General features: G+C 42.6%; 54 protein-coding genes and 1 riboswitch (2 of these 55 only partly in view). Of the genes, 39 read left to right on the forward strand and 15 right to left on the reverse strand.

All coding sequences use genetic code 11. The features are described 5' to 3' along the window. Positions 1-675 carry the start of a serine hydrolase gene (locus AAGR14_RS05300; protein WP_342647552.1) on the reverse strand. The gene continues 732 nt to the left of window position 1, outside the view, so the window shows 675 of its 1,407 coding nt (coding positions 1-675); the start codon lies at positions 673-675; its stop codon lies beyond the left edge, outside the window. A 101-nt stretch (positions 676-776) separates the two neighbouring features. Beyond that, positions 777-1,202 carry an acyl-CoA thioesterase gene (locus AAGR14_RS05305; RefSeq protein WP_342647553.1) on the reverse strand — a complete coding sequence of 142 codons (426 nt, stop codon included), beginning with the start codon at positions 1,200-1,202 and terminating at the stop codon, positions 777-779. Positions 1,203-1,294: 92 nt separating this feature from the next. Here AAGR14_RS05305 and AAGR14_RS05310 point away from each other — a divergent pair, with 92 nt between their 5' ends. The 7 genes from AAGR14_RS05310 (at position 1,295) to AAGR14_RS05340 (ending at position 8,336) form a co-directional block, all read left to right on the forward strand. Beyond that, positions 1,295-2,248, forward strand: coding sequence for an adenylyltransferase/cytidyltransferase family protein (locus AAGR14_RS05310; RefSeq protein WP_342647554.1), 954 nt, complete (start codon positions 1,295-1,297; stop codon positions 2,246-2,248). Positions 2,249-2,336: 88 nt separating this feature from the next. Then, the gene (gene rpsO / locus AAGR14_RS05315; RefSeq protein WP_342647555.1) at positions 2,337-2,615 is read left to right on the forward strand and encodes a 30S ribosomal protein S15; all 279 of its coding nucleotides are present in this window, start codon (positions 2,337-2,339) and stop codon (positions 2,613-2,615) included. Between the two features lie 121 nt (positions 2,616-2,736). Then, positions 2,737-4,884: a polyribonucleotide nucleotidyltransferase gene (gene pnp / locus AAGR14_RS05320; protein WP_342647556.1), complete on the forward strand. Its 2,148-nt coding sequence runs from the start codon at positions 2,737-2,739 to the stop codon at positions 4,882-4,884. Positions 4,885-5,058: 174 nt separating this feature from the next. Continuing rightward, positions 5,059-5,334, forward strand: coding sequence for a hypothetical protein (locus AAGR14_RS05325; protein ID WP_342647557.1), 276 nt, complete (start codon positions 5,059-5,061; stop codon positions 5,332-5,334). Between the two features lie 69 nt (positions 5,335-5,403). Continuing rightward, on the forward strand, positions 5,404-6,072 hold the full coding sequence (gene rpe, locus AAGR14_RS05330; protein WP_342647558.1) for a ribulose-phosphate 3-epimerase: 669 nt from the start codon (positions 5,404-5,406) through the stop codon (positions 6,070-6,072). Positions 6,073-6,197: 125 nt separating this feature from the next. Beyond that, positions 6,198-7,265 (forward strand): 3-phosphoserine/phosphohydroxythreonine transaminase, encoded by a 1,068-nt coding sequence (gene serC / locus AAGR14_RS05335; protein WP_342647559.1) that lies wholly within the window; start codon positions 6,198-6,200, stop codon positions 7,263-7,265. A gap of 114 nt (positions 7,266-7,379) precedes the next feature. Beyond that, complete coding sequence (locus tag AAGR14_RS05340) at positions 7,380-8,336, forward strand: D-2-hydroxyacid dehydrogenase (protein ID WP_342647560.1); 957 nt, start codon at positions 7,380-7,382, stop codon at positions 8,334-8,336. Between the two features lie 75 nt (positions 8,337-8,411). Here the strand turns inward: AAGR14_RS05340 and AAGR14_RS05345 are convergent, their stop codons facing one another. The 4 genes from AAGR14_RS05345 to AAGR14_RS05360 form a co-directional block, all read right to left on the reverse strand. Then, complete coding sequence (locus AAGR14_RS05345) at positions 8,412-9,086, reverse strand: hypothetical protein (protein WP_342647561.1); 675 nt, start codon at positions 9,084-9,086, stop codon at positions 8,412-8,414. Positions 9,087-9,131: 45 nt separating this feature from the next. Then, positions 9,132-10,523, reverse strand: a complete 1,392-nt coding sequence (locus tag AAGR14_RS05350; protein WP_342647562.1) for an MBL fold metallo-hydrolase — start codon at positions 10,521-10,523, stop codon at positions 9,132-9,134. A gap of 121 nt (positions 10,524-10,644) precedes the next feature. Further along, a complete protein-coding gene (locus AAGR14_RS05355) occupies positions 10,645-12,480 on the reverse strand; it encodes an ABC transporter transmembrane domain-containing protein (RefSeq protein WP_342647563.1) in 1,836 nt (611 codons plus the stop codon). A 259-nt stretch (positions 12,481-12,739) separates the two neighbouring features. Then, on the reverse strand, positions 12,740-13,516 hold the full coding sequence (locus AAGR14_RS05360) for an SAM-dependent chlorinase/fluorinase (protein ID WP_342647564.1): 777 nt from the start codon (positions 13,514-13,516) through the stop codon (positions 12,740-12,742). A gap of 102 nt (positions 13,517-13,618) precedes the next feature. Between AAGR14_RS05360 and AAGR14_RS05365 the strand changes: the two genes are divergently transcribed. The 4 genes from AAGR14_RS05365 to AAGR14_RS05380 all read left to right on the forward strand — a co-directional run bounded on the left by AAGR14_RS05365 (position 13,619) and on the right by AAGR14_RS05380 (position 17,038). Beyond that, on the forward strand, positions 13,619-14,581 hold the full coding sequence (locus tag AAGR14_RS05365) for a PhoH family protein (protein ID WP_342647565.1): 963 nt from the start codon (positions 13,619-13,621) through the stop codon (positions 14,579-14,581). A 133-nt stretch (positions 14,582-14,714) separates the two neighbouring features. After that, positions 14,715-15,659, forward strand: a complete 945-nt coding sequence (locus AAGR14_RS05370) for a phosphoribosylaminoimidazolesuccinocarboxamide synthase (protein ID WP_342647566.1) — start codon at positions 14,715-14,717, stop codon at positions 15,657-15,659. Between the two features lie 52 nt (positions 15,660-15,711). Then, positions 15,712-16,089 carry an STAS domain-containing protein gene (locus AAGR14_RS05375; RefSeq protein WP_342647567.1) on the forward strand — a complete coding sequence of 126 codons (378 nt, stop codon included), beginning with the start codon at positions 15,712-15,714 and terminating at the stop codon, positions 16,087-16,089. A 22-nt stretch (positions 16,090-16,111) separates the two neighbouring features. Next, a complete protein-coding gene (locus AAGR14_RS05380; RefSeq protein ID WP_342647568.1) occupies positions 16,112-17,038 on the forward strand; it encodes a ribonuclease Z in 927 nt (308 codons plus the stop codon). A gap of 85 nt (positions 17,039-17,123) precedes the next feature. On the opposite strand, the gene AAGR14_RS05385 is transcribed toward AAGR14_RS05380, so the two are convergent. Further along, the gene (locus AAGR14_RS05385) at positions 17,124-18,071 is read right to left on the reverse strand and encodes an MlaD family protein (protein WP_342647569.1); all 948 of its coding nucleotides are present in this window, start codon (positions 18,069-18,071) and stop codon (positions 17,124-17,126) included. Between the two features lie 27 nt (positions 18,072-18,098). Beyond that, complete coding sequence (locus tag AAGR14_RS05390) at positions 18,099-18,962, reverse strand: N-acetylmuramoyl-L-alanine amidase (protein ID WP_342647570.1); 864 nt, start codon at positions 18,960-18,962, stop codon at positions 18,099-18,101. 91 nt (positions 18,963-19,053) lie between these two features. Between AAGR14_RS05390 and AAGR14_RS05395 the strand changes: the two genes are divergently transcribed. The 9 genes from AAGR14_RS05395 (at position 19,054) to AAGR14_RS05435 (ending at position 32,031) form a co-directional block, all read left to right on the forward strand. Beyond that, entirely contained in the window at positions 19,054-21,732 is a 2,679-nt protein-coding gene (locus AAGR14_RS05395) for a putative LPS assembly protein LptD (RefSeq protein WP_342647571.1), read from the forward strand. A gap of 4 nt (positions 21,733-21,736) precedes the next feature. Continuing rightward, a complete protein-coding gene (locus AAGR14_RS05400) occupies positions 21,737-22,978 on the forward strand; it encodes a competence/damage-inducible protein A (protein WP_342647572.1) in 1,242 nt (413 codons plus the stop codon). A 47-nt stretch (positions 22,979-23,025) separates the two neighbouring features. Further along, positions 23,026-24,687 (forward strand): 2-oxo acid dehydrogenase subunit E2, encoded by a 1,662-nt coding sequence (locus AAGR14_RS05405; protein WP_342647573.1) that lies wholly within the window; start codon positions 23,026-23,028, stop codon positions 24,685-24,687. A gap of 156 nt (positions 24,688-24,843) precedes the next feature. Next, positions 24,844-24,959: riboswitch (SAM riboswitch) on the forward strand. A 263-nt stretch (positions 24,960-25,222) separates the two neighbouring features. Further along, a complete protein-coding gene (locus AAGR14_RS05410; protein WP_342647574.1) occupies positions 25,223-26,560 on the forward strand; it encodes an O-acetylhomoserine aminocarboxypropyltransferase/cysteine synthase in 1,338 nt (445 codons plus the stop codon). Positions 26,561-26,674: 114 nt separating this feature from the next. Next, a complete protein-coding gene (gene metX / locus AAGR14_RS05415; RefSeq protein ID WP_342647575.1) occupies positions 26,675-27,730 on the forward strand; it encodes a homoserine O-acetyltransferase in 1,056 nt (351 codons plus the stop codon). Continuing rightward, positions 27,730-28,941: a homoserine dehydrogenase gene (locus AAGR14_RS05420; protein WP_342647576.1), complete on the forward strand. Its 1,212-nt coding sequence runs from the start codon at positions 27,730-27,732 to the stop codon at positions 28,939-28,941. The genes metX and AAGR14_RS05420 overlap by 1 nt, the downstream gene beginning before the upstream one ends. A 204-nt stretch (positions 28,942-29,145) precedes the next feature. After that, complete coding sequence (locus tag AAGR14_RS05425; RefSeq protein WP_342647577.1) at positions 29,146-30,312, forward strand: glycosyltransferase family 87 protein; 1,167 nt, start codon at positions 29,146-29,148, stop codon at positions 30,310-30,312. After that, complete coding sequence (locus AAGR14_RS05430; RefSeq protein WP_342647578.1) at positions 30,312-31,271, forward strand: glycosyltransferase family 2 protein; 960 nt, start codon at positions 30,312-30,314, stop codon at positions 31,269-31,271. Before AAGR14_RS05425 ends, AAGR14_RS05430 begins: the two co-directional genes overlap by 1 nt. Next, positions 31,246-32,031: a polysaccharide deacetylase family protein gene (locus tag AAGR14_RS05435; RefSeq protein WP_342647579.1), complete on the forward strand. Its 786-nt coding sequence runs from the start codon at positions 31,246-31,248 to the stop codon at positions 32,029-32,031. The genes AAGR14_RS05430 and AAGR14_RS05435 overlap by 26 nt, the downstream gene beginning before the upstream one ends. 11 nt (positions 32,032-32,042) lie before the next feature. On the opposite strand, the gene AAGR14_RS05440 is transcribed toward AAGR14_RS05435, so the two are convergent. Together AAGR14_RS05440 and AAGR14_RS05445 are read right to left on the reverse strand one after the other, a co-directional pair. Then, positions 32,043-32,345 (reverse strand): hypothetical protein, encoded by a 303-nt coding sequence (locus tag AAGR14_RS05440; RefSeq protein WP_342647580.1) that lies wholly within the window; start codon positions 32,343-32,345, stop codon positions 32,043-32,045. 1 nt (position 32,346) lies between these two features. Beyond that, positions 32,347-32,952, reverse strand: a complete 606-nt coding sequence (locus tag AAGR14_RS05445; RefSeq protein ID WP_342647581.1) for a hypothetical protein — start codon at positions 32,950-32,952, stop codon at positions 32,347-32,349. Positions 32,953-33,050: 98 nt separating this feature from the next. Here AAGR14_RS05445 and guaA point away from each other — a divergent pair, with 98 nt between their 5' ends. From guaA to yiaK, 4 genes are all read left to right on the forward strand, one after another. Beyond that, a complete protein-coding gene (guaA, locus tag AAGR14_RS05450; RefSeq protein ID WP_342647582.1) occupies positions 33,051-34,580 on the forward strand; it encodes a glutamine-hydrolyzing GMP synthase in 1,530 nt (509 codons plus the stop codon). Continuing rightward, positions 34,537-35,802: an ABC transporter substrate-binding protein gene (locus tag AAGR14_RS05455; protein WP_342647583.1), complete on the forward strand. Its 1,266-nt coding sequence runs from the start codon at positions 34,537-34,539 to the stop codon at positions 35,800-35,802. The genes guaA and AAGR14_RS05455 overlap by 44 nt, the downstream gene beginning before the upstream one ends. Next, complete coding sequence (locus tag AAGR14_RS05460) at positions 35,799-37,001, forward strand: RsmB/NOP family class I SAM-dependent RNA methyltransferase (protein WP_342647584.1); 1,203 nt, start codon at positions 35,799-35,801, stop codon at positions 36,999-37,001. Before AAGR14_RS05455 ends, AAGR14_RS05460 begins: the two co-directional genes overlap by 4 nt. 137 nt (positions 37,002-37,138) lie before the next feature. Beyond that, positions 37,139-38,104, forward strand: coding sequence for a 3-dehydro-L-gulonate 2-dehydrogenase (gene yiaK, locus AAGR14_RS05465; protein ID WP_342647585.1), 966 nt, complete (start codon positions 37,139-37,141; stop codon positions 38,102-38,104). A gap of 30 nt (positions 38,105-38,134) precedes the next feature. On the opposite strand, the gene AAGR14_RS05470 is transcribed toward yiaK, so the two are convergent. Then, positions 38,135-38,875 (reverse strand): RluA family pseudouridine synthase, encoded by a 741-nt coding sequence (locus tag AAGR14_RS05470; protein ID WP_342647586.1) that lies wholly within the window; start codon positions 38,873-38,875, stop codon positions 38,135-38,137. Between the two features lie 139 nt (positions 38,876-39,014). Beyond that, positions 39,015-39,830 (reverse strand): 3-methyl-2-oxobutanoate hydroxymethyltransferase, encoded by an 816-nt coding sequence (gene panB / locus AAGR14_RS05475; RefSeq protein ID WP_342647587.1) that lies wholly within the window; start codon positions 39,828-39,830, stop codon positions 39,015-39,017. Between the two features lie 283 nt (positions 39,831-40,113). On the opposite strand from panB, the gene carA reads away from it, so the two are divergent. The 3 genes from carA (at position 40,114) to AAGR14_RS05490 (ending at position 42,210) form a co-directional block, all read left to right on the forward strand. Continuing rightward, positions 40,114-41,214 carry a glutamine-hydrolyzing carbamoyl-phosphate synthase small subunit gene (gene carA / locus AAGR14_RS05480; RefSeq protein WP_342647588.1) on the forward strand — a complete coding sequence of 367 codons (1,101 nt, stop codon included), beginning with the start codon at positions 40,114-40,116 and terminating at the stop codon, positions 41,212-41,214. Positions 41,215-41,450: 236 nt separating this feature from the next. After that, complete coding sequence (locus tag AAGR14_RS05485; RefSeq protein WP_342647589.1) at positions 41,451-41,867, forward strand: hypothetical protein; 417 nt, start codon at positions 41,451-41,453, stop codon at positions 41,865-41,867. Between the two features lie 127 nt (positions 41,868-41,994). Next, entirely contained in the window at positions 41,995-42,210 is a 216-nt protein-coding gene (locus AAGR14_RS05490; protein ID WP_342647590.1) for a DUF2945 domain-containing protein, read from the forward strand. A 73-nt stretch (positions 42,211-42,283) separates the two neighbouring features. Here AAGR14_RS05490 and AAGR14_RS05495 read toward each other — a convergent pair whose 3' ends face one another. Next, a complete protein-coding gene (locus AAGR14_RS05495; protein ID WP_342647591.1) occupies positions 42,284-42,616 on the reverse strand; it encodes a hypothetical protein in 333 nt (110 codons plus the stop codon). 408 nt (positions 42,617-43,024) lie between these two features. After that, positions 43,025-43,708, reverse strand: coding sequence for a class I SAM-dependent methyltransferase (locus AAGR14_RS05500; RefSeq protein ID WP_342647592.1), 684 nt, complete (start codon positions 43,706-43,708; stop codon positions 43,025-43,027). A gap of 147 nt (positions 43,709-43,855) precedes the next feature. Between AAGR14_RS05500 and fabG the strand changes: the two genes are divergently transcribed. From fabG to AAGR14_RS05530, 6 genes are all read left to right on the forward strand, one after another. Beyond that, the gene (fabG, locus tag AAGR14_RS05505; protein WP_342647593.1) at positions 43,856-44,599 is read left to right on the forward strand and encodes a 3-oxoacyl-[acyl-carrier-protein] reductase; all 744 of its coding nucleotides are present in this window, start codon (positions 43,856-43,858) and stop codon (positions 44,597-44,599) included. 67 nt (positions 44,600-44,666) lie between these two features. Continuing rightward, positions 44,667-44,921: a DUF3253 domain-containing protein gene (locus AAGR14_RS05510; protein WP_342647594.1), complete on the forward strand. Its 255-nt coding sequence runs from the start codon at positions 44,667-44,669 to the stop codon at positions 44,919-44,921. Between the two features lie 92 nt (positions 44,922-45,013). Then, on the forward strand, positions 45,014-47,131 hold the full coding sequence (locus AAGR14_RS05515) for a hypothetical protein (protein WP_342647595.1): 2,118 nt from the start codon (positions 45,014-45,016) through the stop codon (positions 47,129-47,131). Next, positions 47,131-47,730 carry a trimeric intracellular cation channel family protein gene (locus AAGR14_RS05520; protein WP_342647596.1) on the forward strand — a complete coding sequence of 200 codons (600 nt, stop codon included), beginning with the start codon at positions 47,131-47,133 and terminating at the stop codon, positions 47,728-47,730. The genes AAGR14_RS05515 and AAGR14_RS05520 overlap by 1 nt, the downstream gene beginning before the upstream one ends. Positions 47,731-47,937: 207 nt before the next feature. Beyond that, positions 47,938-50,406, forward strand: a complete 2,469-nt coding sequence (locus AAGR14_RS05525; RefSeq protein ID WP_342647597.1) for a glycoside hydrolase family 31 protein — start codon at positions 47,938-47,940, stop codon at positions 50,404-50,406. Between the two features lie 219 nt (positions 50,407-50,625). Continuing rightward, a complete protein-coding gene (locus AAGR14_RS05530; RefSeq protein ID WP_342647598.1) occupies positions 50,626-51,348 on the forward strand; it encodes a head GIN domain-containing protein in 723 nt (240 codons plus the stop codon). A gap of 9 nt (positions 51,349-51,357) precedes the next feature. Here AAGR14_RS05530 and AAGR14_RS05535 read toward each other — a convergent pair whose 3' ends face one another. Then, positions 51,358-51,591, reverse strand: coding sequence for a hypothetical protein (locus AAGR14_RS05535; RefSeq protein WP_342647599.1), 234 nt, complete (start codon positions 51,589-51,591; stop codon positions 51,358-51,360). 328 nt (positions 51,592-51,919) lie between these two features. Here AAGR14_RS05535 and tig point away from each other — a divergent pair, with 328 nt between their 5' ends. From tig to AAGR14_RS05565, 6 genes are all read left to right on the forward strand, one after another. Continuing rightward, positions 51,920-53,272: a trigger factor gene (gene tig / locus AAGR14_RS05540; RefSeq protein WP_342647600.1), complete on the forward strand. Its 1,353-nt coding sequence runs from the start codon at positions 51,920-51,922 to the stop codon at positions 53,270-53,272. A 249-nt stretch (positions 53,273-53,521) separates the two neighbouring features. After that, positions 53,522-54,244 carry an ATP-dependent Clp endopeptidase proteolytic subunit ClpP gene (clpP, locus tag AAGR14_RS05545; RefSeq protein WP_342647601.1) on the forward strand — a complete coding sequence of 241 codons (723 nt, stop codon included), beginning with the start codon at positions 53,522-53,524 and terminating at the stop codon, positions 54,242-54,244. Between the two features lie 89 nt (positions 54,245-54,333). Continuing rightward, the gene (gene clpX, locus AAGR14_RS05550) at positions 54,334-55,572 is read left to right on the forward strand and encodes an ATP-dependent Clp protease ATP-binding subunit ClpX (RefSeq protein WP_342647602.1); all 1,239 of its coding nucleotides are present in this window, start codon (positions 54,334-54,336) and stop codon (positions 55,570-55,572) included. 178 nt (positions 55,573-55,750) lie between these two features. Further along, complete coding sequence (locus AAGR14_RS05555) at positions 55,751-56,614, forward strand: AMP nucleosidase (RefSeq protein ID WP_342647603.1); 864 nt, start codon at positions 55,751-55,753, stop codon at positions 56,612-56,614. Positions 56,615-56,791: 177 nt separating this feature from the next. Further along, positions 56,792-57,064 carry a hypothetical protein gene (locus tag AAGR14_RS05560; RefSeq protein ID WP_342647604.1) on the forward strand — a complete coding sequence of 91 codons (273 nt, stop codon included), beginning with the start codon at positions 56,792-56,794 and terminating at the stop codon, positions 57,062-57,064. Further along, positions 57,061-57,671: the 5' portion of an MBL fold metallo-hydrolase gene (locus AAGR14_RS05565; RefSeq protein WP_342647605.1), read on the forward strand. The gene runs 151 nt beyond the window's last position; only the first 611 of its 762 coding nucleotides appear in the window; the start codon lies at positions 57,061-57,063; its stop codon lies off the right edge, out of view. Before AAGR14_RS05560 ends, AAGR14_RS05565 begins: the two co-directional genes overlap by 4 nt.

The following is a 57,671-nucleotide window of genomic DNA, read 5'->3' on the forward strand; positions in this document are numbered from 1 at the left end:
CTCCAAACCAATATAGTTAGTATGTATTACCCCTGCAGGTTTAATAATGTGCTCAATTAAATAATTTGGATAGGATTGCCCGGTTACCTGTTCAATAATATATCCTAACAAGTAGTAATTAGAGTTACTGTAATCAAACTTAGTTCCGGGTTTAAACAATAAAGGCTCGTCTTTAAAATAATCAACACCCTGGGCAGGGGTGTAATTGTCTCTGACTTTTGCAGGATTGGGGTGCTCAATAGCCTGATAGTTTATGATTCCGGAGGTTTGCGTGAGCAGATTTTCGATAGTAATAGGGTAAGGCGTTACCGGAAAATCCTTCACATATTTCTGAATGGTATCAGTTAAAGAAAGTTTACCCTGCTCCACCAGTTGTAGAATGGCTACTGCGGTAAACTGTTTGGTGATCGAACCTACACGGAAGGCCATGTCTTCGGTCATGTTCAGACCGGTTTTCAGGTTAGCCTTACCAAAAGCCTTTTTATAAATAATTTGACCATGCCTGGCTATGCACACCACGCCGCCCGGTGCAACGGAAGGCAGTTGTTTGCTAATCAATTGGTCAATGGCGGCGGCTGACAGTGTATCGTTTTTCGCTGGTTTAGCGGAAGTAGTTACAGCTATGCAAAGGATAGCCCAGCAAAAAAATAAATACCTGATTAAGCGGTAGTTCATTAAGCAAATATGCTGTTTTTCCTTTCGTTTAGTATCTAATCTAAAATGCTGTCGTCATCAAAATAGCAATATCTTTTTTGGTTGATAACGTTAGTTGGCTATCAAGCGTAAATCTGGTAGTGCTCAATAATATCCTGCGGAATTTTAGCGGCTCGGCCGGTTTGCATATCAATCATCGTATAATCAAACCAGCCATCGCAGCAAACTTTTTTGGTAGCCTTGTTAATGATGGCAAAAGCTACGCGGCACCCTTTGTCGTCAATGGTTTCGATACCGGTGCGCACGGTAAAATAATCGCCCATTACCAAAGCACGCTTATAGTCAACATGTGCAGTGCGCACTACCCAGCCAAAACCACGTTCCATAAATTTTTCCATGGCCATGCCGTAACAGGTATCCATTTGCTCGTAGCGGGCAGCCAGCACATAATCAAAATACTTGCTGTTATGCACATGTTTAAACATGTCTATATCATCCGGGCGTACCCGGTGTTCGGTTTCGAAGGTGGCGTACTTTTGCTGTTCCATATTTTCTGTAGTGCATAAACAATAGCGTTAGCAGGTATATTGTTTAGCAGTGGCAAAACAATACATTTGATGGGTGTTTTAAAACAGGTTTTATGAATGCTAATGGTTTACTGTTAAAGTTAAGCAGCTTAGGTGTGCCCGACGAGGTAATTAAACGTTACCAGGAGCCGCATCGTTTTTATCATACACCGGAGCACCTGTATGATATTTACCAGCAACTGCTGGAAAGAGGATTAGCCAACCATAAGACGCTATTACTGGCTACCGCCTATCATGATGTAATTTACAATCCGCAATCGGCAACTAACGAAGAGGACTCTGCCCAATATTTTATGCAGAATTATGATGGTGATGCTCAACTAAAGCAAGAAGTTTATAACGTCATCATCGATACCAAAACTCATCAACCCCGGTCTGAACTGTCTGCCATATTTTGCGATGTGGACCTGAATATTTTAAGGCAACCTTTAAATAAGCTGTTGATTTACGAGGACCAGATTTTCAAAGAGTTTCAATTTGCCGATTTCTCCCTGTACCGGGTTAAAAGGGTAGAAGCATTACGTCAGCTGCAAACTAAAGTGTCTAAAACCGATTTAGAAGCGCTGATTACCTACGTAAAACACCGGCAGCCCCAAATTGCAGTTTATCCGGGCAGCTTTAATCCGTTTCACAAAGGGCATTACAATGTTTTGCAGAAAGCCGAGGTCATATTTGATAAGGTCATTATTGCTAAAGGCAGTAACCCCGGCAAAGAGGATTCCGTTTTTGAAGTACCTGCAATATTAAGCAACCGGCAAATAGCCGTTTATACAGGTTTGCTGACGGATTATGTAAATAGCCTGAGCTATCCGGTTACCATCATCCGTGGCTTGCGCAATAGTACAGACTTGCAATACGAGCTTAACCAGTACAGATACCTGCAAGATTTAAGCAGCCAGCATCTTAAAATAGTCTCCATTTTCTGCGACCGCGAATTTGAGCATATTTCAAGTACAGGCATCCGGCAATTGCAAAACTATGGCATGGCCGGCGCCTATTTATTGTAACGTGCTGAAGTGTTTGTTTATCAGGTATTGTTTTGTATATTTGCGGCTTAATTAATCAAAATATTTACGCTTTAATATTATTCAAGCAATGTATTTAAGTTCAGAGTGGAAATCAGATATTTTCGCAAAACATGGTGGCGCAGCCACTAACACAGGGTCAGCAGAAGGACAGGTTGCTTTATTTACCAGCCGTATTGCACACTTAACCGGGCATTTGAAAAAAAACAAAAAAGATTTTGCCACTCAGTTATCACTGCAAAAATTAGTAGGTAAACGCCGCGCTTTGTTAGCTTACCTGTACAAAAAAGACATTCAAAGATACCGTGCTATCATCAAAGCTCTTGAGCTTCGTGATATCATCAAATAACGCTTTCCAGTCTTTAAAAAAAAGCTATCCGTTTTCGGATAGCTTTTTTAATTTTGAAAGAAAAATAAACAATTAAAAAGCGGTACGCTCTAAAAGATGAAAAGCGCGCCAAATAAACAAGATGAGTTACAATGCAATTAAAAAGGTAATCGATTTAGGTGATGGCCGCACCATTGAGATCGAAACCGGAAAACTGGCCAAACAAGCCGATGGCTCGGTAGTAGTAAAGATGGGTGCTACCATGCTGCTGGCAACAGTAGTATCGGCCCCTGAAGCTAAAGAAGGTATTGACTTTTTGCCTTTATCGGTTGATTACCAGGAAAAATATGCGGCAACAGGCCGTATTCCGGGTGGTTTCTTGCGTCGCGAGGCCCGTTTATCAGATTATGAGATTTTGATCTCACGTTTGGTTGACCGTGCTTTGCGCCCGTTATTCCCCGAAGATTACCATGCTGATACGCAGGTAATGATCTCTTTAATTTCTGCTGATAAAGATATTATGCCTGATGCCTTAGCCGGTTTGGCAGCATCTGCAGCATTATCTGTATCTGATATTCCTTTCAACGGACCAATTTCTGAAGTTCGTGTAGCCAAAATTGATGGTCAGTTAATCATTAACCCAACCTTAAGCCAGTTAGCCAACGCTACCTTGGAGTTTATTGTTGCCGGTTCTGAAAACGACATCAACATGGTTGAAGGCGAGTGTAAAGAAATTCAGGAAGAGGAAATGGTAGAGGCTTTAAAGTTTGCTCACGCTGCTATTAAAGACCATTGCCGCATCCAGAAAGAACTTACTCAGGAAGTTGGCAAGACCGAAAAACGCGTTTATTCTCACGAACACAGCAACGAAGAATTAAAGCAACAGATTTATGCCGCTACTTACGATAAAGTTTATGAAATAGCCGGTTCGGGTTCTTCAAAACACGATCGTCATCTTAAGCTTCGCGAGGTGCGCGATATGTTTATCGGTGCCAACTTAGGTGTTGATGCTGATGCGGTGACCCTTAGCCTTGCTAAAAAATATTTTCACGATGTAGAGTATGATGCTGTACGTAACCTGATTTTAGACGAAGGTAAACGTTTGGATGGTCGTGAAACTACTCAAATTCGTCCTATCTGGAGCGAGATTGATTATTTGCCGGCAGCACACGGTTCTGCAGTGTTCACCCGTGGCGAAACTCAAGCTTTAACAAGCGTTACTTTGGGTGGTAAAGATGATGAGCAAATGATTGATGGCGCATTCATCAACGGTTACAGCAAATTCATCCTGCATTATAACTTCCCTGCATTTTCTACCGGCGAAGTTCGTCCTAACCGTGGCCCTGGCCGCCGCGAAGTTGGTCATGGTAACCTGGCTATGCGTTCATTACGTCAGGTATTGCCACCAGATGATGAAAATCCATACACAATTCGTGTAGTCTCTGATATTTTAGAGTCGAACGGTTCGTCATCAATGGCTACAGTTTGTGCCGGTACGCTGGCACTGATGGATGCAGGTGTTAAATTAAAAGCACCGGTATCTGGTATTGCCATGGGCTTAATTACTGACGAGAAAACCGGTAAATATGCTATCTTATCAGATATCTTAGGTGATGAAGATCATTTAGGTGATATGGACTTCAAAGTTACCGGTACCGTTAATGGTATTGTGGCTTGCCAGATGGACTTAAAAATCAATGGTCTGTCTTACGAAGTGGTAGCTAAAGCTTTAGCGCAAGCTAAAGAAGGCCGTTTGCACATCTTAAACGAAATGAGCAAAACCATTAGTCAACCTCGTGAAGATTATAAGCCGTTTGCTCCGCGTATAGTTACCCTTAAAATTGATAAAGAATTTATTGGTGCAGTTATCGGTCCCGGTGGTAAAATCATTCAGGAAATGCAACGCGAAACCGGTGCAACTATCAGTATTGAGGAGGTTAACAACCAAGGTATTGTACAGGTATTTGCAGATAGTAAAGATGCCATTGATGCAGCTGTAGGCCGCATCCGTGCCATTGCCTCTAAACCTGAGGTTGGCGAAGTTTACGAAGGTAAAGTGCGCTCTATTATGCCGTTTGGCGCCTTTGTAGAGATTATGCCAGGTAAAGATGGCTTACTGCACATTTCTGAAATTGATCATCGCCGTATTGAAACTATGGATGGTGTGTTTGAAGTAGGAGAGATGGTTAAAGTGAAATTGCTTGACGTTGATAAGCAAGGAAAACTGAAATTGTCGCGTAAGGCTTTATTGCCGAAACCCGAAAAAACTAACGCTCCTAAAAGCGAATAATTAGGGCTTAGAGCCTGTTAAGCCACATATTACTCAGATTTTATCTGAGCAGTATGTGGTTTTTTTATTTGTTTTTTTGTTTATTTGCAATATCCCCTGAATGTTAATTTAAACTCATTATAAAGATACATATATAGATAAAGCCGAAAGTTTAAAGATCGATCCCGTGTACCAATGACATCTACTACCAATGATGATCCTTTAGATTTTTTGAGCAGCAATTTGCAGGGAGCGCCCCAACGGTCGCAAACTGATTTAATACAGCTACTGCTTTACGAAATTATAAGGGTAAAAGAAATAATTAAATACTACGAATCCATTCCCAATGGCGCTGGCCAGTTGGGAGCGTCTATTCTTAATGAATTAGTATCGGAGGCTTACCAGTCGTTGGTAAACTATGATACCGAGTTAATGCGCAAATATTATGACTTGTTGCAAAACTGCGACTAAGTCTCGTTTTTGTCGTTCCTTTTGTTTTTTACTTAGCGTTATATAGTCAAACCAACTATATTTGGCGGTATGAAGCACCTAACTGCTCCTTCTGTTTTAGCCGCTGACTTTGCCAACCTGCAGCGTGATATTGAAATGCTGAACCGCAGCCAGGCCGACTGGATACATGTGGATATCATGGACGGCATGTTTGTACCCAATATATCCTTTGGGTTACCAGTTGTAGAAGCCATTAAACGTTATGCCGCCAAGCCGCTTGATGTACACCTGATGATTGTTGAGCCCGACCGTTACCTCAAAGCATTTGCCGATGCGGGTGCGGCGCATATCACTGTACATTACGAGGCTTGCACTCATTTACACCGCACCATACAGGCTATTAAAGATTTGGGCTGTAAAGCAGGCGTTGCCCTTAACCCGCATACGCCTGTAGCGCTGCTCGAGGATATTATAACCGATCTTGACATTGTACTAATTATGTCTGTCAACCCTGGCTTTGGCGGGCAAAAATTTATCCCTAATACTTATAAAAAAATTCAGCAGCTTAAAGCGTTGAGTGAAGTACGCAACCCTGACCTTTTTATTGAGATTGATGGTGGTGTGAACCTGCAAAACGCTGCCGATTTAGTAACTACCGGTGCCAATGTGCTGGTGGCGGGCAACTTCGTTTTCTCATCGAATGATCCGGTACAAACCATATCATCCCTGCACGATATCACGCCGACTAAATTTGTATAAAACATGACTTATCTCATTAAAAACGGATAAAAGATTAATTAACTACCAATTTAATAGGGTATTTTTTTAACTTCGGGCGCAACTACTAAGGCTTACCGGCCTTTCTAAATTATATACTAAGCGTTATGAAACATAATTTTGGTGCCGGACCCGGCATTCTTCCTCATGAAGTTTTGAAGCAAGCAGCTGAGGCTGTAGTAAATTTTAACGGCATTGGCTTGTCCATTCTCGAAATTTCACACCGCTCGGCAGAGTTCGAGGCGGTTTTAGATGAGGCAGTTAAATTAGTTAAAGAACTGCTGCAAGTTCCAACAGGTTACTCGGTATTGTTTTTACAAGGCGGTGCCAGCCAGCAATTTGCCATGGTACCTTACAACCTGTTACCCGAAGGTGGCAAAGCCGCTTACCTGGAAACCGGTGTTTGGGCTAACAAAGCTGCCAAAGAAGCCAAGTATTTTGGTAATGTTGAATTGGTTGCAACTTCTAAAGAAAGCAACTTTACCTACATCCCTAAAGATTACGAAATACCGGCTGATGCAGCTTATTTCCATATTACCTCTAACAATACCATTTACGGTACCCAGCTGCAGGAATTTAAAAAATCACCTGTGCCGGTAGTATCAGATATGTCTTCAGATATTTTTAGTCGCCACATCAGCGTAGAAGATTTCGGGCTGATTTATGCCGGTGCGCAAAAAAATATGGGGCCTGCCGGTGTAACGCTTGTGATTGTAAAGGATGACATACTGGGCAAGGTTGACCGTAAAATACCTGCGATGTTTAACTATCAAACGCAGATTGAAGGCGGATCAATGTACAACACGCCGCCGGTCTTTGCTATTTATGTGTCTATGCTTACCCTGCGATGGTTAAAAGCTAAGGGTGGTGTTGCCGCTATTGAGCAGGAAAATAATGCTAAAGCAGAGCAGTTGTACCGCGAGATTGACCGCAATCCATTGTTTAAAGGTGTTGCCGCTATAGAAGACCGCTCAAAAATGAATGTTTGTTTCGTAATGAATAATCCGGAACATGAGAAACCATTTCTGAAATTGTGTGATGAAAAGGGCATTGTGGGTATTAAAGGGCACCGCAGTGTAGGAGGCTTCAGGGCATCTATTTATAATGCGTTGCCTATAACCAGCGTTCATACCCTGATTGATACTATGCAGGATTTTGCTGAGAAAATTAAATAAATATCGGTGTGCATATTGGTAGTAATAACAAGTCTCTTTGTTGTGCATCGTGCACTATTAAGTGCTTGAGCTGCACCAATTAAATATGCCCTTACTTTACTATATATACTAATTATGTTTAAACTACTTGCTAATGATGGTATTGACCCGGTAGGTAAGCAAATGCTTGAAGAAGCCGGATTTGTTGTTGATACTAACCACATACCTCAAGAAGAACTGCCTGTAAAGCTGCAGGCTTATGATGCTATTACAGTGCGTAGCGCCACTAAAGTGCGCAAAGCGTTAATTGACCAATGCCCTGACTTAAAATTGATTGGCCGTGGTGGTGTAGGCGTTGATAATATAGATGTTGAATACGCCTTGGAAAAAGGTGTTGCAGTGCATAACACGCCTGCAGCATCGTCTGCCTCGGTAGCTGAGTTGGTATTTGCTCATTTATTTACCGGTGTTCGGTTTTTGCAGGATGCAAACCGCAAGATGCCGGTTGAAGGCGCTACCAAATTTAATGATTTAAAAAAGGCGTATGCCAAAGGTATCGAGCTAAGAGGTAAAACTATCGGTATATTGGGTTTCGGCCGCATAGGCCGCGAAACTGCTAAAATAGCTTATGGCTTAGGCATGGATGTGCTGGCGTTTGACGTACACCCATCAGTTACCGAACTTGAGTTAGAGTTAGTCGGTGGTATCAAAGTAAGCGTTCCGGTAAAATATGCTGATAAGAATGAAGTGATTGAAAAAAGCGATTTCATTTCGTTGCACGTACCTTTTAGTCCTGAACCGGTTATTGGTGCTGCCGAATTTGAAATGATGAAAAAAGGTGCCGGCCTGGTTAACTGTTCGCGTGGTGGTACTGTTGACGAAGATGCTTTGCTGGAAGCACTCAATAGCGGGAAGCTGGCATTTGCAGGTTTAGACGTTTTTGATAACGAGCCTACTCCGCGTACAGATTTGCTGCAGCATCCTAAAATCTCTTTAACACCGCACATTGGTGCATCTACCAACGAAGCGCAGGAGCGTATAGGTGTAGAATTGGCTACGCTGATCATTAATCATTTTGAGAGCCTTAAATAGGTTGTATTTCAATTAAAATAAATAAGGCTCAACTGATAACCAGTTGAGCCTTATTTATTTATAATATACAATATTTTATTGAACGTTGAATGATCCGCTTACGCGCTGAATATCAGTAGTATTCTTGTCATTAGTCAGCAATATATCAAAGGTGCCTTTTGAAGTTATCGTAAAACCGTTATTGGTAAAAGTGTTCAAATTTATCTTACCGGTGGGAGTAGACTGAACACTATAAGAAGTGCCGTCCGCCAGTGTAATATTACCGGTTGTTACATCAAACACGCCAACGGCCGCACCAGATGTGGCGAGCGTGAATTGAATGTCACTGGTAGCGTTATTAGCTGCCCCGGCAATCGTGGTCACTGTAAATCCAAAAAGCGATAAAGATACACCAGTTACGAAATATTTAGTACCGTTGGTTGCAACAGTATATTTTGTGCCTTTCAGTGTAAATACAATACTACCTGCACTGCCTATAGCAACACCTCCGTCTCCGTTACTGTTAACGGTAAGGCTAGTGCCTGTTCCCGTTCCATTACCTGAGCCCGTGCCTGTTCCGCTTCCTGTTCCCGTTCCGCTACCTGAGCCCGAACCTATACCTGTGGTTGGTGTAATACCAGCTATAGGTGTAGATGATACTTTGATCACTGATGGATCAGCATCTTTTCCGCAAGAAAATAATCCGGCTGACGAAATGAGAAGAATGGCTATTAAGGCGTGTGAAGGCTTAAGGCGTAAAGGTATATTCATTTGTTGGTATAACCATTAATGTAAATCGACTTAAAGGTAAGCAGTTTATAACAAATAAGTAACACCTTTTTCGGGCATGTTTACCTGGTAGCCGTCCTGTGTTAGCGAATCGGCTAAAGCCTGCATACTTTCTGTCTCGCCGTGTACGAGAAAAACTTGTTTCAGGTTATCCTGTTTTTGTTGTTTTACGGTATCAACCAAATCGTTATGGTCGCCGTGCGCGCTAAATAAGTCTGTTTTTTTGATGGTGGCATACACAGCAAGTTCGCGATCTTTAATGTGTACAATAGGATCACCGCGGAGCAAGCGATGGCCTAATGTGCCTTTAGCGCAATAGCCGATAAATAAAATGGTACAATAGTAGTTTTGGATATTATAGTATAAATGGTCTTGTATGCGCCCGCCCTCCAGCATGCCTGCCGAGGATATGATGATACAAGGTTCAAAGTAGTTAGATATTTGCTTGCTATCTTTCAGGCTTTCTACGTAAGTTAAGTTATCAAACTCAAACTCATCACCTCGGTGCCGGTAAAATTCCTGTGCCTCGTCATTTAATAAAGCATGATGTTTACGAAATACCCGGGTAGATACAGCAGCCAGCGGACTGTCCACAAATACCTTAACCGGTGGCAATAACCCGTTACTAAATATTTTGTTGAGTGAATACACCAGTGCTTGCGTACGCCCGATGCTGAATGCAGGTATAATTAAACGGCCGGATTCTTTAATGCAGGCTTTATCGATGGTTTCGATCAATACTTCTTCAACAGTTTGCCCCTGGGTATGTAAGCGGCCTCCGTAAGTGGATTCTGAAACCAGGTAATCAACCGGCGGCAAAGGTTGCGGATCATTAAGTACCGGGTAATTTTTACGGCCGATGTCGCCTGTAAAGGCAATGGATTTTTCCTGGCCGTTATCATTTATTTTCAAAACAGCCGCCGCGGCACCTAACAAATGGCCTACAGGCACAAAGGTTAATTCAATGTCGCCATTAAGCCTGAAGGGCTTATTAAATCCAATAGTTACCATGCGTTCAACCGTGTCCATCACGTGTTTTTGCAGGTATAATGGCTGGCGGTTTTGATGCGACCGGCCCCGGCCGTGTTTGCGGCTTTTGTGTTGCTTATTTAAAAATATATTTACCGAGTCCATCAGCAGCAGTTCTGCTAATTCGGCGGTAGGAGGGGTGCATAAAATCTGCCCGTCAAACCCCATACGGATAAGCGTAGGTAAATTACCCGAATGGTCAATATGTGCATGTGTAAGTATTACTACATCGATAGCAGCCGGGTTAAACGGGAAATCTTCGTTGGCTTGTATGTTGCGGTCTTTTTCGTAGTCCAGGCCGCAATCAATCAGTATTTTATATTGGTTAACTTCCAGCAAATGCATGCTTCCGGTAACCTGCCGGGCTGCCCCGTGTATAGTTAAATTCATTCTTATCCTTTGGTTCAGTTGTCTATTGGTTCAAATGGTTAACAGGGCTTTTGGTTTGCATCAAATCATAACATCGTTATGCTCAAACGCCTAAAGGCATATAACCGGCTGAGCCAATAAATCAGGTTGAGGTACTTGTGTCAAATTGTAACTGACTCAGGTAGCGGTATAAGCCTTCTTCGCGGCCAATCAATTCATCGTGAGTGCCACTTTCAATAATACGGCCTTTTTCCAGCACAATAATCTTATCAGCTTCACGAATGGTTGACAAACGGTGTGCAATGATAATCGAAGTACGGCCTTTCATTAGTTCTTCTAATGCTTCCTGCACTAAACGTTCTGACTCTGAGTCGAGCGATGAGGTAGCTTCGTCTAATATTAAGATAGACGGGTTTTTAAGCAAGGCACGCGCTATGGCAATGCGCTGCCGTTGTCCGCCTGATAATTTAACGCCGCGCTCGCCCACTATGGTATCATACCCTTCGGGAAAACCGCTGATAAACTGATGGGCGTTAGCTCTTTTGGCAGCCTGCATAATTTCTTCTTCGGTTGCATCGCGTTTGCCATAGGCAATATTTTCGTGTATACTACCGCCAAACAATAACACATCCTGTGGTACAATGGCTACCTGGTTGCGTATATCGGTTAAAGCATAGTTATCGGCCGGTTGCCCGTCAAACAACATGGTGCCGCTCTGCGGATGGTAAAACTGTAAAATCAGCGCAGCCATAGTTGATTTACCTGAGCCGCTTGGACCTACAATAGCCACCTTCTGGCCTGCCCGGGCATCTAACGAAACATCTTTCAACACTTCAATTTCTGGGCGCGACGGATAATGAAAATCTATGTGACTAAAGCTCAAATTGCCTTGGATGCGTTGCTTAATCACGTTGTCGCTCTCGCGGATAGAAATAGGCTCGCCTTGCTCTGCTAAAATTTCCAGTACACGTTCGCTTGCACCTATGGCTTTCTGGATATTGGCGTACAGGTCGGGGAAACTACCCATAGCAGCACCCACAAAAATCGAATACATGATAAAGGTAGTCAGATCGCCGGTATGCATTTCGCCACGGCTCACTAAAACTGAGCCATACCAAATTACACCCACAAAGGTGCCGAACATACAAAATACAATGAAAGAAGCAAAGATACCCCTGAATTTTGCACCTTTTACTGCAATATCTACTACTTCACGCAGGTTACGATCATAACGGCTGGCCTCAAAAGCTTCGTTTACAAAAGCTTTTACATTGGCTATGCCTTGCAATGTCTCTTCAACAATGGTATTTGACTCTGCCAGCTTGTCTTGTGCCTGGCGCGACAGTTTACGGATGAAACGACCGAAAATTACCGCAAAAGCAATTAAGACCGGTAAAACAGCCAAAACAGCCAGCGTTAATTTTATAGATACCACCACCAGCAGCGTAACACCGCCAACCATCAATACCAACTGCCTGATTACCTCGGCAAATGTTGTGGTGAGTGTATCTTGTATCTGAGATAAATCTGCCGAAATGCGGCTGTTCAGCTCACCAACCCGGCGGTTGGCAAAGAAATTCATGGGCAGGGTAACCAATTTAAAATAGGTATCGCGGCGAATATCGGCCAGTGATTTTTCGGCCACCTGTACAAACCAAACCACCCTAAAAAAGGAGACAACTGCCTGACCAGCTAACAGAAAAAAGCCTGTTATAGCAATGGCGTTTAGTGTTGGCGGTAAAAATTTATATTTGTAATTCCCTTGGGCAGCATCAATTAAAGCACCTAATATAGCCGGAAAAACCAGCGCCACCAGGCTTGATATAAATAAGAAAAGCAAACCAGCTATAAATTTGCCTTTATAAGGTTTTAGATAGCTTAACAGCCTGCTTACATTTTGTAAGCTTTGCTTATTTATTTTTGCTTTAGGTAATTCTTTTTCCGCAGCGTTCCCACTATTCAATCGTGCTCGTGCCATAAACGTATTTAGTTCCTCAACAATTTAATGGGTAAATTTAAGATTTATACACGGCTTAAACGTGCGGCAACTGTAAAATTGACGTTTGAATGTGTTTAATAAAAATGGTTAAGTAGCTGAGTTGTTGATTAGGTGAGTGGGCAGGTTGTTGTTGATTTAATAGTGCCTAAACTATTTGATAAAGAAGTTAAAAATAGAGGGAATAACAAGAAAGTAAAGCCAACTTACATCATCAACTAAATCAGTGAAATAAAAGCAATTACTGAAAATCAATAATCACACTGTCGCCTAAGTTCATGCCTAACAAGCCGCTGGCGTTGCCTTTGTTAATAGCAATTTCGAGGTGGTCGCTTATACCGAACAAACATAATTTCTCCCCTTCAGGCACTTCGTTATAATGCCAGCTTAAATGCGTGATGGTTTCGTTGCGTTTAAAGTAGAGTATAAAGCGCCTGCCTTGCTGTACCCGGTTAAAAAAGTCTTTGGTAATGTTGGTGATTACGTTTTGAAACGAATCGATATAAATTACCATTCCTCTGATCTGGTTACGTTCAATGGCAGGCTGCAGCAGCATCCTTTTTTCTATACCGGCCACAGGTGTACCAATCTCGCTCAGCGGACCACCATTGGCTAAGTGACAGGCTGCTTTCACAAAAATATCCGATAGCGGGAAATGCAGAAACTTCAGGTCCTGCATAATGTCGATCTCCATAATCGCTTCCGGCTCCTCGTCAAATATCAGCGAAAAAATGCCGTTATCAGCTCCAACAAAAAAGTGTTTGCGGTATCTGATGGCCAAAAATTTATTCTCGTCGCTATACACTGTATCAATACCAATCAGGTGCACGGTTTCTTCCGGAAAGTAGTAGAAGCTGTTCTTTAAAATGAAAGCTGCCTGCTGTATATTGAAGGCAGCTACCGTATGAGTAATGTCAACAATATTAACCGTGGGTAATACCCTCAGGATGCTGCCTTTCAGCACCGCCTGATAGATATCTTTATCACCCAAATCAGTTGTTAAAGTTAATATTGCCATTCTTAATTAAATATTTATTGCTAATCTTGTAAAAAGCATCAGCGAGGTGCAAATATCCAAAAATTTAACCATAACGAATCAGCAACTCAAAATCATTTTCTGTTGAACGAACTTAAAATATCAATTGAACATATCAACCCCGCCGTTTTGTGGGGGCCTAATAATGATCATTTTGAGATCATTAAGAAGCAATATCCTAAGCTAAAAATAGTGGCCAGGGGCAGTGAGGTAAAGGTGTTGGGCGATGAGCAGGAGCTTGCTTTTTTTAACGAAAAGTTCGGTTACTTGCTACAGCATGTTGAGAAGCACGACAATTTAAGCATCACGGACCTGGAGCGGATTTTAGGTGCTAAGCATATTGAAATCAAACCATCCGATCAGCCAAATGAAAAGCCAGGCAGCACCGGAGAGGTAATTGTATTTGGGCACAACGGTATCATGGTAAAGGCGCGTACCGCCAACCAGCGCCGTATGGTAGATAGTATCACCAAGAGCGATATTATGTTTGCTATTGGCCCTGCCGGTACTGGTAAAACCTATACTGCGGTAGCATTAGCGGTAAGAGCGTTAAAAAACAAGGAGATTAAACGCATAATCTTAACACGTCCGGCGGTTGAGGCAGGGGAGAACCTTGGTTTTTTACCTGGCGATTTAAAAGAGAAGATAGATCCTTATCTGCGCCCTTTGTACGATGCGCTTGATGATATGATTCCGCCTGAGAAGTTAAAAACTTACCTGGAAAATCGGACCATTGAGATTGCTCCGCTGGCGTTTATGCGCGGCCGTACACTGGATAATTGCTTTGTAATATTGGACGAGGCCCAAAACGCCACCGATATGCAGTTAAAAATGTTTTTAACCCGTATGGGGCCGACGGCCAAATTTATAGTGACGGGTGACGTAACCCAGATTGACTTGCCTAAAAAGCAACAATCGGGTTTACATACGGCCTTACGCATCCTAACCGATATTAAAGGCATCGAAATTATTTACCTGAGCGGCGAAGACGTAGTACGACACAAACTGGTAAGACGTATTCTGGAAGCTTACGGAGATATACAGTAAATCAGAATAAAGAATATAAAATCAGGAGTCAGGAATTTTACTTTAAGTGTTTAATTCCTGATTTCTTGTTTTTACGCTTTACTTTATACCTTTGGCCTCTGTATTCTTGACTCTTTAATCTCTACTCTGATCCATGCAGGCAATTAAACAAACGCAATTTCAATTTCCAGGGCAAACAGCTTATTACAAAGGTAAGGTGCGCGATGTATATACCATCAACAACCAATACCTGGTAATGATTGTAACCGATCGTATATCGGCATTTGATGTAGTGCTTCCGGAAGCTATACCTTACAAAGGGCAAGTGTTAAATCAAATTGCGGCGCATTTTTTAGAAGCTACCAGCGATATTGTGCCTAATTGGGTGGTAAGTGTACCCGACCCAAGTGTTACTATCGGTAAAATGTGCGAGCCTTTTAAAGTGGAGATGGTAATACGTGGTTACCTGGCCGGCCATGCCTGGCGCGAATACAGTGCCGGTAAACGCCAGGTTTGCGGTGTAAGGATGCCTGATGGTTTAAAAGAAAACGACAAGTTGCCCGAGCCTATCATTACGCCTACCACCAAAGCAGCCGTTGGCCATGATGAGGATATTTCTAAAGAAGATATTTTAGCCAAAGGCATTGTGTCTGCTGAGGATTACGAGCAGCTGGAGCAGTATACCAAAGCCTTATTTGCCCGCGGTACCGAAATAGCTGCTGAACGCGGGTTAATTTTGGTAGATACCAAATACGAATTTGGTAAGGCCGATGGCAAAATCTATTTAATAGACGAAATTCATACCCCTGATTCTTCACGTTATTTTTACAGCGAGGGTTACCAGGAACGTCAGCAAAATAACGAGCCACAAAAGCAGCTATCCAAAGAGTTTGTTCGCAAGTGGTTAATTGAAAATGGGTTTCAGGGTAAAGACGGCCAAGCCGTGCCCGAAATGACACCAGAGATCGTGAAATCTATATCTGACCGGTACATTGAATTGTTTGAGCAGATTACGGGTAATCGTTTTGTAAAATCAGATAACCAAAAAGTCCTCTTACGTGTAGAAAATGCGGTTAAACACGCTTTAGAAAGATTGTAATTTTATTTATACGAGAATAAATTTATATCTTAGCCTCATAATTATTTCTAACATGAAATTCTCTGTTGATAAGCATGAAAAGTATGTTTTGATTAAACTAAACGAATCAAAGCTCAATTCATTAATTACACCTCAATTAAAGTCTGAGCTGATTCTGATCAATACAGAAGGTCAGCGTAATATCATCCTGGATTTATGCCAGGTTAAGTTTGCTGATTCGTCAGGTTTAAGCAGCTTGCTGGTAGGCCACCGTTTGTGCAAAAATGCAGAGGGCAGCTTTATCTTAACTTGTTTAAACGATGCTGTTGCACGCTTAATCAACATCTCTCAATTGGAAAATGTATTAACCATTGTACCTACCGTTGAAGAGGCTATTGACCATGTTTTTATGGAAGAAATAGAAAAAGAACTGAAGAGAGAAGCAAAATAAGCTTTATGTGTGTTTACCCGTTATGAAATTTGAGGTAACCATACTTGGCAGCAGTTCAGCAACACCTATTTTTAACAGAAATCCTACGGCACAGGTGCTCAATATCAATGAGCGCCTGTACCTCATAGACTGCGGCGAGGCTACCCAGCTCCAGATGCTGCGCTTTGAGGTTAGATCCAGTAAAATAGATCATATCTTTATAAGCCATTTGCACGGCGACCACTATTTAGGCTTGGTCGGCTTACTGTCGTCTATGCACCTCAACGGGCGTGTAAAGCCCCTAAAGCTATTTGGACCTGCACCGCTTAAAGAAATCATCGACGTACAGTTTAAATACTCAGAAACTAAGCTGAATTACGAGCTTAATTTTGTAGCTACCAATTCGCTTACGCCCGAAATAATATTAGATAACCAGGATGTTATCGTAGAAACCATTCCGCTCGATCATCGCATACCAACTACCGGCTTTTTATTTAAGCAAAAAAAGCGCCTTCGTAAAATTATCAAGGCTAAAGCCGAAGCATTGGGCATTCCGGTTGAACATTATCCGCTGTTAAAAAAGGGTGCGCCCTTTACCGCAGCAGACGGGCGGGTTTATAAAAGCGAAGAACTTACTGTTGAACCCGATAGGCCGAAGTGCTATGCTTTTTGCTCTGATACTATTTATAATGAGCGGTATTTTGATCAGATTAGAGATGTAGATATGTTATATCATGAGGCTACCTTTTTGCATAACATGCTCGACAGGGCTAATAAAACATTTCACACCACAGCCTGGCAGGCAGGGCAGGTGGCCTTGCAAACTAATGCCAAAGCGTTATTAATCGGGCATTTTTCGGCACGTTATAAAAGCTTAACGGAATTATTAGATGAGGCCAGCAGCGTTTTCCCAAAAACTGAATTAGCTATTGAAGGAAACGTCTACCAGATTGGTGACGATATGGCTTAAGTAAAACCAACAGAAATTTCATAAAAAGCGAAAGGGTTGATATAGCTATATATCAACCCTTTCGCTTTTTATTTTATATATAGTATTAGTCAGCCTTACGCCCAAACACCGAAAAACTTACGTAACGTTTTGGATGTGCCTTTAAATCAATAAATAAGTTATTCAGGTTGGCTGATGCCTCATTTAGGTTGTTGTACATTTTGTCATCATTCATTAGCAAACCTAATGAACCTTTACCGCTGTTAATACGACCCACGGTAGCTTGTAAATCGGCCATAGTTTTGTTGGCATTGTCAAGCGTTTGCTTAATGTTTGAATTTGCCAGGTCATTGCTTACCTTTTCAAAATTAGCTGTCGTAGTATTAAGGCTCGCTGTGCTGGTGCGCAGGTTGGTGGTTAACACTTCTGCGTTAGACATGATGCCGTTAATATGTCCGGCTTGAGCACCTACCAGGCGATCAATTTTTTTGGTGGTGCCTTCAAGTGTTTGCAATGAATTAGCAATGCTTAAAAAGCTGCGGTCAACATTACGCTGGAATTCAGGATTCAAAATTTTATTGATAGCGGCCAGGCTTGAGTCAACTTTTTCCATCAGCAACTCAGCCTTACGTTGTACCGGTTGCAGGCTTTGTGCCAAACTGCCCTGAATATCTGCACGAAGCGTATCTTTATCCTCGGCTAACTCACGGCTGTTACCCATTTCAAAAATAATTGCCTTACTACCTAACAAGTCAGTACTTTCTAACCGGGCCAGGGTATTGGCAGGAACCGGATATTTAGGATCAATTTTAAACTCAACTACCGTAAAGCCACTTTGCGATTGCAAAGTCATGTTAGATACATGGCCTATCTGAAAACCGTTAACTAATACGGGTTTGCTTAAAGTTAAGCCCTCAACATTGCGGTATATAGCATAAAATTTGTTAGAGCCGGAAAAAACATCGTTGCCTTTCAGGTAGCTGAATCCTAAGATCAGGATAACCAGGCCAACAACGGTTACAATGCCTATTTTAGTTTCGTTATTTATTTTCAAGGTAGCTGTATTAAATATGTACTGTTATTATTGAGGCACTTGTTCAACCTCTCTTTTATACTGTTTGATTGCTCTAACAATCGAATTTACAATTTCGTTTTGTCCTTGGTCTGAGTTTAAGTAATCTTCTTCTTCCGGGTTGTTAATAAAACCTGTTTCTACCAGTATTGAGGGCATTGAGGTTTGTGCTAAAACCTGCACGCCCTGCTCAATTACGCCTAAACTGTTACGGCCATCGGTATTTACAAACTCATTATTTACCAAGTTGGCCAGGTGTATACTTTGTTTGCGGTATTTATCTCGCAAAAAATTCAACGTTATGGCATCCTCCGGTGATAAAGCGGTTACTTCTTTTTTTGAGTATGCTTTTTCTTCTTCGGCAAACTGGTTTTCCATAATAGCCGCTACCTGCTCGCCCGACCGTCTAAAGATGTTAACCAACAGCAAAACTCCTTTACCTGAACGGTTAGGTACCGAAACTGTTTTTCCGTTCACTACTTTTCTAACATTAGGTAATGAGTTGCAGTGCAGTGAAATATACAAATTAGCCTTATTGTCGTTAGCCATTACCGCACGTAAACCATTGTTTACAAACACATCAGTTGTGCGGGTCATTAAAACATTTAAATCTTTTATTTCTTTTTGAACGGCCTGCTGCAATTTTAACGCGATAGCCAACGTTACATTCTTTTCCAATGAATAGGCTCCGGATGCACCTGTTGCCCGCCCGCCGTGGCCGGCATCAATAACAATGGTGCGCAGTTTAAAACCGTTAGAAACGACAGACGAGTCGTTGATAATCGGATGGCCTGTAGCAAGTGCAACATTTATAAACAAAACGAAGAATGCTGATAAACCGTAAATCAATAGTTTGAAACTTTTATTTTTCATTATTTTTGAACCGCATTAACTTTATCTGCAAAAATACTATTCATAATCAATTTTGAAATTTCTCAGGTTTTTTTTTCTAATAGCCATTGTTTTGATAGTTAATGCAATAGCTCATGCCAAAAGACATGGTCACATTAAACCTGCGTTATTAATTGATACCATCATTAAGCTCGACTCGGTAAAAGACAAAAAGTTACTCCGGGCAAATAAGCGTAAATCAGGTAAAAACCCGGCCACTGACACTACTAAAAGGCGACAACCTGCAGATACGACTAAAAAAAATGGTCAGGGTTTACAGTCACGCGTAAAAGCTGTGGGCGGCGATAGTACTTATTACGATGCCGAGCGAAAATTAAAGTATTATTTTGGTAATGCACGGGTTACTTACGGAGACTTTTCGTTGGATGCCGATTATATACGTATTGATGAAAAGAAACAACTGATTTTTGCCAGCGGACGTAAAGATCCAAAAACGCATCGTTATGGTAACCGGCCCATTGCTAAAAATGGCAATGATAATCCGTTAACGGCCGACTCTATTTTATACAACTATAAAAGTAAAAAGGCATATTCTTACAATACATCTACCGAGCAGGAAGGTAACTTTATAACCGGTGGCGAGGCTAAAAAACTAAATGAAACTGAGGTGGCTTATCATAACATTTTGTTTAGTACCTGTTCCTTACCCTATCCGGATACGCACTTTGGTATCGTTATTACTAAAGGTATCGGCGAAAAAAACCGGATTATATCAGGTCCGGCTTATCTGGAAATAGCGGGTGTACCGTTGCCGCTGGCCGTTCCTTTTGGCTTTTTTCCAAAGCCTAACAGCCGTGCATCGGGTTTTATTTTGCCATCATTTGGCGAGGATGCCCGTTTAGGTTTCTTTTTGCGGAATTTTGGATACTATAAGGCTTTTAGTGATTACCTGGACTTAACCACCATGGCCAGCTATTATTCGCGTGGCTCTTACGAACTTGGTACCACGGCCCGCTATTTAAAGCGGTATAATTATCAGGGTACCTTGGCGCTTAATTACGGCTCGCACAACTATGGTGTACAGGGCGATCCATATGTAAAAGACTTTAGCATACAGTGGACGCACTCGCAGGATGCCAATGCGCACCCGGGTACTAACTTCAGTGCTTCGGTAAATGCTGCAACTTCCAGTTTTTATCAAAATAACCCGGCTACCACAAATTATAACCTGCAGCAGCTAACGCAAAATAACTTGCGTTCGAGTATTGCTTATTCGCATACCTGGGCTGGTACACCATTTAACTTTACAGCCAACCTTTCGCATAGCCAGGATCTGAGTAAAAAAACGGTATCGCTGGAGCTGCCTACCTTCAATTTTAACATGACCTCTATCAGCCCGTTCGACTCGAAGAACAGGGTAGGTGAGCAAAAATGGTATCAAAAGTTAACGGTAAGCTATACCTTGCAGGGTACCAATAAGATTAACGCCGTGCCGGAGGCGCAACTATTTCAAAGCTCAACGTTAACCAAAAGGCTCCAGTCGGGTTTTCTGCACCAAATACCTGTTGGCTTAAACCTTAATGTGTTCAAATATTTTCAGTTTAATACCAGTGCCAATTATACTGAACGCTGGACGTTTCAAACCATTCGTCAGCGTTATGCACGTGGGAGCATTAACGGTAAATCAGAACTCATTACAGACACCATACCCGGCTTTGCCCGTAATGGCGAGTATTCCATCAATGGAGGTTTTTCTACCAAAGTATACAATCAATTAGATTTTAAAGGTAATGGTGTGTTAAAGGCGATAAGACATGTGATGACGCCTAACATCAGCTTTAATTACCGGCCAGATTTCGGCGATCCGGTATATGGTTATTACCGCACTGTGGTTAGTGATGCCGTAGTACCTTATCCGGCTACTGCCTCAAAATATTCTATTTTTAGTAACACCGTTTACGGCGGACCAAGCGCCGGTAAATTTGCAGGTGTAAGTTTTTCGCTCGATAATACCATTGAGGCTAAAATGAGAGCTAAGAGTACTGATACCTCTGGGGCCGACCGCAAGGTGTCTATATTACAAGGTTTAAGTTTGGCCGGTTCGTATAACTTTGCTGCCGATTCATTCAGGTTGTCACCTATATCGCTTAATGCTCACACTGCTATTTTCAATCAAAAGGTAAGTATTAGTGTAAATGGTACGCTCGATCCATATGTAACGCAAATCATCGACTCGGTTAGTAATGGTGTAATTACCCGTACACCAAGGCAGGTAGATCGTTATACATTCCAAAACGGTCGGTTCCCGACATTAACCAACTTAAGTTTTTCAACCAGCTTTAGTTTAAACTCCAAGGCTAACTCAGGCCGTACGCGTCCGGCAAGTACATTGCAAAACATGACCAGCGCACAGGCGCAGCAATTAGCTTTGATTGACAGTGACCCGAGCCGGTATGTCGATTTTAACGTGCCTTATAACGTGAGTGTTAATTTTAACTTAAACTATGCCAATAGTTACGTTGCCAAAACCGTATCCAGCACCGTAAGCGCCAGCGGCGATGTTAACGTATCTCCTAAGTGGAAAGTGCAGTACACAACAAATTATGACTTCAGGGCCAAACAAATTGGCATTACGCAGTTTTCTATCTATCGTGATTTGCATTGCTGGGATTTATCATTCCGGTGGACTCCATTCGGCGTTTATAAATCATTTAGTGTTGATTTAAGGGTAAAAGCATCTATTTTGCAAGATCTTAAATTGAGTAAGCGTAAAGACTACTACAACAATTAATTACATGCTGGCAGAAATTATTACTATTGGCGATGAGATACTCATTGGCCAGATTGTGGATACCAATTCGGCTTGGATGGCCCAGGAACTTAATGCCGTTGGTATTCGCATCAAGCAGATATCTTCGGTATCTGACGACCGCGAACATATATTAAAAGCACTGGCCGAAGCTCAAACACGTGCGGACATTATTTTAATTACCGGCGGATTGGGGCCAACCAAAGATGACATCACCAAAAAAACGCTTGCCGACTACTTTGGCGTAGGCCTGGTAGAAAACGAAGAGGCGCTTGCCAACGTGCAACGCATTTTTGCCAAGTACAATCGTCCGCTGCTGGAGGTTAACCGCCAGCAGGCTTTGGTGCCTGCAAACTGTGAGGTGCTGAATAATTTGAATGGCACCGCACCGGGCATGTGGTTTAATCACCAGGGCAAAGTGCTGGTTTCGATGCCGGGTGTACCCTTCGAGATGATGTATATGATGGAAGGGCAGGTAATACCGCGGTTAAAAGCCAATTTTAAACTGCCTTATATTATTCATAAAACTATACTTACGGTAGGAGAGGGCGAGTCGTTTATTGCCGAGCGTATTGCAGATATTGAGGATGCCTTACCAGGTTATATCAAATTGGCCTATCTGCCCAAATTAGGCCAGGTGCGTTTGCGGTTAAGCGGCTATGGTGATAACGAAACTGCGTTGCAGACAGAAATTGACAGGTTTGCCGACCAGATTGTTGATCGCCTCCAGAACGTTGTAGCCGCCCGTGAAGATATTGCTCTCGAAAAAGCAATTATGAATAAACTGGAAGAAATGGGTTGCACCGTTTCGCTGGCCGAAAGTTGTACAGGTGGTTACTTGGCACATCTATTCACACAGCATCCGGGGTCTTCAAAAACGTTTTTAGGCGGAGCTGTAGCGTATGCTTATTCGTTAAAAGAAAGTATATTAGATGTAAGCGCTGTAACACTATTACGGCATGGCGCTGTAAGCGAAGAAACCGCTACCGAGATGGTAACAGGCGCTTTAAAAAACTTTAAATCTGATTATGCCGTTGCGGTTACCGGCATTGCTGGCCCTGATGGAGGTACGCCAGATAAGCCAGTGGGCACCGTTTGGATAGCCGTGGCCGGTCAGAATAAAAGTATCGTCAGAAAGTTTGTGTTTGGTAATAAACGGCGCCAAAATATAGAGCGCACGGCTATTACTGCCCTGGGTATGTTGAATACTTTACTGGGCGCACAATAAAACTACCGGATAAATAGTTAATTTTGGCCTGACTTAGAGATTAAACCATGGCGAAATTCGAACTGCTGCTGCCCAGAATGGGTGAAAGCGTTGCTGAAGCAACCGTTATTAAATGGCTGAAACAACCGGGCGACCGGATTGAGGCAGATGACGCTGTGGTTGAAATTGCTACCGATAAAGTAGACTCTGAGGTACCATCGCCGGTGAGCGGCGTTTTGAAAGAGCAATTGTTTAAGCAAGACGACGTAGTGCAGGTGGGTGCCTGCATTGCCGTAATCGAAACTGTTGACGAGCCCGAAAGCCAGCCCGAAGAAAAACCGGTAACCCGCTTTGAACTTTTATTGCCCAAAATGGGCGAAAGTGTTGCCGAGGCTACCCTGGTGAACTGGCTGAAACAGCCCGGCGAAAAGGTAACTGTTGATGATGCCCTTGTAATGATATCTACCGACAAGGTAGATTCTGAACTTCCATCGCCCGTTAACGGAACTTTAGTTGAGCACCTGTTTAAGTCAAACGAAGTTATTAAGGTAGGCACGCCAATAGCGGTAATTGAAACCGCCGATAAAACAAACTACCAGCCTGCTACACCGCCGGCACCTAAGCCAGAACCAAAAGCAGAGCCTGAGCAGGTAATGGATCCGGAGCCTGTGCCGGAAATGGCGCCTCATGTTCCTGGGTTAGAGCAATTACAGTCTAAAACCAGTCAAACAACACCTCCGGCCGCGCAATCATCAGGTATCCGTTTTTATTCTCCTTTGGTACGCAATATTGCCAATCAGGAAAATATTGGGCAAACCGAGCTGGATGCTATTCCGGGTACCGGGGCCGAGGGGCGTTTAACCAAGAATGATTTGATGGCTTACCTGCAAAACCGTGGCGAGGCTCAATCTGAAAAACCTGCGGCCGAAGTTCAGGCACCGGCTTCGACAACTGCAAGTACTCCTGCTGCGCCAGCCGAAAAAAGGGAAGCACCGCAACAGCCCGCACAAAGTTTAAACAGCGGCGACGAGATTATTGAAATGGACCGTATGCGCCGGTTAATTGCCGACCATATGGTGATGAGCCGCGATACCTCGGCGCACGTTACCTCATTTGTTGAGGCCGACGTAACCAATCTGGTTTACTGGCGCGAAAAGGTTAAAGGTAAATTTGAAAAACGCGAAGGGCAAAAACTAACCTTTACCCCTATATTTATTGAAGCAGTAGCCCGTGCTATTGTTGATATGCCAATGATTAACGTATCTGTAAATGGTACGCAAATCATCAAAAAGAAAGATGTGAACATTGGTATGGCTACAGCGCTACCGAGTGGCAACCTGATTGTGCCGGTAATTCGTCGTGCCGAGAGGCTCAACCTGACGGGTTTAGCCAAAAGCGTAAACGATTTGGCCAACCGTGCGCGTAATAACAAGCTACAGCCTGATGATACCCGCGATGGTACTTTTACCATTACCAACATTGGTATGTTTGGAAACATAATGGGTACGCCTATTATCAACCAGCCGCAGGTAGCTATATTAGCCATAGGCACTATTAAAAAGAAACCGGCTGTTATAGAAACACCTACCGGAGATGTTATAGCCATAAGGCACATGATGTATCTATCGTTATCATACGACCATCGTGTGGTAGATGGCGCCCTGGGCGGCTCGTTTGTAAAACGTGTAGCCGACTATCTCGAAAACTGGGATTTAAACCGCGATATCTAAATAAATACAGAAACTTACGCCTTTGCTTTTGGTGTAAGTTTCTGTAAATGAATACCTAAAGAAAATATTTTATAAAAATTTGTATAATTAAGCGTTTACGCACTACCTTTGCCTTTAAGGTTTAAATACCATAATCAAATACCCTCCGTTGGTTTTGATTTATAAAGAAGCGGCGAGAGATCAGGCTCCCTGACCCGCTGGCAACCCTCCGATAGGCGGAGAAGGTGCCAATTCCTGTCCCGGTCTGGACATACAGCCGGGGAATATAAGTGAAATAACCATGATACACGTTAAATCCACTACTGCAATTTTATTGGCTGCCCAAACGGGTAAATTTTTTGGTACTTACAGTTTTGCTGCTAACTGTTTGTGCATGTGTTGTTGCCATTAAAGCAATTGCACGTTTCCATTCACTGCGCTTTTGTTGCAAATAAATGCTAACGTGTTTTACGCCGGGATTTGCTGTATCCTGTCCGTAAGCTAACCTCAAGGCAACAGTCATTCACCAAAGTCATTACCATTAACTGTAAACATCATGTCAACAACACCTTTAAAATTCGAAACTTTACAATTGCACGCCGGTCAGGAAGTTGATCCCATCACCGGTTCGCGTGCAGTGCCTTTATATCAAACTACTTCGTACGTTTTTAAAAATGCCGAGCATGGCGCTAACCTGTTTGCGCTAAAAGAATTTGGCAACATCTACTCACGGATTATGAATCCGACAACTGATGTATTTGAGAAACGTATTGCCGCGCTCGAAGGTGGGGTAGCTGCCCTGGCAACGGCATCGGGTCAGGCAGCTCAGTTTATTGCGCTAAACAACATCCTACAGGTAGGCGACAACTTTGTTACCTCACCGTTTTTATATGGTGGGACGTATAACCAGTTTAAGGTAGCCTTTAAACGTTTGGGAATAGAAGCGCGTTTTGCTGCGAATGAACAGGCTGATAGTTTAGAGCGTTTGATTGACGATAAAACTAAAGCTATTTATTTAGAAACCATCGGTAATCCAGGCTTTAACATCCCGGATTTTGAACAGATAGCTGCTTTGGCCCGTAAGTATGATTTGCCGCTCATTGTAGATAATACCTTTGGTGCCGGAGGATATTTGTTCCGCCCCTTAGAGCATGGCGCTCACGTGGTAGTTGAGTCGGCCACTAAATGGATTGGCGGGCATGGTACCAGCATTGGTGGCGTAATTGTAGATGGCGGTAACTATAATTGGGGTAATGGTAAATATCCGCAATTTAGCCAACCTGCAGAGGGCTATCATGGATTGATATTTTCTGAAGTGTTTGGGGTAGGCGGCCCTTTCGGCAACATCCAATTCATCATCAGGGCTAGGGTAGAGGGCTTGCGCGATTTTGGTGCATCGCAATCACCTTTTAATTCGTTTTTACTACTGCAAGGTTTAGAAACCCTTTCGTTGCGTGTGCAGCGCCATGTAGATAATACGCTTGAACTGGCTATTTGGCTCGAACAGCATCCGCAGGTAGCTAAGGTCAACTATCCGGGTTTGCCATCTTCGCCATATCATCATTTGGCCAAGCGCTATTTAAAAAATGGTTTTGGTGCGGTGTTGTCATTTGAGTTAAAAGGCGATAAGCAGCACGCTTCCAAATTAATAGATAGCTTGCAAATGGTAAGCCACCTGGCCAATGTAGGCGATGCTAAAACGCTCATCATCCAGCCATCGGCTACCACACATCAGCAATTATCTGACGTGGAGCAACTGGCTGCGGGTGTAACGCCAAATTTATTGCGTGTTGCTGTGGGCATCGAACATATTGATGATATCAAAGCCGATTTTGAACAGGCTTTTGCTGTTGTAAAGACATTGGATGCAGCAATAGTTGGTGATTTAGATTAATAAACAGCTTTCATTCTTGAGATAAAGACGAAGCTTTAAAATATAGTTTTTTTAGTTTTTGATAGTGATTAATAAAGCCCTCCAGCAATGGGAGGGCTTAATCAAATTACAGCAATGAGTTTACAAACCTTCAATTATACAGGTACATTTGAGTTAGAATCGGGCAAGCAACTGGAGGGTTTACAGGTGGGTTATCACACGTATGGCCGGTTAAATGCCGCTAAAGATAATGTGGTTTGGGTATGCCATGCCCTTACTGCCAACTCGGATGTGCTCGACTGGTGGAAAGGATTTGTTGGCGAGGGTTACTTTTTTAACCCCGACGAGCATTTTATTATTTGTGCCAATGTGTTAGGTTCTGCTTACGGTACTTCCAATCCGTTAAGCATCAACCCATCAACCGGCCAGCCATTTTATTTAGATTTTCCGCAGTTTACCATCCGCGATATGGTAAAGGCCCACCAATTACTGGCTGATGATTTAGGTATTAACCAAATCGATGTATTGATTGGTGGATCATTAGGTGGGCAGCAGGCACTGGAGTGGAGCATTATAGAGCCATCGCGCATCAAACAATTGATTTTGATTGCCAGCAACGCTAAACACTCACCCTGGGGTATAGCTTTCAACGAGTCGCAGCGCCTGGCTTTAACGGCCGATCAGACTTTTAACAACGGTACACCCGATGGTGGCAGCGCAGGTTTAAAGGCTGCCCGCAGTATGGCCCTACTATCGTATCGGGGTTACAAGGCTTATAACATTAAACAGCACGAGGATGATGACAGCAAAACAGATGACTACCGTGCAGCCTCATACCAAAGCTACCAGGGAGATAAACTGGTAAACCGCTTTAATGCCTATAGCTACTGGTATCTGAGCAAAGCGATGGACTCACACCACGTAGGCCGCAATCGTGGTGGTTTAGAGAACGCTTTAAGTCAGGTTACAGCGCAAACTATAGTAATTGGCATCAAGTCAGATATTCTATTCCCGATTGAAGAGCAGCAGTACCTGTTTCAGCATATCCCGAAGGCTGCTTATGCCGAACTTGATTCGTTTTATGCGCACGACGGTTTTTTAATTGAAACTGAATTATTAACAAAAATTGTTTCCTCGTTTATCAAAACTGACGTGAGGGGCAAAATTATAGAATTACAAAAAATAGCTTAATGAGTAAAAAACTTACCATTGGTTTGTTTGGTTTTGGTGTGGTTGGACAAGGGTTATATGATATTATTAAAACCAAGCACCTTAATCTTGAAATTAAAAAGATAGCCATTAAAAATCCGGAGAAGCAGCGGAGCTTACCCGCCGAGCTTTTTACTACCGACCGGGACGAAATTTTAAACAACCCCGAAATAAACACGGTTGTAGAACTAATTAATGATACCGATGCCGCTTTCGAAATAGTATCGAGAGCTTTGGCCTCGGGAAAGCATGTTGTATCGGCCAGTAAAAAAATGGTGGCTATCTACCTGCAGCAGTTGATCGATTTGCAGCAGGAGCACAATACCTCTCTACTATACGAAGGTGCGGTATGTGGTAGTATTCCAATCATCCGTAATCTTGAAGAGTATTATGATAACGAGCTGCTGCACTCTATCAGCGGTATTTTTAATGGGTCATCTAATTATGTGCTTTCTAAAGGCTTTTTAGAAAACATGGATTACGATACTGCCTTGAAGCAAGCGCAGGATTTAGGCTTTGCCGAAACTGACCCTACCTCGGATGTAGGCGGTTTTGATGCTAAGTACAAGCTAATCATCGCAGCGGCGCATGCTTACGGTATTGTGGTTAACCCCGATGATGTATTAAATATCGGTATACAGACCCTTTCGGCGTACGATATGCAGTACGCGCGCGAAAAAGGCTTGAAAATTAAGCTGGTTCCGGTGGCTAAGGAGTTGGACGATAAACACGTAGCCTTATTTGTACTGCCCAAGTTTGTAAACGAAACAGAGTTTTTATACAACGTAGAATACGAGTACAACGGCGTAACTGTACAGGCTGCCTTTGCCGACCAGCAATTCTTTTTTGGTAAAGGAGCAGGCGGGCACCCAACGGGTTCTGCCGTACTGTCTGACATTGCAGCATTGCGTTATGACTATGGCTACGAGTACAAAAAGGCCCGGGAAAAGCAGGGTCTGAATTTTACCAATAACATCGAGCTGAACGTTTACCTGAGGTACGATGATGAACAACTGGTGCAAGACCTTAACTTTTTGCATATCCAGGAACGCTATTATTCGGGCAGTTTTAAATTTGTTATCGGAAAAATTAATTTGCAAAATCTGATTGCTTTGCAACACCGTATATTTGAAAGTAAGGCTTTTATAGCATTTGCCGATCAGCTTGCAGGAGTCAGCTTAGCCTCGGCATAATTTTTCTTAGTGGCAAGTTTTTAGTAGATTTCTTGCCTACTATTGATGGGTGAAGGGTTTCCTGAATAAAGGGAAACCCTTCTTTTTTGATGTAACCGGAAGCATTATAGATTTGATGCTGATGTTATAACAGGCTCTCTACTACATTCACATCAAAACATATTCGTTATATTTGTAACAAACAATTGACGGTATTATCTCTGCATGGCTAAATATTTAAAGTTTTTTACCAATCGCATTTTCGTAACAGTTATCTGGTTTGGTTTAAGCTTTTTCGCCATCTTAAAACAGGCGCTCCATCAGCATATCAACAATTACCAGATTTATAAATACACTTTTATTAACCTGGTAAAGCAGATTGATTTGTATGCGCCGCAACCCAAATTTTTTGAAGATAGCAATCATTACGGCCCCATATTCGGGTTAATTATTGCGCCTTTTACCCTTTTTCCTGATGGGATAGGGGTAGTTTTGTGGGTAATGGTAAATGCGTATATATTATACCAGGCTATACTCATGCTGCCGTTTACGGCACAGCAGCGCAATGCTGTATTGCTTATTTGTGCCCATGAGTTGATGACGGCTGCTTTTAATGCGCAGTTTAACCCCATGATGACGGCCCTGATCGTATTGAGTTACGTATTCATCAAGCGTAAAAATAACTTGTGGGCAGCCTTTGCCATTGTGTTAGGCACCTACATTAAACTGTATGGCGTAGTAGGCCTCGCTTTCTTTTTCTTTTCTGATAATAAACCAAAGTTTATACTCTCGCTAATTTTTTGGGGTGTGGTACTATTTGCGCTGCCCATGGTGGTATCCTCTCCAGGTTTTGTAATGCAAAGCTATTATGATTGGTATATGAGCCTTACCGAAAAAAATGCAAGTAACGCCATGTCATCCATGCAAGATATCAGCGTAATGGGCATGATAAGGCGAATATTTTATTATCCGCAATTATCTAACCTGTTGGTGCTGTTACCAGGCCTGGCATTATTTGTAACAGCCTACCTGCGTTACAAAAGTTTTGGCCATACCGCTTTTCAGTTGCTGTTACTGTCATCCGTATTAATATTCACTGTCATATTTAGCACAGGGTCCGAGTCGCCCACCTATATCATCGCATTTGTAGGGGTAGGCATCTGGTTTATGAATCTGCCGCGCCCGGTAACCGGATTTGAAATTGGGCTGCTGGTGTTTGCCCTGCTGGTTACCAGTTTGTCGCCATCCGATTTATTTCCAAAATTTATCAATCGCCAGTATATTAAACCTTACGCCTTAAAAGCACTGCCTTGCTTTATCATCTGGCTAAAAATTGTTCACGAAATACTAACCCGGAAGTTTGACCGGCAACCTGTTTTAGCAGCAGCATAATGAGAAAGAAAGTTTCTGTAGTAATTCCGTCTTTTAACGAGGAAGGCAATATTGAGGCTTTGGCAGCCCGCCTGGTTAAAGTGCTTCAAACTATCAAATACGACTACGAAGTAATTTTTGTAGACGATGGCAGTTCTGACGGTACCTTAGATAGGTTGAAGGGCCTTGCTGGGTTAGATAACCATTTGTATTACTTAGAGTTGTCGCGTAATTTCGGTCACCAGAATGCGCTGAAGGCCGGGTATGACTATGCCGACGGCGATTGTGTGATTAGTATGGACGGCGATATGCAGCATCCGCCCGAAATGATTCCGCAGTTTTTAGAAAAATGGGAAGAGGGCTACGATGTAGTGTATACCTGCCGCGAATACCAGGATGAAACCACGTTTTTTAAAACCAAATCTTCTGACTTGTTTTACGGTGTCCTCAATTCGTTATCAGATACCAAGCTGGAAAGGGGGACGGCCGATTTCAGGCTGATAGACCGTAAGGTGGCTAATGTGGTGTCCAGTCTTAACGAGAATGGTCTGTTTATCCGTGGCCTGATCAAATGGTTGGGTTTTAAGCAATACGGCATCCATTACCAGGCCGAAGCCCGTTTTTCGGGTCAAAGCAAGTACACGCTCAAAAAAATGTTCAGGTTTGCAAGCCAGGGTATTACCGCCTTTAGCGTAAGACCGTTATATCTGGCAACCGGATTGGGAATATTCTTTTCGTTATTATCGCTACTGTACATACCCTACATTTTAATTAGCTACTATTCCGGGCACGTCATCTCCGGATGGGCTTCTATCTTGGCTACCATTGTATTTTTTGGCGGAGTGCAGCTTATGGTATTGGGCATCATCGGTACCTACTTAGGTAAACTGTTTATGCAGGCCAAGCAGCGTCCTAATTATATTATTCGTTCTACAAATTTGCAGCGTATTAACCATGATCTTGTTAAGCTTCGATATTGAAGAGTTTGATATGCCGTTTGAGTATGGTAAGGATATTTCTTTTAACGACCAACTCGCTATATCAACCACCGGTACCCTGCACATTTTGCAGATACTAAAAAGTGCTGGGGTAAAGGCCACCTTTTATTGTACAGCTAATTATGCTATGCACCGGCCGGAGATTATTAAGCAAATTATTAACGAGGGCCATGAGTTGGCCTCACATGGTTATTACCATACCGATTTTAAACCCGAACATTTATTACAGTCCCGACTTAAGCTTGAAGAAATTGCCGGTGTGCCGGTAAAAGGTTACCGTATGGCCCGCATGATGCCGGTTGATGAACGGGAGATTGAAAAGGCGGGATATATATACAACTCATCCATCAACCCAACGTGGTTGCCGGGGCGTTATAACAACTTTAGCAAGCCACGCACCTGGTTTTATAACAGTAATGTATTGCAGCTGCCATCGTCGGTATCTCCTTTAATACGCTTTCCGTTGTTTTGGTTAAGCTTTCACAACCTGCCTATGGGTTTGTTAAAATGGCTGTGTGCCGCCACGTATCGCAAAGACGGGTATATAAACTTATATTTTCACCCCTGGGAATTTACAGATTTGAACCAGCCAGAGCGTTTTGGCTTTCCGGGTTATGTAGTGCGTAACAGTGGCGACGCGTTTATTAAACGACTAACCGGTTTTATAACCTGGGCAAAAAGTAAAAATTATCAGTTTGCAACTACCGGTAGTTTTGTAAATAAAGTGCAAGCAAAACATTAACCCAGAAAAGGTTAATGAATTATACGGCTAATTTGAAAAAATACCGCCATGCCGTAAATAATCAGCATCACCGAATTTACGATCAGCAATAGATTTAAATCTGGCTGATTGTACTTTTTTACGGCCGCAGCAACAGACAAACCCATAAAGCCGGCTATTAGCAGTACCGGAAAAATAAGGCGCCATTGATATAAATTGATAGAGCCTAACTGCTGTAGCTTACCGCTGTTTTGCACAATGGCAAAACCGGCAACCAACAGTAGTATAAACACTAACCGCATCATAAATTTGGCTAAAAATTTACTTGTTTTCATTTTAACGTTCTGATATGATATCCAGGCATTGCTGGCTTAATTTTTTAAGTCGGGTATCTAAGCTGTTAAACCCAGCAACGTTTTCACTGTTTTGGTATAACTTTTTAATAAGCGCCAGGTTTTCATCGTAAGGATCGCAGGCCTGTACCTTTTCCAAATGAGGTAACGTTTTGTTAATTGCCGCCAGGTAAGCACTTTTATATTTATCGTAAGCTGCCCGGTCGCCTTTAGAGGCATTTAGTTTAACCCCTAATTCGTTAACGGTGCGCAGATACAAGTGACCCAAAGCTAAATGAGCTACGTAGTAATTTGGTAAAGCAGCAGTTACCTTTTCGTAATAGTACTGTGCCTTAGCCGGCTGGTTGGTTTCTTCATAAACTTTAGCCATGCCGTTATAAAAGCTGATGCGGCTCTTTTCGGGTAAATGGGCCGCATCGGGTATAATGGTATTGCCCAGCTCCAGGGCTTTACGGTAGTTGTTTTGGGTACGAAACAAGTTAAAGTCGGTATACTTATTATATAACTCATTGTTGTTTTGTGCACCTGCGGTATATACTGTTAAACAACAAACAATCATTAATAACAAAGCCTTCAAAGTCTTAATCATAAGTGTGTGATGGGGTTTAAGCGGGCGCAAAATACCTATAACACCGTACAATCTCAAATCTCTTACCCACATCTCGCTGGTAAATCCTATCTTTGCCCATGCCTGAAAAAATTCTCATCCTTGATTTCGGCTCGCAGTTTACGCAACTGATAGCCCGCCGCGTTAGAGAGCTTAACATTTATTGCGAGATACATCCGTTTAACCATTTTCCAGAAGTAGACAGCACAGTAAAAGGTATCATCCTTTCGGGTAGCCCGTATTCGGTACGCCAACAAGATGCACCGCAGTTTGATTTTGCTGCATTTCATGGTAAACTACCTATTTTGGGTGTATGTTATGGTGCACAATATTTGGCACAACATAACGGTGGCGAAGTGCAGGCCTCTAATACGCGTGAGTACGGCCGGGCTAATCTGCAATACATCGTTGAGGATAATCCGCTGTTTAAACAGGTTCCGTTAAATTCTCAGGTATGGATGTCGCACGGGGATACCATTACCAACATTGCCGAAAATTTTGAGGTAATTGCCAGCACCGACAGCGTTAAGGTAGCGGCTTATCATATTAAAGATACCCAAACCTATGGTATTCAATTCCATCCGGAAGTAACCCATAGCTTAGACGGCAAGCAATTGCTGCAAAACTTTTTAGTTGATATTTGCGGTTGCCATCAGGAGTGGACTTCGGAGTCGTTTATCGAAACTACTATTGCCGCTCTAAAAGAAAAATTAGGTAACGATAAAGTAGTATTAGGTCTGTCAGGCGGTGTTGACTCATCAGTGGCTGCTGTATTACTGCATCAGGCTATTGGTAAAAATCTGTACTGCATATTTGTTGATAACGGCTTGTTGCGCAAGGATGAGTTTGAATCGGTGATGGATTCTTACCAGCACATGGGTTTAAACGTGAGGGGTATTGATGCAAAACAACGTTTTTACGACGCGCTGGCCGGTTTAACTGATCCTGAAAAGAAACGCAAGGCTATAGGCCGTGTGTTTATTGAGGTGTTTGATGATGCCGCGCACGAGGTACAGGATGTAAAATGGTTAGGGCAAGGAACAATTTATCCGGACGTTATAGAATCGGTATCAGTAAACGGGCCATCAGCAACCATAAAATCGCACCATAACGTAGGTGGGTTGCCCGACTTTATGAAACTCAAAGTAGTAGAGCCTTTAAATACCTTATTTAAGGATGAGGTGCGCCGCGTGGGTAAATCATTAGGTATTGATGATGCTATTTTGGGTCGTCATCCGTTCCCCGGTCCGGGCCTCGCTATCCGTATTTTAGGTGATGTTACGCCCGAGAAAGTAGCTATACTGCAACAGGCCGATGCAATTTATATCAACAATTTGCGTTCGGCCGGTGTTTATGATAAGGTTTGGCAGGCCGGCGCCATTTATTTGCCGGTACAATCGGTAGGGGTAATGGGCGACGAACGCACTTATGAAAACGTAGTTTGTTTGCGTGCGGTAGAATCATTAGATGGTATGACAGCCGATTGGTGCCACTTACCTTACGAGTTGCTTGCTAAAATATCTAACGAAATAATAAACAACGTAAAAGGCATAAACCGGGTTGTATATGACATTAGCTCAAAGCCACCGGCTACCATTGAGTGGGAGTAAACGTTTATGGCTGCTGGTTTTGCTGGCAGCCATAGGCGCTTGTACACCCAAGGTACGCAGGACAGGCAAAACATTACCGGTTAAACCGCCTACTATCGAGCCCGACAAACCCGTAGCGCCGCCCCCCGCAGCTGCAGAGAAACCCGTAGTAGCTAAAACTTCGAGTATTGCCTTGCTTTTGCCGTTCGGGCTGGATAACATCGGTTCAGTTAAAGGCTACAAATCGGCCGATTTAAAAAAGGCCGACATTGCGGTTGACTACTACCAGGGCTTTAAACTGGCTTTGGATTCATTAACTGCCAAAGGATATAATTACAAGGTACAGGTTTACGATACCAAAGACGAGCCGGGTTACACCCATAGTTTGTCTGTTAATCCGAATATTCGCAATAGTAATCTCATTGTAGGGCCTGTTTTTCCGGAGGGTATTAAATCATTTGCGGGTAAGCCGGCAGTTATTAAAAAGCCGCTGGTATCTCCGTTAGCCCCCGCTTCGCCGGCAGATTTTGCTAACCCTAACCTGATTACAGTAATCCCACCGTTAGATTACCATGCTTATAATGCAGCCAAATTTATTGTCAGCCGCGTTAAGCCGCGTAAAGTTTTCATTTTACGTTCGGGCTTTACCGAGGATAATAAATACATTGTTCCGTTTAAGCTATCTATAGATAGTATAAGCAAAAAGAAGATACAGGTAGTTTATTACACGGTTTCGCATGGCAGCTTTAAGTCGCTTTTGCCACAGTTAAACAACAAGGTGGAGAATGTATTTATTGTGCCATCGGTTAACCAAAGCTTTTTAACTGTGACGTTGCGCTCGCTCGATACTTTAGCTACGCATTACCCCATTACCACCATTGGACACCCTAACTGGGAGAAGCTGACGTTTTTAAAGCCTGATATTTTGCAGCATATTAAAGCGCATATAACCTTAGCCGACAGAATTAATTACCGTGCTGCCGGTACGGTTAACTTTATAAGGGCTTATCGTAAAGCGTACAAAAAAGAACCTTCGGCATTTGCTTACAAAGGTTTTGACGAGGGGTATTACTTTGGCGAAATACTGGCACAGCATGATGATGCCTTTAGCCGGCTTGATCAGCATGACTATAAAGCCCTGCACAATGAATTTAAGTTTGTAAAAAAAGCAGGCCAGGGTTGGATTAATACGCATGTAAATGTGTTTAGATACAGTAACTTTGAGTTAAAGAAGGTAGAATGAAAGCCCTTAACCAGCTCAAAACTTTTCAGCGGCTGTTGGCCGAATATCCGGCTGATGTACAGCTCAATAAATTTTTGCCTGGTTTTTTCAGGCAAAACAAGCAAATGGGCTCTACCGACCGTCGTGTGGCCAGCCGGTTAATTTATAATTATTTCAGGCTGGGTAGGGCCATAGCCGATGTGCCTGCCGAAGACCGGCTGATGGTTGCCGAGTTTTTGTGCAATACGCAAACTAATTCATTTATCCAGCATTTTAAGCCCGAGTGGGCCGCCTGCATATTTTTTGGGCTGGGCGAAAAAATACAGATGGTAAAAGCGGTCTATCCGTCTTTTAATCTCGAGCAGGTTTATCCTTTTCATAACCGGCTTTCAAAATCGATTGATAAGGAAGAATTTTTAAAATCCTTTTTTATTCAGCCCGATCTTTTTATCAGGGTTCGTAAAGGTTTTGAGCAACAGGTAAAGGCAACACTCAATAAAGCCGGTATCACTTTTAAAGACGAAGGGAACAACTGCTTAACCCTAACCAACGGCATTAAACTGGATAACTTGTTTCCGAACCAGCATTGGTTTGAAGTGCAGGATTATTCTTCGCAACAAACGGCACAATATTTCCGTCCGCAAAGGTGGGAAAACTGGTGGGATGCCTGCGCGGCATCAGGTGGTAAAACCTTGATATTGCACGAGCAGGAGCCCGATTTAAAGCTGGTGGTATCAGATAAGCGCGAGTCTATCTTAGCCAATCTCGACGAGCGCTTCAGGCAAGCCGGTATCAATAAATATCAAAAAAAGGTATTGGATTTAACGCAGAACCCCGATTTTTTGATGCACAATTACGCTTTTGACGGTATTATTTTGGATGCACCCTGCACCGGCTCGGGTACCTGGGGCCGCACACCCGAACTGATATCGCAGTTTGAAGACCACCGGGTAGAGTTTTTTCAGCGCTTACAGCAAAGCATTGCCCGCAACGTGGTTAAGTACCTGAAACCCGGTAAGCCTTTAATTTATATAACCTGCTCAGCTTTTAAAGCCGAAAATGAAGATGCTGTCGATTTTTTGGTGAACGAATTGGGTTTGCAACTGGAGCAGATGCAGGTATTAAAGGGGTATGAGCATAAAGCTGATACGATGTTTGTAGCCCGTTTGCTGGCCAAGCCCGAAGCTTCATCTACCAGCGTACAACCCGAACTTTCTTAAACTTCCTATTTTAACGGTAAGGCCAACCATTCAGGTTAAGGTATGTTGCTTAGTAATAACTATCTTTTTGAGGTAAACAATTGTGAAGCTCAAAATGGATTTATTGTATTACCGTTATGCGTGTACCCTTTCAAATTATGCAATCCGAATTTAAGCGGATATTGCTCAATATTGGATTTTCTGAGAATAAGGCTGATGCCTGCGCCACTATATTTACTGAGAATAGCTGTGATGGTGTATATACCCATGGCTTAAACCGTTTCCCGGTTTTTGTGCAGTATGTTAAAGATGGCCTGGTTAAACCTGATGCAGAGCCTGCCATACTTAAACAGTCGGGCGCTGTTGAGCGGTGGGATGGTAACCTGGGGCCGGGGCCGCTCAATGCCAGGTTTTGTATGGACAGGGCTATTGCGCTGGCCAAAGAGCATGGTATTGGTTGTGTGGCCATACGTAACACCAATCACTGGATGCGCGGCGGCACGTACGGCTGGCAGGCTGCCAGCGCCGGCCTGATTGGCATTTGCTTTACCAATACCATTGCTAACGTACCGCCCTGGGGAGGTACAGAGCCACGGCTGGGTAATAATCCGGTAGTTATAGCGGTACCGCGCGAGGGTGGGCATGTTGTATTAGATATGGCGGTATCGCAATACTCATTTGGTAAGCTGCAGCAGTACCGTGCCAGTGGTGATGAATTGCCCTTGCCCGGTGGTTATGATGAAGAAGGCAAGCTATCTACCAACGCTGCAGCTATTATTGATAGTGGGCGACTGCTGCCGGTAGGTTTCTGGAAAGGCTCCGGCTTATCATTGATGCTTGATTTGTTGGTAACGGTATTAAGTCAGGGCAAATCAACCGCCGAAATTGCCAAAGGCGAAGCGGAGTACGGCGTATCGCAGGTGTTTATCTGTATAAAACCATCAGCCGATAATAATGAGGCTTTAATTGAGCAGATATTGGAATACAGCAAAGGAGCAAAACTAATTGATGAGAATGACCCCATCCGCTACCCTGGTGAAAGCACGTTAAAAACACGGCGTAAAAATATGGAAGAAGGTATCCCGGTAGATGAAGCTATTTGGGCTAAGGTGCAGGCGCTATAAACAAGTGCGGCACCTTGCGGTGCCGTTGTTTTATTCTCCTTTTAAAACAATCTCCTCGTCTTTTTCATGAACCAAATGTGCAAACTTATCCCAAAAGCCATCTTTGGGCAGCGGGGCGATAATGTCAACCGGTTCCTTTTTTACTGGATGTATAAACTGCAAACGGCGGGCATGCAGGCAGATGCTCTTTTTTAAACTACCACGCGGATAGCCGTATTTATTGTCGCCCACAATAGGGCAGTTTAGGGTAGATAATTGTACCCGTATTTGGTGTGGCCTACCGGTTATAGGATTAACCTGAATCAGGTAATAGCCATTTAACTCACCGGCTAAGCGGTAATGTAATTCCGAACGCTGGCTACCCTGCACCTCATGCCCATGTGCCTTAGTTACATTTTTTTGTGGGTTTTTAACCAGCCAGTGTACCAGGTTGCCAAAAGGTGGTTCGGGCCGGTTGCGTACCACGGCATAATATGTTTTGCGCATTTCGCGCGTTTTAAACATTAGGTTTAGCCTTTCGAGCGCTTTGCTGGTTTTAGCAAATAAAATAACGCCGCTCACGGGGCGGTCTAAACGGTGTACCACGCCTAAAAAGGCACCGTTAGGTTTGTTGTATTTTTTAGCTATGTATTTTTTTACCTTTTCATCCAGGGGTTCATCGCCGGTATCATCTACCTGTACAATGTCGCCTGCTCGTTTGTTAATAGCTATAATATGGTTGTCTTCATACAAAACGTCAAAGTCGGTAATATCTGGGTTAAGGTTTTGCATGCGTTAAAAAGAGTTGGTAAAATAAAAATACGATTTTGGGCAATGATTGTTTGGCAGGTTAAGGCTATCCCCATAACATGAGTTGTACAATAAACCGTGCCGGTTGCAATGATAAAAACTTCAGGATGCCAAGTACAAATTAGTACTGTTCTTTGCTGTTCGGAAAGTCCTGCGCTTTTACATCACTTACGTAATGCTGTATGGCCTCGTTCATCACCTCATAAAGGCTGGCATACTGCCTTAAAAAACGTGGGCGAAAGCCTTTGTTGAGGCCCAGCATGTCATGTATCACCAATACCTGCCCGTCACAGTGCTGCCCGGCGCCAATGCCAATCGTCGGGATCAGCAGGCTCTGCGTAACTTCTTGTGCTAAAGCCGCCGGAATTTTTTCGAGCACAACGGCAAAGCAGCCGAGCTCTTGCAATTTGGCAGCGTCTTCCCGTAATTTTTGGGCTTCGGCTTCCTGCTTGGCACGTACAGTGTAAGTGCCAAATTTATAAATAGATTGGGGCGTTAAACCTAAGTGGCCCATTACAGGTATGCCTGCCGTTAAAATACGTGTTATTGATTCGGCTATTTCAACGCCGCCTTCCAGTTTTACAGCGTGTGCACCCGACTCTTTCATAATACGGATAGCCGAACTAAGCGCCTCTTTAGAGTTACCCTGGTAAGAGCCAAAAGGTAAATCAACTACCACCAACGAACGGGTGGCCGCCCGCACTACCGACGATGCATGATAAATCATTTGGTCGAGCGTAATAGGCAGGGTGGTTTCGTGTCCGGCCATTACATTTGAGGCCGAGTCGCCTACTAAAATCACATCAATACCGGCGTCATCTACAATTTTAGCCATGGTATAATCATATGCAGTAAGCATGGCTATTTTTTCACCAAGGCCTTTCATGGCCTGCAAGCTGTGCGTGGTAACGCGCTTAATTTCTTTATTTACTGACATGACTTAGCTGTAGATTTTAATAATGATGAAGACCTTTTAGTTGATTTATATGCAGGTTATTAGAGTTAATACTAACAATCAAACAGAACAACGTTATAAACGGTACAAAGGTAGAAACTACAGCTTAATAAATTATTGAAAATTTACATAGTGTAAACACTAAAATAACGTATTTTTGCGGCGTGAACACAGACGCATGCTTGTTGTTGCAAAACCACTGCCTTCACGGAGCTGTACTGCAGGCCAACCGGCCCATTTTTAATCCTTTTATATTTTTTGTAAGATGACCAACTACACAAAGCTACCGGCTATTTTGTTACTTGCTGACGGAACCGTTTTTCATGGTAAAGCTGCCGGCAAAATTGGTACAACCACTGGCGAGATTTGCTTTAATACCGGCATGACGGGTTACCAGGAAATTTTTACAGACCCTTCATACTTTGGGCAAATTATGGTAACTACCAATGCACACATCGGTAATTACGGTATTTCTAAAGACGAAATTGAATCGGAAAAAATTCAGATTGCCGGGTTGGTTTGTAAAAACTACAATATTGCCTATAGCCGTAAACAAGCTGACGAATCTATACAGGATTATTTTCAGGAAGAAAACATTACCTGTATTTCTGACATCGACACCCGGCAACTGGTCCGTCACATCAGGGATAAAGGTGCCATGAATGCCATCATTTCATCAGAGATACTGGATATTGAAGAGTTAAAGAAACGTTTGGCTGCAGTGCCATCAATGGACGGCCTGGAGTTATCATCGCAAGTATCTACGGAAGAAACTTATACAGTAGGCGACGAAAATGCACCTTACCGTGTTGCCGTATTGGATTTAGGTGTGAAGAAAAACATTCTGCGCAACTTTACCGAGCGTAACGTTTATGCCAAAGTATACCCGGCTAAAACATCTTTCGAAGAAATGGAAGAAGATTTTAAGCCAAGCGGTTACTTTATTTCTAACGGCCCCGGCGATCCGTCGGCTATGCCTTATGCGGTTGAAACTGTAAAAGATATTTTAGAGGCTGATAAACCAATGTTTGGTATTTGCCTGGGTCACCAGTTGCTGGCGTTAGCTAATGGTATCCCAACCAAAAAAATGTTTAACGGCCACCGTGGTTTAAATCACCCGGTAAAAAATATTATTAAAGATCATTGCGAGGTTACTTCGCAAAACCATGGTTTTGGTGTAGTGCAAGAAGCTGTTCGCGCATCTGATAAGGTGGAGATTACCCACGTTAACCTGAACGACCAATCAATTGAAGGGATCCGTGTAAAAGAAAAGAAGGCATTTTCGGTACAGTATCACCCGGAGTCGTCGCCAGGCCCGCATGATAGCCGTTACTTGTTCGACGACTTTGTTGACTTAATGAAGTAAGAATTTTAAATATGATTTAAGGCCGGTTAAGAAATTGACCGGCTTTTTTTGGGTTTAAAAAGTAATTATAGGGTGCCTGTAAAGCACTGCCGGGCAACGTTGTTGATACATTATGATATTTAGTCGTTTATTATTGTTAAGTTAACATTTATCCATTAGCTTTATAAGCAAATAAAACCAGTTATACTTTCAGTATCTGATTTAAGATGATCTGACTTGTTGCGCCAACTCGAACCATGAATAAATTTTTATCTGTTTTTGCCATCCTGATTATGCTTATAGCTGCTTCTTGTCAAAAAGCAGAGATGAACAATCCGGCTAAAGCAGATACTGCGGCACTGGTTAAGCAAGCATCAATTATTACGGTTAACGGCCCCCTTACAGCTATCGTAAACCAAGAAGTTAGCTTTAATGTATCATGGCCCTATACTGGCAACTGCGAAAAGTTTAAGAGTTTTAAAATAAGTACGCTTAAAGATACCACACATATTAAACTTTTTGTAGCTACCAACGCGAGTGAAGACTGTACCGGTAAAGAAGTTAAGCGTTCCTCTGTTTACAAATTTAAAGCAGCTCATCCCGGTACCTACATCTTAAAGTTTGTAGGCTCGGATAATAAGCCAGGTATCATCGATACAGTAAAAGTTAACTAACGGCTCCCGTTACGTTATCAGCAATTTCATGTTTTTCTCTCCTGTTTTTACATAAGCTATCTTACTGTGGAAAAGTCTTTTTAAAACTGGCCTGCCTTTTGCCTCAATATCAGCAAACATCAATACCATGAAAAAAGGAGAAACTGTACACTGGAAATGGGGCAAATCGGAAGCCGAAGGTAAAATTGAAGCTAAACACGAAGAGCCGGTAAAAAAACAAAGCAAAGGCAGCACCATTAAGCGCAAAGCCAGCAAAGACGAACCGGCCTATGAAATTAAGCAGGAAGATGGCACCAAAGTGCTGAAATCTGAAAGCGAACTGAAAAAAGGAAAGAAAAAATAGGGTTAGATTAAAGAATACAGAATCAAGAATACAGATGGATATCGTCTGTATTCTTGATTCTGTACTCAAATAATTACTCTTTAATATAAACTTCGCCTTTATAAGGTGAGATGGTATCGTAAAATTTGTATTGGGCTACATGTAAAAGGTAATAGGTCATGATGTCGCACCAACAAATCTCATCATGAAACATCGGTACTTTCGGAAATTTACCTTCCTGTTTACTCTCTTCTTTGTTGTAATTATATTCTCCGTCGTGCTGTTTAATCCATTCTCTGAACTGGTCAAACTCGGCAGGTTCTGAAAAAACAATCTTAAAGTGTGTTTCTTCTGTAACTGATTTTAGGTCATCATTCATGTAATGATGAAATTTATGACGGTGACGGATAATTTTGGCCGTATACATAGTTTTGCGCTGTTAGTTGGTAGCCTAACAACAAAAACGGCACCCCGTTTTAATAATTATACAATATAAAAACAAATCAGGAGTAAAAGAAATATTGAAATAATAAAAATAGAACGATGTTAACGGATATGATAATAGTGTAAAACTTAATGAGTTTTAGATTTTGTGTTCGAATGTTCTTTTGTAAAAGAAAGCCGCAAATAAATAACAATATCATCAGGGGTGATAGACAGATTATTAAATTCGCGACTGGGTGATATTTTTCATCAGACAGTGCTCCCTCGCCAAATAACATCCAGTAATAAAAGATACCTCCAATCAGTAACAAGACCATGAGGCCCACAGAAAGTATAACCCCCAATATAAGACGCCAGTAAGATATTTTGGCTTTGATGACTTCCTGAAACCTCATCTGCTCTTTCTGCTCCAAACCACAGCCCACATAATGTTCTTCCAAATAACATCTACTTCGGTAAAGCCAACGGCTTCCAGTTGTGTAAGGTGCCAGCCTACCGGGGTGTGATAATCGTGTGCTTCCTGGTGCTCCATCCATAACTGCCAGTCGGCCTCAGTTGAGCCTAATTTGAAGGCCTCATCTTTCCAGCGAGCAATGTGTTTTTGATAAACCTCTTCAATAATGCCGCGCGTTTGGTCGGCCCATACAAAGATGCCGCCGGGTTTAAGTAAGCTGTGTACCTGCGCATACAGGCCAGCCTTGGCTTCGTCGGGTATGTGATGAATGGCAATGCTCGATATAATGAGATCAAAAGTTTCGGGCGCAAAATTGAGTTCGCTAAAATCCTGCTGATGATAAAATACGTTTTTGTGTTGGGCAAAGCGCTGCCGGCATTCCTGTAAAATATCGGCCGATAAATCCAGGGCGTGTATGGATGCTCCCGGGAAATGTTGCAATGCAGCGGCTGTAAGGTTGCCTGTGCCACAGCCCAAATCTAAAATCTGCTGCGGTTCCAGTGCATCGGGTATATAGTGAAACAGGTTATAAAATATCTCATCATAACGCGGCACGCAACGGCTGATGAGTTCGGTATAACGATTACTGAGCTGGTTATAAAAGGCTTCAACACTTTCCATCTTTCGAAGATAAAAATTTACGGTTGTAGATTATGTTTAGCGAAGTTTATCTGCCTAAAGCATGGACATTGTTACGCAACGGCTAAAACTATGAACTGAAAACTAAAATACCTACCTTCACCGGTTCGAAAATCACGCTGATAAAATATGAAATTGTTAGAAGGAAAAACCGCGTTAATTACGGGAGCATCTAAGGGAATAGGCCGTACTATTGCCGCAAAGTTTGCCGAACATGGCGCTAACGTGGCCTTTACTTACTTGTCGTCGGTAGAGAAAGGCCAGGCTTTAGAGCAGGAACTGCAGGCGCATGGTACACAAGTTAAAGGTTACCGTTCTGATGCCTCTAAATTTGACGAGGCCGATAAGCTGATCAACGATATTGTAGCCGATTTCGGCAAACTGGATATCGTGGTAAACAATGCAGGTATTACTAAAGACGGCTTGTTGATGCGTATGACCGAAGACCAGTGGGATGAGGTATTAGATGTGAACCTGAAATCGATATTTAATGTAACCAAAGCTGCATCGCGCGTGATGATGAAAGCCCGTCAGGGTGTTTTTATTAACATGAGCTCGGTAGTAGGTGTGCAGGGCAACGCCGGTCAGGCTAATTACGCTGCTTCAAAGGCGGGCATTATAGGTTTCTCAAAATCGGTAGCCAAAGAGTTAGGTTCGCGTAACATCCGCACCAACGTGGTAGCACCGGGTTTTATTAAAACCGAAATGACCGAAGTGCTGGACCCTAAAGTGGTAGAAGGCTGGACCCAAAACATACCGCTTAAACGTGCCGGCGAAACCCAGGACGTAGCCAATGCCTGCGTTTTCCTGGCGTCAGATTTAAGCGCTTACATTACCGGTCAGGTTATCGCTGTTGACGGCGGTATGTTGTAAGGTTTTTATTTGATGGTTCATTAATGGTAGTATATGGTAGTTGTTTAATCGCTGTAACCCGTCATCAATGAACCATCAATCTTTAATTAGCCATACCATTTTACAAATGGCTACCGAGCGTGGCGCCGACAAAACCATCTGTCCGTCTGAGGTGGCCAGGGCGCTTTTTCCGGCTAACTGGCGTGAGCACATGGATGAGGTAAGGCAGAGTGCAGTCGAGTTGCAGCGTGCCCGGCAGGTAAGCATTACTCAAAAAGGTGAGCCTGTTGATACCGAAAATATAAAAGGGCCAATCCGCATCAAAATTGTAACTACTTCATAACGGGTGGTTAATGGTTCATAGTTTTATTAAATAAAAAGTTATTTTAGCCTGTAATGGGTTGCTATGTGCTTTTATTTGTAAACCATCACCTGGTGCTGAATTCTATAACCAATTATTCTTTTTTGCTTTTTTCTGTAACCTGGGGGCAGGTATCAGGCTGGTGGACACCGGTTTGCTTGCTGGTAGGTGTTTTATACACCTGGTTGATGTACCGGCAGCCAGCTACCCTGTCCAACACGGTTCGTTATACACTGGCGGCGTTGCGTGCCATAGCGGTGTTTCTTATAGCTTTTTTGCTGGTATCGCCGCTCATCAAAACGGTTACTTACCAGCCACAAAAGCCTCTGGTGCTTATTGCACAAGATAATTCTTCTTCCATCACCACCTTTAAACCCAAAGCTTTTAATATTGCTCAGTTTAATAAACAGCTGGCAGCTTTAAAAGGGTTATTAGGGAACGATTATGATGTACGCGAATTTAATTTTGACCGCGAGCTGCACACAGGGTTAAGCGCTGCTTATCTTGGTAAGCAAACTAACCTGGCGGCGGCCATTAAGCAGCTTAATGAGCAATTTGTTAATCAAAACATTGGCGCGTTGATATTGCCTACGGATGGTTTATACAACCAGGGAGCTGATCCGCAATATGAAGCCCGTAATCTTAAAACCAGTATTTATCCCATTGCTTTGGGCGATACCGTACCACGCAGGGATTTGTTGATTGGCAACGTTAATTACAACAAAACAGCGTTTTTAGGAAACGACTTTATAATTGAGGTATTGGTTGAGGCTTACCAAAGCCAGGGCGAAAATATGCGGCTTACTGTAACCGAAGGTGGACGAGTATTGCATACCCAAATTGTTGCCATAAACAGTCCGTCGTTTCGCAAAACGGTTAGCGTAAAAATTAATGCCGATCGTAAAGGCGTTCATCAATACCAAATTAAACTGGCGCCGGTAAGTAACGAGTTATCGGTGCAAAACAACGAAGAAACAGTTTACATTGAGGTGTTGGATGCCAGGCAAAAGGTGCTGTTGGTGTACAACAGTCCGCACCCGGATGTAAGTGTAATTAAGCAACTGGTAGAGCATAATAAAAACTACGAGTTGAAGGCCGTACAGACTAACAACATTAACACTGTAAAACTTAGTGATTACGGGTTAATTATTTTATATCAGTTAACCACTGGCGATAACCTGGCTTTAAAAAGCTTTGCGGCTCAAAGCAAGGTGCCGCTATGGTACATAACCGGTGCCCAAAGCAACCTTAGCGATTTTAACGAGGAGCAGAGCACTATCCGTATTATTGCAGGCCGTACCGATGTGCAGGAAGAATTTGCTGTGCCTGTGCCCGGTTTTTCATTATTTACATTATCTGATTCTACACTAAATAAACTTAATAAGCTGCCGCCGTTGCTGGCGCCGTTTGGTAATTACGGGTCGGCTGCCGGGGCATCGGTGTTGCTAAAGCAAAAGATAGGCAGTGTAAGTACCACCTACCCCTTACTGGCATTTCAGGAAGCTGATGGCAGGCGCACCGCTGCACTTACAGGAGAAGGTTTGTGGCGCTGGAATTTGGCCGAGTACGAGGCATACGGCAATCACAGTGCTTTAGAAGAACTTTTTGGCCAAAGTATACAATACCTTACCGCCAACGCCAACAGGCAGCGCTTTAGGGTGTACCCTGCCAAAAACGTTTTTGATGAGGGAGAGAACATCCTGCTCAATGCCGAACTTTACAATGATGCCCTGCAGCTTATTAACACGCCCGATGTTAACGTTACGCTAAAAAATGCTGTTAATAACAAAAGCTACAGCTTTTTATTTAGCCGTGCTGGGCAAAGTTATCAGCTTAATGCCGGCGCATTACCTGCCGGTACTTACACTTATTCATCAGCAAGTAAGTTAGGCCGCCAAACTTTTAATGCTAAAGGCCAGTTCACGGTAAAGGCTTTAAATTTAGAGAGCAGGCAAAGCGCTGCTAATCATCAGTTATTATATAGCCTGGCCCGGCAGTTGGGCGGACAAGTGCTGCAGCCCTCGCAAATGAGACAGCTGGCCGATCTGATTCGCAAAAATGATAATATCAAAACCGTGGTTTATGATGACCAGCAGTATACCGACCTGGTAGACAGTAAGTGGGTTTTTGTGCTGATACTGGCTTTGTTAAGCACCGAATGGTTTTTGCGCAAGCGCGAAGGGGAGGTGTAATGTTCAGTATCTTAAACATCATCGAACTTTTGGGCACTATTGCTTTTGCTATTTCGGGAGCATTTTCGGCCATGCAAAAGCGTTTGGATGCGTTTGGGGTGCTGGTAATTGCATTTATTACGTCTATAGGCGGCGGCACCATCCGCGATGTGCTGATTGGTTACACGCCGGTGAGCTGGATGCGTAACCTGCATGGGCCAATTGTTATTACTCTCACTGTTATTGCAGCTATTCTTTTTAAAAAGTATATCAAAAGCTTTAAGGTAACCTTGTTTTTGTTTGATGCGTTGGGTTTGGGCTTGTTTACACTTATTGGTTTACAAAAAGGGCTTGATGCTGGCTTAAGGCCGGTAATATGCATTATTTTAGGAACCATTACCGGCAGTTTTGGCGGTGTACTGCGCGATATCTTGCTCAATAACATTCCGCTCATATTTCGTAAAGAGATATATGCAACCGCCTGCCTGATTGGTGGGTCGGCTTATTTTATTTTGTTGCCGTTCACGGATGCTAACTGGGCAAAAATTGTGGCTATATCATTGATTTGCGGCCTCCGCATTTTGGCAGTGAGATATGATTTGAGGTTGCCGGTATTGTAATAGTTAAAACAATTAGCCGTTTTGGAGTTTAATGATGATAAAAAAAACTTAAGTTTTAGAAATCATTGTTAAAAAAATTTCCTTCTGTATAAAAAGTCATATCAAATTAAGCTTTAAATCGTATAATGGCTAAATTTTTAGCCTTGCTACTAATCGTATCGTGGATATTTCAAGTTTTTATTTTTGCTAAGTCTCTAATTAATTTAAATGGAACAAAATACAACCCCTGCTGAACCAACCCCTGAGTCGCCTGCGGTAAAATTGATTGAACAAGAAGAGGAAGTTTTTCAGCACGTTAATAACCCGGTAGCCAACTTAAAGCCTATCGTAAAAAAATACCTTGCATCGCCCAATCATGTGGAGCAAAAAGGTAATAAGTTTTTAATTTCTGATGGCGAAGCTACTGTTGAGGTCATTGTGATTACCGACGAAATTATCCGGGTTAGAATGGCACCCCACAGTGTTTTTCTGGAAGATTTTTCGTACGCTGTGCCTAAACTGCAAGCTAAGGTGTCAGTTTTTCACCTGCACGATGAGCCTGATGAGTACCGCATATCTACCAATACCGTTAACTGCCACATCAGTAAAAAAGATTTTCTAATTTCGTTTTCCGACAGCCAAAGCCACATCACCAGTAAAGATGCTGTGCCTATGCACTGGGAAGAGAACGTGCAGTTTGGCGGCTACTATGTGTTTGGTACCAAAGAGTGTCATCCCGAAGAGGCATTTTACGGTCTCGGCGATAAGCCAACCGATCTTAACCTGCGTGGCAAACGCTTGGTAAACTGGAACACCGATGCTTACTCATTTGCCTGGAACCAAGATCCGATTTATCGCAGCATTCCGTTTTACATCAGCTTAAATGAGGGTATAGCGCACGGTATTTTCTTTGATAATACGTTTAAAGCACATTTTGATTTTGGTGCTGAAGACCGCAGTAAAACCAGTTTTTGGGCAGATGGCGGCGAGTTGCAATACTATTACATCCATGGTCCGCATATGATGGATGTGGTAAAGCGTTACCATTTGTTAACAGGTACGCACCCCATGCCACCACTTTGGGCATTGGGCTACCACCAGTGCCGCTGGAGCTATTACCCGGAATCTAAAGTACGTAAAGTAGCTACCGGTTTCCGCGAAAATAAAATTCCGTGCGACGGTATCTATCTGGACATTGATTATATGGACGGTTATCGCTGTTTTACTTGGAATCGCAAATATTTCCCTGATCCTAAAAAAATGATTAAGGAACTGGCGGCTGATGGTTTTAAAACGGTAGTTATTATTGATCCTGGTATCCGTGTGGACGATAACTATTCCGTTTTTCGTGAGGGTAAGGCTAAGCGATATTTCTGTCGGCGCAGTGATGATTATTTTATGGAGGGGCATGTATGGCCAGGCCGTTGCCAGTTTCCGGATTTTACCAATCCCGAAGTGCGCGAATGGTGGGGGACCCTGTTTGACGAATTAGTGCAAATGGGTGTAGCCGGCGTTTGGAATGATATGAACGAGCCGGCTGTGTTTGGTTCGGGTACATTCCCGGATGATGTGAGGCACCAGTTTGACGGTTACCGTGGCTCGCACCGCAAGGCGCATAACGTATACGGCATGCAAATGGTACGTGCCACCTACGAGGGAATGCGTAAGCTGATGAAAAACAAAAGGCCGTTTACCATCACCCGTGCGGGCTATTCTGGCGTACAGCGTTTTACCTCGGTATGGACGGGTGACAATGTAGCCTCATGGGAGCATTTGCGTTTAGGTAACGTACAATGCCAAAGATTATCAATGTCGGGTATTCCGTTTTGTGGTACTGATATCGGCGGTTTTAGCGGCGAGCCTGACGGCGAATTGTTTACCCGCTGGATACAGATGGGAACTTTCTCTCCATTTATGCGCGCCCACTCTGCCGGTGATACCAAAGAGCGTGAGCCCTGGAGCTTTGGCGAACCGTACACTGCCATCAACCGTAAATTTATAGAGTTACGTTATAAATTACTGCCTTACTTATATTCTACATTTTGGGAGCATCATCGTTACGGGTTTCCGATACTGCGTCCGGTGGTAATGCAGGAGCAGGGCGAAATTAACAATCAGGCCCGCCAGGACGAATTTACCTACGGTGATAAAATTTTGGTTTGCCCGGTAATGGAGCCTAACCAGCGCAGCCGCCGCGTGTACTTGCCTAAGGGCCGCTGGTTTAATTACTGGGACAATACCGAGGCAGAAGGCGGTAAAGAAGTAGAGGTAGCTACGCCGCTCGAAACTATTCCAATTTTCATTAAAGCCGGTTCGATAATACCCGAATACCCGGTTATGCAGTACGTGGGCGAAAAGGAAATAGAGGAGGTTAAGCTCAAAGTATATTACAGCGAAACCGAAGCTAACTCTTTCTTTTTTGAAGACTACGGCGAAACCTTTGCTTACGAGCAGGACATATATTCAGAAAAGAAATTTGTGGTAAGCGGTAAGCCAACGTCCATGACTATACAACAAACCATGGAAGGCCTGTATACACCGCGTTATGAGAAATACCATTTTGCGGTGGCGGGTTTACCCTTTAAGCCATCAAAAATTATAGCCGATGGTAAAGAGGTTGCAGACTTTACGTTTAATGAGCAAAAAGTGCTCGACTTTAAGTTTACCAAAAACTTTAAGCAGATCGAAGTTTTATAACGTCGCCTTAATAGTCAAAAAGAAAAAGGTGCCCGAGTTAATCAGGCACCTTTTTCTGTTAGGTTAATTTGTTAAATGCAGTTAATATAGATACACGGCTAAGTAAAGCGGTGTTTTTAATTTTTATAAACGTCCTTAATCCACTATTTATAGGTGTCTTTTTTTACTTTTGGTGTAACCGGGCACTTTGCTGTCGCGTCATACATAAAAATTCAGATCATGAAAAAGCACCTTTACTTTTTGCCCATCCTGTTACTATTAATAGGCGTAATTACATTGCCAGCATGTCATATAGGGTGCATTAAAGGCTCAGGGAAAAAAGTGAACGAAAGTAGAATGGTGGGCTCGTTCTCTAAATTAGATATTTCGGGCGAGTTTAAGATAAACCTGAAGCAGGATAGCGGTCATGCGGTAACTGTTATGGCAGATGATAACCTGATGAAATATATCAAAACAGAAGTGAGCGGAGATAAGCTGCGCGTTTTTACCCGGAAAAATTTTTGTAGCGAAAATGTTATTACAGTTACTATTCCTGTAAAGCAGCTAAGTGAGATCAAAGGATCGGGCGCAGTAACACTAACATCTGATGGTCGTATCAATACGCAAAATTTTAAAATGGAACTTTCGGGTGTTAGCAAAGTAGATATGGACTTAAGCGCCGCCGACGTGCAAACCAAAGTTAGTGGTGCAGCCGAGATATCTTTGAAAGGGCAGGCCGCCTCACACAAAGTGGAAGTTGCGGGTATCAGCAAATTGCATGCTTTCGATTTTGTTGTTGGCAATTATAACATTCAAACCTCAGGCTCGGGTAATTGCGAAATCAACGTGCTTAAAACATTAATTGTACATACCAGCGGCGCTGCCGACATTAAATATAAAGGCAATCCATCCAGTATTGAGTCTGAGAAATCCGGAGCTTCTAAACTCGTTAAAGTACAATAATAGGCCAAACTACATTGGCGGTGTTGGCGGCAATGGGTTGGGGATAGGATTAGGCCGGCTGTTGGGTACCGGCGATGGAGTAAGTTTGGCCTGAGGCGAAGTCCCGGTCGAGTCGTTGTTGGCTGTATTGGTAGGTACCGCGCTATTTTTTGAAAGTGTTACTTTACGTTTTGTTTTACAACCAGTACCGGCTAAAATAAAAAATGCTGCTACAGTGCAGGCGCTTAAGGCAATCTTCTTCATATCAGGTGTATTGGTGTTTAACGTTTAACGTCGCGTTTGGTTTAAGCTCTTATATAGCGGTATAAAAAACGAATACCGTCGCCAGTTTTATGGTCGAGTCTTTTGGTATGCTGTCACTAATCACCATAAACGCGGTTGTTGTAATAGTATAATCGTTCTTTGTTTTTGCATGATTGCCGAGAGGCTTAATTACAGTATATAGTGTAGCTAAGCAACTGATGATTAAGTAGCTGAAATAAAAAATTAATTACTTACCTTTGCGCTCCAAATCCGGCGTTGGTTGCTTTGAGCAGCCGCTGGTGATAAACTACATTACAAGGTATAAATTATGAATATATCACAGGAAAAGCAAGATAACCTGAATGCGGTTATCAAAATCAACATCAACGCTGAAGATTATCAGGCACGTGTAGATAAAGCAATTAAAGATCAGGCTAAAAAAGCACAGATACCGGGTTTTCGTAAAGGTATGGTACCTGCTTCGCATATTAAGCGCATGTACGGTAAAAGCATACTGGTTGATGAGATTAACAACCTGTTATCAGATACCCTGAACAACTACTTAAGCGAGCAGCAATTAGAAGTATTAGGTCAGCCGCTGCCAAAGGTGGATGACAGCAAAGAATATAACTGGGATTTTGCCGATAACTTTGAGTTTAACTACGAAGTTGGTTTGGCACCAGAATTTAATGTTGACATTACCTCTGCCGATCAGTTAACCAACTATAAAATTAAAGTAGATGACGAAACGTTAGCGTCACGCATCAGTAACCTGCGCCGTAGCTATGGTAAGATGACAAACCCTGACGTATCGGCAGATAATGACGTGCTTTATGCCGAATTAAAACAACTTTCGCCGGATGGTTCTGTTTTTGAAGGTGGTATCAGCAATACAGCTTCTGTACGTTTAGATCAAATCCAGGACGAAGCCATCAAAAATTCTTTGATTGGTTTGAAAAAAGATGATGTTGTTGAATTTGATATCCAGAAGGCATTTAACAACGAGCCTGCTCGTATTGCTGCTTTACTGAAAATAGACGAAGCTGCTGCTGCTGATTTAAAATCAAATTTCCAGTTAACGGTTAAAAACGTTAACCGTTTAGAAGAATCAGATTTGGATCAGGCGTTCTTTGACAAAATTTTTGGTGAGGGTGTGGTAACTACCGAAGAGGAGTTCCGTACTAAAATTACTGAAGAACTGGAAAACATGATGGTACAGGATGCAGACAACAAACTGCAAAGCGAAATGTACAATTATGTGCTTAACAAAGTTAACTTTGAATTGCCCGACGAGTTTTTGAAACGCTGGTTAAAAGCCACTAATGAGAAACTGAGTGACGAGGAGTTACATGGTGGTTATGATGATTTTGCTAAAAACCTCAAATGGACTTTAATTGGCAATAAGATCATGCGCGATAACAACATCCAAGTTCAGTACGAAGAGGTTTTAGATTTAGCTAAACAGCGTATTGATGCCCAGTTCAGAATGTATAGCCCTCAGCCAATCAGCGAGGAGCAACTTAGCCAGTATGCTGTACAGTTTTTGCAGGATAAAGAAAATGCTAACCGTATTTTCGAAGAAGCAAAATCGCTAAAAGTGTTCGAATTTTTAAAAGGAGTATTTTCCCTGAATGAGCAGGAGATTGCTTACGATGAGTTTAGCAAATTAGCGCAAGCTTAATTATAGCTTAAAATCTACATTAAACAAAAAGCAACCTCATGAGTAGGTTGCTTTTTGTTTTTATAAAAAACTTAGTTAAATCGGGTTTGTTAGAGCTTACAATTTTACGAAGCTGATACGGTAAGTAAGGGGTGGCTTATTTTAAGGTGATAATTTTATATTTTGCCACACTGATGTGTAAGTGCACTTAAAAACTAAATTTACCGTGTGCGCCGGAAGCGCACCATATTTTAAATATCTTAACACAAAATGAATAACATCGATAAAAACGAATTTCGTAAGTACGCGGTGAAACATCACCGAATTAACGGTTTAACCGTTGATAAATTTATATCAAGCGTTGAGCACAAAATGATGCCTCAGGGTATTGCTTATCCCGTAGGCATGACTCCTTATATTATTGAGGAGCGCCAATTAAACGTGGCCCAAATGGACGTGTTTTCACGTTTGATGATGGACCGTATCATTTTCCTGGGCGACGCTATCTATGAAAATATCGCCAACATTATTCAGGCGCAGTTATTATTCCTGCAGTCTGCCGATGCTAAGCGCGATATTCAAATTTATATTAATTCGCCAGGTGGTTCTGTTTATGCCGGTTTAGGTATATATGATACCATGCAGTTTGTAACTAATGATGTAGCCACCATTTGTACCGGTATGGCGGCTTCTATGGCTGCTGTATTATTGTGTGCCGGTGCCGATGGCAAACGTGCTGCTTTGCCTCACTCAAGGGTTATGATTCACCAGCCGTTGGGCGGAGCGCAAGGTCAGGCATCTGATATTGAGATTACAGCCCGTGAAATTCAAAAACTTAAAAAAGAATTGTACGAAATCATATCAAAACACAGTGGTACTTCGTATGAAAAGGTTTGGGAAGCATCAGACCGTGACCATTGGATGATTGCCGAAGAAGCTAAAGAGTTTGGCATGGTTGATGAGGTATTAGGCCGCAGCAACGACAAGAAATAATTTATTTTGCCGCTACGATACTGATTTATTTTTAGTTAACACTTAAATAAATCAGTATTTATTATTTTTGATAATCAAATCTAGATCAGATGAATAAAAATAGCAAGGAGATCAGGTGTTCATTTTGTGGGGCCGGAAAACAGGATTCGCTGATGCTGATTGCCGGGCTTGATGCGCATATTTGTGATAAATGTGTAAATCAGGCTAACGAGATATTGGCAGAAGAACTGAAGGTTCGGAAAGTAAAATCCTCCCCATCAGCTCCTTCTATATTAAAGCCATCTGAAATAAAAACTCATTTGGACCAGTATGTTATTGGCCAGGATGATGCTAAAAAGGTGTTGGCTGTAGCGGTATACAATCACTATAAACGCCTTAACCAGCGAGTAGAAAAAGATGAGGTAGAGATCGAGAAATCGAACATCATGATGGTAGGTGAAACCGGTACCGGTAAAACCTTGCTTGCTAAAACTATAGCCAAAGTTTTAAATGTTCCGTTTTGTATATCTGATGCTACTGTACTTACCGAAGCAGGTTACGTTGGCGAAGATGTTGAGAGTATATTAACCCGTTTACTGCAGGCCGCAGATTATGACGTAGCTGCAGCAGAAAAAGGTATTGTGTATATTGATGAAGTAGATAAGATTGCCCGCAAGAGTGATAATGCTTCTATCACCCGCGACGTATCAGGCGAGGGTGTGCAACAGGCCCTGCTTAAAATATTAGAAGGTACGATGGTTAACGTACCCCCTCAAGGTGGACGTAAGCATCCCGACCAAAAAATGATTTCGGTAAACACGAGTAACATTCTCTTTATTTGTGGTGGTGCGTTTGATGGTATTGATAAAAAGATTGCCAGCCGCTTGCGTACGCAAACGGTAGGTTACAAATTAAAACGCGACGAGAATGAGGTTGATACCAAGAACCTGTACAAATACATTACGCCACAGGATTTAAAATCATTTGGTTTAATTCCCGAGCTCATTGGCCGTTTACCGGTATTAACTTACCTTAACCCGTTAGACCGTGAAGCCTTACGTAATATATTGGTAGAGCCTAAAAACTCATTGCTTAAACAGTACAAAAAGCTGTTTGATTACGAAGGTGTGAAGCTGGATTTTGATGATGATGTGCTTGATTTTATTGTTGATAAAGCAATGGAGTTTAAATTAGGTGCACGTGGTTTACGTTCTATTTGCGAAGCCATCATGATTGATGCGATGTTTGAGTTCCCGTCACAAAAAGATGTGAAACGCTTAACCGTTAATTTGGATTATGCGCGCGAAAAATTTGAAAAATCTGATTTGAAAAAATTAAAAGTAGCTTAGCACTAATCAGCGTTTAGCTGCTTATTTTTATTACAAAATACAAGCCCTGGTGAAACGCCGGGGTTTGCTGTATAATAACTTTTCTCTTAAACTCCAGGGAGTTAAGTTTTAAAGCGTTGGAGAAGTAAAAAGCAAACAACAAGTCCTCCCTTTTGGGAAGGATTTAGGAGAGGCTATTATGAACGAAGAAAAAGAAATTAAAAAAGACCCAGCCATTGTAGAGCAGTCTAAAAAAGTGAAAGAAGTACAGTCTCCGGTAAAAAGTGGTTTAAAGTCTAAAGAGGCAATTGTTGCTAACTGGCTGCCCCGGTACACCGGCCGTCCGCTAACCGAGTTTGGCAGTTATATCATCCTTACTAATTTTTCAAAGTACTTATACCTGTTTTCTAAATGGCATAATGATGCGGCTATCATGGGCCTGGATAAACCTATGCAAAGTGTTACGGCCGACGGTATTACTATCATCAATTTTGGTATGGGTAGCCCAGTAGCTGCAACGGTGATGGATTTGCTGACGGCTATATCACCTAAAGCTGTTATATTTTTAGGTAAATGCGGTGGTTTAAAAAAGAAGAACGCTGTAGGCGACTTGATTTTGCCAATTGCCGCCATCAGAGGTGAAGGTACTTCTAATGATTATTTACCAGCCGAAGTTCCGGCATTGCCATCATTTGCGTTGCAAAAAGCAATCTCAACCACCATCCGTGATTTTGCGCGCGATTACTGGACCGGTACTTGTTATACCACAAACCGCCGCGTTTGGGAGCATGATAAGGAGTTTAAAAAATACTTGAAAAGCCTGCGTGCAATGGCAGTAGATATGGAAACGGCTACCATTTTTACTACAGGTTTTGCCAACAAAATTCCGACCGGCGCTTTGTTACTGGTATCAGATCAGCCGATGATTCCGGAAGGTGTAAAAACGGCCGAAAGTGATTCTAAGGTAACTGAACAGTATGTAGAAACACATCTAAAGGTTGGTATCGAATCGTTAAAGCAGTTAATTAATAATGGCTTTACGGTTAAGCACCTTAAATTTTAGGGGAGAGTTCTAAGTCGAAATTGATAAGGAATGTAGGTGTAAGAATTTGCGTTCTAATGTTATTTATTGATGACCACAACTTTGACAAGTCTGAATTAACAACCATCATGATGACATTTATTGTCAAAAGCATAATTTGTGCTGGTGTGCAGCTCAAGTTTTATTATTTTTGATCTTATGCTTGCCCTTACCAACCATACACTCGAAAAGTTAGAGAACCTGCTTAAGAGTTCGGGTTATAAAGTGCGCTACGAAAAAGGGAATTTTAAAACGGCAGCCTGCCTGCTGCAAAACAGCCGCATGGTTGTAGTAAACAAGTTTTCAAACCTCGAAAGTAAAATACACTCGGTGGTAGAGTTAGTGCGGCAACTTGAAATTGATATCAATCAGCTTGATGATAAACAGCTGGCATTTTTTCACCAAGTTAAACAAATCGAACTGCAGCTGTGACCATAACATTTTTAGGAACCGGAACTTCGCAGGGTGTGCCTGTTATTGGTTGCGATTGCGATATTTGTACATCTGCAGATAAGCATGATAAACGCCTGCGTACCTCCATTTTGGTAGAAGCGCAGGGTAAAATTATTGTGATTGATACAGGGCCCGATTTCAGATACCAGATGCTTCGTGTCGGAGTAAAGCATTTAGACGCCGTTATTTTTACCCACGAGCATAAAGATCACACCGCTGGGTTGGATGACATTCGTGCATTTAACTATCTGCAGCAGGAGCCTATGGACGTTTATGCAGTACCCCGTGTACAGGCATCACTAAAAAAGGAATTCTCGTACATTTTTGCCGAATTCCAATATCCTGGTATCCCTAAAATTAATCTGCATACCATAGGCAACGAGCCATTTAACGTTGGGCCGGTTAAATTTATACCCATAGAGGTTTTACATTACAAACTGCCGGTGTTAGGTTTCCGGATAGATGACTTTACTTACATCACCGATGCTAAGACCATCGCCGAGCCTGAAATTGAAAAAATAAAGGGCACAAAAGTGTTAGTGGTTAATGCTTTGCAAAAGCAACCGCATATGTCGCATTTTACATT

The organism is Mucilaginibacter sp. CSA2-8R, assembly GCF_038806765.1.
GTDB lineage: Bacteria > Bacteroidota > Bacteroidia > Sphingobacteriales > Sphingobacteriaceae > Mucilaginibacter.

Excerpts from the sequence above, each read along its gene's own strand:
- AAGR14_RS05420 (WP_342647576.1), top strand. The coding sequence starts at position 27,730 with ATGAGTAAAAAACTTACCATTGGTTTGTTTGGTTTTGGTGTGGTTGGA.
- AAGR14_RS05520 (WP_342647596.1), top strand. The coding sequence starts at position 47,131 with ATGTTCAGTATCTTAAACATCATCGAACTTTTGGGCACTATTGCTTTT.
- rpsO (WP_342647555.1), top strand. The coding sequence starts at position 2,337 with ATGTATTTAAGTTCAGAGTGGAAATCAGATATTTTCGCAAAACATGGT.
- AAGR14_RS05400 (WP_342647572.1), top strand. The coding sequence starts at position 21,737 with ATGCTGGCAGAAATTATTACTATTGGCGATGAGATACTCATTGGCCAG.
- tig (WP_342647600.1), top strand. The coding sequence starts at position 51,920 with ATGAATATATCACAGGAAAAGCAAGATAACCTGAATGCGGTTATCAAA.
- serC (WP_342647559.1), top strand. The coding sequence starts at position 6,198 with ATGAAACATAATTTTGGTGCCGGACCCGGCATTCTTCCTCATGAAGTT.
- AAGR14_RS05345 (WP_342647561.1), bottom strand. The coding sequence starts at position 9,086 with ATGAATATACCTTTACGCCTTAAGCCTTCACACGCCTTAATAGCCATT.
- AAGR14_RS05405 (WP_342647573.1), top strand. The coding sequence starts at position 23,026 with ATGGCGAAATTCGAACTGCTGCTGCCCAGAATGGGTGAAAGCGTTGCT.
- AAGR14_RS05340 (WP_342647560.1), top strand. The coding sequence starts at position 7,380 with ATGTTTAAACTACTTGCTAATGATGGTATTGACCCGGTAGGTAAGCAA.
- clpX (WP_342647602.1), top strand. The coding sequence starts at position 54,334 with ATGAATAAAAATAGCAAGGAGATCAGGTGTTCATTTTGTGGGGCCGGA.
- AAGR14_RS05325 (WP_342647557.1), top strand. The coding sequence starts at position 5,059 with ATGACATCTACTACCAATGATGATCCTTTAGATTTTTTGAGCAGCAAT.
- AAGR14_RS05530 (WP_342647598.1), top strand. The coding sequence starts at position 50,626 with ATGAAAAAGCACCTTTACTTTTTGCCCATCCTGTTACTATTAATAGGC.
- AAGR14_RS05495 (WP_342647591.1), bottom strand. The coding sequence starts at position 42,616 with ATGTATACGGCCAAAATTATCCGTCACCGTCATAAATTTCATCATTAC.
- AAGR14_RS05305 (WP_342647553.1), bottom strand. The coding sequence starts at position 1,202 with ATGGAACAGCAAAAGTACGCCACCTTCGAAACCGAACACCGGGTACGC.
- yiaK (WP_342647585.1), top strand. The coding sequence starts at position 37,139 with ATGCAATCCGAATTTAAGCGGATATTGCTCAATATTGGATTTTCTGAG.
- AAGR14_RS05355 (WP_342647563.1), bottom strand. The coding sequence starts at position 12,480 with ATGGCACGAGCACGATTGAATAGTGGGAACGCTGCGGAAAAAGAATTA.
- AAGR14_RS05380 (WP_342647568.1), top strand. The coding sequence starts at position 16,112 with ATGAAATTTGAGGTAACCATACTTGGCAGCAGTTCAGCAACACCTATT.
- AAGR14_RS05390 (WP_342647570.1), bottom strand. The coding sequence starts at position 18,962 with ATGAAAAATAAAAGTTTCAAACTATTGATTTACGGTTTATCAGCATTC.
- AAGR14_RS05500 (WP_342647592.1), bottom strand. The coding sequence starts at position 43,708 with ATGGAAAGTGTTGAAGCCTTTTATAACCAGCTCAGTAATCGTTATACC.
- AAGR14_RS05555 (WP_342647603.1), top strand. The coding sequence starts at position 55,751 with ATGAACGAAGAAAAAGAAATTAAAAAAGACCCAGCCATTGTAGAGCAG.
- AAGR14_RS05460 (WP_342647584.1), top strand. The coding sequence starts at position 35,799 with ATGAAAGCCCTTAACCAGCTCAAAACTTTTCAGCGGCTGTTGGCCGAA.
- AAGR14_RS05455 (WP_342647583.1), top strand. The coding sequence starts at position 34,537 with ATGACATTAGCTCAAAGCCACCGGCTACCATTGAGTGGGAGTAAACGT.
- AAGR14_RS05370 (WP_342647566.1), top strand. The coding sequence starts at position 14,715 with ATGCAGGCAATTAAACAAACGCAATTTCAATTTCCAGGGCAAACAGCT.
- AAGR14_RS05445 (WP_342647581.1), bottom strand. The coding sequence starts at position 32,952 with ATGATTAAGACTTTGAAGGCTTTGTTATTAATGATTGTTTGTTGTTTA.
- carA (WP_342647588.1), top strand. The coding sequence starts at position 40,114 with ATGACCAACTACACAAAGCTACCGGCTATTTTGTTACTTGCTGACGGA.
- AAGR14_RS05375 (WP_342647567.1), top strand. The coding sequence starts at position 15,712 with ATGAAATTCTCTGTTGATAAGCATGAAAAGTATGTTTTGATTAAACTA.
- AAGR14_RS05485 (WP_342647589.1), top strand. The coding sequence starts at position 41,451 with ATGAATAAATTTTTATCTGTTTTTGCCATCCTGATTATGCTTATAGCT.
- guaA (WP_342647582.1), top strand. The coding sequence starts at position 33,051 with ATGCCTGAAAAAATTCTCATCCTTGATTTCGGCTCGCAGTTTACGCAA.
- AAGR14_RS05560 (WP_342647604.1), top strand. The coding sequence starts at position 56,792 with ATGCTTGCCCTTACCAACCATACACTCGAAAAGTTAGAGAACCTGCTT.
- AAGR14_RS05435 (WP_342647579.1), top strand. The coding sequence starts at position 31,246 with ATGATCTTGTTAAGCTTCGATATTGAAGAGTTTGATATGCCGTTTGAG.
- AAGR14_RS05490 (WP_342647590.1), top strand. The coding sequence starts at position 41,995 with ATGAAAAAAGGAGAAACTGTACACTGGAAATGGGGCAAATCGGAAGCC.
- rpe (WP_342647558.1), top strand. The coding sequence starts at position 5,404 with ATGAAGCACCTAACTGCTCCTTCTGTTTTAGCCGCTGACTTTGCCAAC.
- AAGR14_RS05360 (WP_342647564.1), bottom strand. The coding sequence starts at position 13,516 with ATGGCAATATTAACTTTAACAACTGATTTGGGTGATAAAGATATCTAT.
- AAGR14_RS05535 (WP_342647599.1), bottom strand. The coding sequence starts at position 51,591 with ATGAAGAAGATTGCCTTAAGCGCCTGCACTGTAGCAGCATTTTTTATT.
- panB (WP_342647587.1), bottom strand. The coding sequence starts at position 39,830 with ATGTCAGTAAATAAAGAAATTAAGCGCGTTACCACGCACAGCTTGCAG.
- fabG (WP_342647593.1), top strand. The coding sequence starts at position 43,856 with ATGAAATTGTTAGAAGGAAAAACCGCGTTAATTACGGGAGCATCTAAG.
- AAGR14_RS05425 (WP_342647577.1), top strand. The coding sequence starts at position 29,146 with ATGGCTAAATATTTAAAGTTTTTTACCAATCGCATTTTCGTAACAGTT.
- AAGR14_RS05525 (WP_342647597.1), top strand. The coding sequence starts at position 47,938 with ATGGAACAAAATACAACCCCTGCTGAACCAACCCCTGAGTCGCCTGCG.
- AAGR14_RS05350 (WP_342647562.1), bottom strand. The coding sequence starts at position 10,523 with ATGAATTTAACTATACACGGGGCAGCCCGGCAGGTTACCGGAAGCATG.
- pnp (WP_342647556.1), top strand. The coding sequence starts at position 2,737 with ATGAGTTACAATGCAATTAAAAAGGTAATCGATTTAGGTGATGGCCGC.
- AAGR14_RS05440 (WP_342647580.1), bottom strand. The coding sequence starts at position 32,345 with ATGAAAACAAGTAAATTTTTAGCCAAATTTATGATGCGGTTAGTGTTT.
- clpP (WP_342647601.1), top strand. The coding sequence starts at position 53,522 with ATGAATAACATCGATAAAAACGAATTTCGTAAGTACGCGGTGAAACAT.
- AAGR14_RS05410 (WP_342647574.1), top strand. The coding sequence starts at position 25,223 with ATGTCAACAACACCTTTAAAATTCGAAACTTTACAATTGCACGCCGGT.
- AAGR14_RS05430 (WP_342647578.1), top strand. The coding sequence starts at position 30,312 with ATGAGAAAGAAAGTTTCTGTAGTAATTCCGTCTTTTAACGAGGAAGGC.
- metX (WP_342647575.1), top strand. The coding sequence starts at position 26,675 with ATGAGTTTACAAACCTTCAATTATACAGGTACATTTGAGTTAGAATCG.
- AAGR14_RS05470 (WP_342647586.1), bottom strand. The coding sequence starts at position 38,875 with ATGCAAAACCTTAACCCAGATATTACCGACTTTGACGTTTTGTATGAA.
- AAGR14_RS05510 (WP_342647594.1), top strand. The coding sequence starts at position 44,667 with ATGAACCATCAATCTTTAATTAGCCATACCATTTTACAAATGGCTACC.
- AAGR14_RS05310 (WP_342647554.1), top strand. The coding sequence starts at position 1,295 with ATGAATGCTAATGGTTTACTGTTAAAGTTAAGCAGCTTAGGTGTGCCC.